56 protein-coding genes, 1 tRNA gene and 3 pseudogenes (1 of these 60 cut by a window edge) are annotated in these 57671 nt (G+C 41.4%); 25 read left to right on the top strand and 35 right to left on the bottom strand.

Translation table 11 applies throughout. The annotated features are described in order from the left end of the window. Positions 1-106: 106 nt before the first annotated feature. The 9 genes and pseudogenes from D1367_RS00885 to D1367_RS00845 form a co-directional block, all read right to left on the bottom strand. Entirely contained in the window at positions 107-562 is a 456-nt protein-coding gene (locus D1367_RS00885; RefSeq protein WP_118161838.1) for a PPC domain-containing protein, read from the bottom strand. A gap of 87 nt (positions 563-649) precedes the next feature. Then, positions 650-1327 (bottom strand): ComF family protein, encoded by a 678-nt coding sequence (locus D1367_RS00880; RefSeq protein ID WP_118161835.1) that lies wholly within the window; start codon positions 1325-1327, stop codon positions 650-652. Between the two features lie 65 nt (positions 1328-1392). Further along, positions 1393-1890 (bottom strand): GNAT family N-acetyltransferase, encoded by a 498-nt coding sequence (locus D1367_RS00875; protein WP_118161833.1) that lies wholly within the window; start codon positions 1888-1890, stop codon positions 1393-1395. A 458-nt stretch (positions 1891-2348) separates the two neighbouring features. Continuing rightward, positions 2349-3656: an alkaline phosphatase PhoX gene (locus D1367_RS00870; protein WP_118161831.1), complete on the bottom strand. Its 1308-nt coding sequence runs from the start codon at positions 3654-3656 to the stop codon at positions 2349-2351. Between the two features lie 436 nt (positions 3657-4092). Continuing rightward, on the bottom strand, positions 4093-4497 hold the full coding sequence (locus tag D1367_RS00865; RefSeq protein WP_118161829.1) for a VOC family protein: 405 nt from the start codon (positions 4495-4497) through the stop codon (positions 4093-4095). Positions 4498-4515: 18 nt separating this feature from the next. Continuing rightward, positions 4516-5112 carry a MiaE family protein gene (locus D1367_RS00860; RefSeq protein ID WP_118170992.1) on the bottom strand — a complete coding sequence of 199 codons (597 nt, stop codon included), beginning with the start codon at positions 5110-5112 and terminating at the stop codon, positions 4516-4518. 73 nt (positions 5113-5185) lie between these two features. After that, positions 5186-5513 (bottom strand): annotated as a pseudogene (locus D1367_RS00855) (polyphosphate kinase 2 family protein); the annotation flags it as partial. A 300-nt stretch (positions 5514-5813) separates the two neighbouring features. Next, the gene (locus D1367_RS00850) at positions 5814-6290 is read right to left on the bottom strand and encodes a hypothetical protein (RefSeq protein WP_118161827.1); all 477 of its coding nucleotides are present in this window, start codon (positions 6288-6290) and stop codon (positions 5814-5816) included. Positions 6291-6386: 96 nt separating this feature from the next. Beyond that, entirely contained in the window at positions 6387-7703 is a 1317-nt protein-coding gene (locus D1367_RS00845; protein WP_118161825.1) for a proton extrusion protein PcxA, read from the bottom strand. A 748-nt stretch (positions 7704-8451) separates the two neighbouring features. Between D1367_RS00845 and D1367_RS00840 the strand changes: the two genes are divergently transcribed. After that, complete coding sequence (locus D1367_RS00840; protein WP_181985021.1) at positions 8452-9639, top strand: glycosyltransferase; 1188 nt, start codon at positions 8452-8454, stop codon at positions 9637-9639. A gap of 55 nt (positions 9640-9694) precedes the next feature. Further along, positions 9695-10849 carry a tetratricopeptide repeat protein gene (locus D1367_RS00835; RefSeq protein ID WP_118161820.1) on the top strand — a complete coding sequence of 385 codons (1155 nt, stop codon included), beginning with the start codon at positions 9695-9697 and terminating at the stop codon, positions 10847-10849. A gap of 22 nt (positions 10850-10871) precedes the next feature. On the opposite strand, the gene D1367_RS00830 is transcribed toward D1367_RS00835, so the two are convergent. After that, positions 10872-11504, bottom strand: a complete 633-nt coding sequence (locus tag D1367_RS00830) for a hypothetical protein (protein WP_118161818.1) — start codon at positions 11502-11504, stop codon at positions 10872-10874. A 105-nt stretch (positions 11505-11609) separates the two neighbouring features. Here D1367_RS00830 and D1367_RS30000 point away from each other — a divergent pair, with 105 nt between their 5' ends. Next, complete coding sequence (locus D1367_RS30000; protein WP_147337318.1) at positions 11610-11801, top strand: hypothetical protein; 192 nt, start codon at positions 11610-11612, stop codon at positions 11799-11801. Between the two features lie 105 nt (positions 11802-11906). Here D1367_RS30000 and D1367_RS00825 read toward each other — a convergent pair whose 3' ends face one another. Continuing rightward, complete coding sequence (locus D1367_RS00825) at positions 11907-13073, bottom strand: pyridoxal phosphate-dependent aminotransferase (protein WP_118170989.1); 1167 nt, start codon at positions 13071-13073, stop codon at positions 11907-11909. Between the two features lie 178 nt (positions 13074-13251). Here D1367_RS00825 and D1367_RS00820 point away from each other — a divergent pair, with 178 nt between their 5' ends. Further along, positions 13252-13920: a ribonuclease T2 family protein gene (locus D1367_RS00820; RefSeq protein ID WP_118161815.1), complete on the top strand. Its 669-nt coding sequence runs from the start codon at positions 13252-13254 to the stop codon at positions 13918-13920. A 215-nt stretch (positions 13921-14135) separates the two neighbouring features. Then, complete coding sequence (locus D1367_RS00815) at positions 14136-15110, top strand: M48 family metalloprotease (protein WP_225892382.1); 975 nt, start codon at positions 14136-14138, stop codon at positions 15108-15110. A gap of 223 nt (positions 15111-15333) precedes the next feature. On the opposite strand, the gene D1367_RS00810 is transcribed toward D1367_RS00815, so the two are convergent. Continuing rightward, positions 15334-16416: a class I fructose-bisphosphate aldolase gene (locus D1367_RS00810; RefSeq protein WP_118161813.1), complete on the bottom strand. Its 1083-nt coding sequence runs from the start codon at positions 16414-16416 to the stop codon at positions 15334-15336. Positions 16417-16862: 446 nt separating this feature from the next. Here D1367_RS00810 and D1367_RS00805 point away from each other — a divergent pair, with 446 nt between their 5' ends. After that, positions 16863-17177 (top strand): hypothetical protein, encoded by a 315-nt coding sequence (locus D1367_RS00805; protein WP_118161810.1) that lies wholly within the window; start codon positions 16863-16865, stop codon positions 17175-17177. Positions 17178-17460: 283 nt separating this feature from the next. On the opposite strand, the gene D1367_RS00800 is transcribed toward D1367_RS00805, so the two are convergent. From D1367_RS00800 to D1367_RS00780, 4 genes are all read right to left on the bottom strand, one after another. Then, positions 17461-19800 (bottom strand): AAA family ATPase, encoded by a 2340-nt coding sequence (locus tag D1367_RS00800; RefSeq protein ID WP_181985020.1) that lies wholly within the window; start codon positions 19798-19800, stop codon positions 17461-17463. Between the two features lie 283 nt (positions 19801-20083). Further along, the gene (locus D1367_RS00790; RefSeq protein ID WP_118161808.1) at positions 20084-20476 is read right to left on the bottom strand and encodes a type II toxin-antitoxin system VapC family toxin; all 393 of its coding nucleotides are present in this window, start codon (positions 20474-20476) and stop codon (positions 20084-20086) included. After that, positions 20473-20694, bottom strand: a complete 222-nt coding sequence (locus tag D1367_RS00785; protein WP_118161806.1) for a hypothetical protein — start codon at positions 20692-20694, stop codon at positions 20473-20475. Before D1367_RS00785 ends, D1367_RS00790 begins: the two co-directional genes overlap by 4 nt. Before the next feature lie 14 nt (positions 20695-20708). Continuing rightward, on the bottom strand, positions 20709-21788 hold the full coding sequence (locus D1367_RS00780; protein ID WP_118161803.1) for an ATP-binding protein: 1080 nt from the start codon (positions 21786-21788) through the stop codon (positions 20709-20711). 330 nt (positions 21789-22118) lie between these two features. On the opposite strand from D1367_RS00780, the gene D1367_RS00775 reads away from it, so the two are divergent. Together D1367_RS00775 and D1367_RS31975 are read left to right on the top strand one after the other, a co-directional pair. After that, positions 22119-22355, top strand: a complete 237-nt coding sequence (locus tag D1367_RS00775) for a hypothetical protein (RefSeq protein WP_118161801.1) — start codon at positions 22119-22121, stop codon at positions 22353-22355. Positions 22356-22422: 67 nt separating this feature from the next. Next, on the top strand, positions 22423-22863 hold the full coding sequence (locus D1367_RS31975; RefSeq protein WP_228674927.1) for a hypothetical protein: 441 nt from the start codon (positions 22423-22425) through the stop codon (positions 22861-22863). A gap of 240 nt (positions 22864-23103) precedes the next feature. Here D1367_RS31975 and D1367_RS00765 read toward each other — a convergent pair whose 3' ends face one another. Together D1367_RS00765 and D1367_RS00760 are read right to left on the bottom strand one after the other, a co-directional pair. After that, positions 23104-24747: an acetolactate synthase large subunit gene (locus D1367_RS00765; RefSeq protein ID WP_118161799.1), complete on the bottom strand. Its 1644-nt coding sequence runs from the start codon at positions 24745-24747 to the stop codon at positions 23104-23106. Positions 24748-24892: 145 nt separating this feature from the next. Beyond that, positions 24893-26260 carry an NAD-dependent succinate-semialdehyde dehydrogenase gene (locus D1367_RS00760; RefSeq protein ID WP_118161797.1) on the bottom strand — a complete coding sequence of 456 codons (1368 nt, stop codon included), beginning with the start codon at positions 26258-26260 and terminating at the stop codon, positions 24893-24895. Between the two features lie 228 nt (positions 26261-26488). Between D1367_RS00760 and D1367_RS00755 the strand changes: the two genes are divergently transcribed. Then, complete coding sequence (locus D1367_RS00755) at positions 26489-27112, top strand: Uma2 family endonuclease (RefSeq protein ID WP_118161795.1); 624 nt, start codon at positions 26489-26491, stop codon at positions 27110-27112. A gap of 94 nt (positions 27113-27206) precedes the next feature. On the opposite strand, the gene D1367_RS00750 is transcribed toward D1367_RS00755, so the two are convergent. Beyond that, entirely contained in the window at positions 27207-28856 is a 1650-nt protein-coding gene (locus D1367_RS00750) for an adenylate/guanylate cyclase domain-containing protein (RefSeq protein ID WP_118161792.1), read from the bottom strand. A 541-nt stretch (positions 28857-29397) separates the two neighbouring features. Between D1367_RS00750 and D1367_RS00745 the strand changes: the two genes are divergently transcribed. After that, positions 29398-30882, top strand: coding sequence for a VanZ family protein (locus tag D1367_RS00745; RefSeq protein ID WP_118161790.1), 1485 nt, complete (start codon positions 29398-29400; stop codon positions 30880-30882). A gap of 133 nt (positions 30883-31015) precedes the next feature. Here D1367_RS00745 and ylqF read toward each other — a convergent pair whose 3' ends face one another. From ylqF to D1367_RS00710, 7 genes are all read right to left on the bottom strand, one after another. Continuing rightward, positions 31016-31897 carry a ribosome biogenesis GTPase YlqF gene (ylqF, locus tag D1367_RS00740; RefSeq protein ID WP_118161788.1) on the bottom strand — a complete coding sequence of 294 codons (882 nt, stop codon included), beginning with the start codon at positions 31895-31897 and terminating at the stop codon, positions 31016-31018. Positions 31898-31928: 31 nt separating this feature from the next. Further along, complete coding sequence (locus D1367_RS00735) at positions 31929-32318, bottom strand: VOC family protein (RefSeq protein ID WP_118161785.1); 390 nt, start codon at positions 32316-32318, stop codon at positions 31929-31931. A 118-nt stretch (positions 32319-32436) separates the two neighbouring features. Further along, positions 32437-32859: a type II toxin-antitoxin system VapC family toxin gene (locus D1367_RS00730; RefSeq protein WP_118161783.1), complete on the bottom strand. Its 423-nt coding sequence runs from the start codon at positions 32857-32859 to the stop codon at positions 32437-32439. Then, a complete protein-coding gene (locus D1367_RS00725) occupies positions 32856-33110 on the bottom strand; it encodes a DUF2281 domain-containing protein (RefSeq protein ID WP_118161781.1) in 255 nt (84 codons plus the stop codon). The genes D1367_RS00730 and D1367_RS00725 overlap by 4 nt, the downstream gene beginning before the upstream one ends. A 56-nt stretch (positions 33111-33166) precedes the next feature. Continuing rightward, complete coding sequence (locus D1367_RS00720; RefSeq protein ID WP_118161779.1) at positions 33167-33820, bottom strand: AbiU2 domain-containing protein; 654 nt, start codon at positions 33818-33820, stop codon at positions 33167-33169. A gap of 282 nt (positions 33821-34102) precedes the next feature. Further along, positions 34103-34175, bottom strand: a tRNA-Arg gene (locus D1367_RS00715). 66 nt (positions 34176-34241) lie between these two features. Continuing rightward, a complete protein-coding gene (locus D1367_RS00710) occupies positions 34242-35447 on the bottom strand; it encodes a murein hydrolase activator EnvC family protein (protein WP_118170980.1) in 1206 nt (401 codons plus the stop codon). 159 nt (positions 35448-35606) lie between these two features. Between D1367_RS00710 and D1367_RS00705 the strand changes: the two genes are divergently transcribed. The 3 genes from D1367_RS00705 (at position 35607) to D1367_RS00695 (ending at position 38257) form a co-directional block, all read left to right on the top strand. Next, entirely contained in the window at positions 35607-35918 is a 312-nt protein-coding gene (locus D1367_RS00705) for a hypothetical protein (RefSeq protein WP_118161776.1), read from the top strand. A 220-nt stretch (positions 35919-36138) separates the two neighbouring features. After that, complete coding sequence (locus D1367_RS00700; RefSeq protein ID WP_118161774.1) at positions 36139-37725, top strand: NAD(P)H-hydrate dehydratase; 1587 nt, start codon at positions 36139-36141, stop codon at positions 37723-37725. 166 nt (positions 37726-37891) lie between these two features. Beyond that, positions 37892-38257, top strand: coding sequence for a hypothetical protein (locus D1367_RS00695; protein WP_228674681.1), 366 nt, complete (start codon positions 37892-37894; stop codon positions 38255-38257). A gap of 64 nt (positions 38258-38321) precedes the next feature. On the opposite strand, the gene larC is transcribed toward D1367_RS00695, so the two are convergent. After that, on the bottom strand, positions 38322-39605 hold the full coding sequence (larC, locus tag D1367_RS00690; RefSeq protein WP_118161771.1) for a nickel pincer cofactor biosynthesis protein LarC: 1284 nt from the start codon (positions 39603-39605) through the stop codon (positions 38322-38324). Positions 39606-39756: 151 nt separating this feature from the next. Between larC and D1367_RS00685 the strand changes: the two genes are divergently transcribed. The 5 genes from D1367_RS00685 (at position 39757) to D1367_RS00665 (ending at position 43520) form a co-directional block, all read left to right on the top strand. Beyond that, on the top strand, positions 39757-40416 hold the full coding sequence (locus D1367_RS00685; protein WP_118161769.1) for an L-threonylcarbamoyladenylate synthase: 660 nt from the start codon (positions 39757-39759) through the stop codon (positions 40414-40416). 396 nt (positions 40417-40812) lie between these two features. Continuing rightward, on the top strand, positions 40813-42033 hold the full coding sequence (locus D1367_RS00680) for a HetZ-related protein (protein WP_118161767.1): 1221 nt from the start codon (positions 40813-40815) through the stop codon (positions 42031-42033). A 116-nt stretch (positions 42034-42149) separates the two neighbouring features. After that, positions 42150-42371, top strand: coding sequence for an addiction module protein (locus D1367_RS00675; protein ID WP_118161765.1), 222 nt, complete (start codon positions 42150-42152; stop codon positions 42369-42371). Next, positions 42364-42663: a type II toxin-antitoxin system RelE/ParE family toxin gene (locus tag D1367_RS00670; RefSeq protein WP_118161762.1), complete on the top strand. Its 300-nt coding sequence runs from the start codon at positions 42364-42366 to the stop codon at positions 42661-42663. Before D1367_RS00675 ends, D1367_RS00670 begins: the two co-directional genes overlap by 8 nt. Before the next feature lie 374 nt (positions 42664-43037). Beyond that, positions 43038-43520 carry a PD-(D/E)XK nuclease superfamily protein gene (locus tag D1367_RS00665; RefSeq protein ID WP_118161760.1) on the top strand — a complete coding sequence of 161 codons (483 nt, stop codon included), beginning with the start codon at positions 43038-43040 and terminating at the stop codon, positions 43518-43520. Here D1367_RS00665 and D1367_RS00660 read toward each other — a convergent pair. Continuing rightward, the gene (locus D1367_RS00660; RefSeq protein WP_118161758.1) at positions 43517-44344 is read right to left on the bottom strand and encodes a DNA adenine methylase; all 828 of its coding nucleotides are present in this window, start codon (positions 44342-44344) and stop codon (positions 43517-43519) included. The genes D1367_RS00665 and D1367_RS00660 overlap by 4 nt on opposite strands. 164 nt (positions 44345-44508) lie before the next feature. Here D1367_RS00660 and D1367_RS00655 point away from each other — a divergent pair, with 164 nt between their 5' ends. The 3 genes from D1367_RS00655 to D1367_RS00645 all read left to right on the top strand — a co-directional run bounded on the left by D1367_RS00655 (position 44509) and on the right by D1367_RS00645 (position 46319). Further along, the gene (locus tag D1367_RS00655) at positions 44509-44715 is read left to right on the top strand and encodes a DUF751 family protein (RefSeq protein ID WP_118161756.1); all 207 of its coding nucleotides are present in this window, start codon (positions 44509-44511) and stop codon (positions 44713-44715) included. Positions 44716-44838: 123 nt separating this feature from the next. Further along, positions 44839-45258 carry a 30S ribosome-binding factor RbfA gene (gene rbfA / locus D1367_RS00650; RefSeq protein WP_118161753.1) on the top strand — a complete coding sequence of 140 codons (420 nt, stop codon included), beginning with the start codon at positions 44839-44841 and terminating at the stop codon, positions 45256-45258. 824 nt (positions 45259-46082) lie between these two features. Continuing rightward, on the top strand, positions 46083-46319 hold the full coding sequence (locus D1367_RS00645; protein ID WP_012407481.1) for a DUF4327 family protein: 237 nt from the start codon (positions 46083-46085) through the stop codon (positions 46317-46319). A gap of 523 nt (positions 46320-46842) precedes the next feature. Here D1367_RS00645 and D1367_RS00640 read toward each other — a convergent pair. Further along, a complete protein-coding gene (locus D1367_RS00640; protein WP_100901541.1) occupies positions 46843-47196 on the bottom strand; it encodes a hypothetical protein in 354 nt (117 codons plus the stop codon). 829 nt (positions 47197-48025) lie between these two features. Between D1367_RS00640 and cdf31 the strand changes: the two genes are divergently transcribed. Next, positions 48026-48931, top strand: coding sequence for a CDF family zinc efflux transporter Cdf31 (gene cdf31 / locus D1367_RS00635; RefSeq protein WP_118161750.1), 906 nt, complete (start codon positions 48026-48028; stop codon positions 48929-48931). 62 nt (positions 48932-48993) lie between these two features. Here the strand turns inward: cdf31 and D1367_RS00630 are convergent, their stop codons facing one another. Then, positions 48994-49398 carry a response regulator gene (locus D1367_RS00630; RefSeq protein ID WP_118161747.1) on the bottom strand — a complete coding sequence of 135 codons (405 nt, stop codon included), beginning with the start codon at positions 49396-49398 and terminating at the stop codon, positions 48994-48996. A 409-nt stretch (positions 49399-49807) separates the two neighbouring features. After that, positions 49808-50632 (bottom strand): IS5 family transposase, encoded by an 825-nt coding sequence (locus D1367_RS00625; RefSeq protein ID WP_118161746.1) that lies wholly within the window; start codon positions 50630-50632, stop codon positions 49808-49810. Between the two features lie 790 nt (positions 50633-51422). Between D1367_RS00625 and D1367_RS00620 the strand changes: the two are divergent. The 3 genes and pseudogenes from D1367_RS00620 to D1367_RS31500 form a co-directional block, all read left to right on the top strand. Then, positions 51423-52719: pseudogene (locus D1367_RS00620) on the top strand (IS4 family transposase); the annotation flags it as partial. A gap of 36 nt (positions 52720-52755) precedes the next feature. Beyond that, a pseudogene (locus tag D1367_RS33165) lies at positions 52756-53100 on the top strand (FG-GAP repeat domain-containing protein); the annotation flags it as partial. Positions 53101-53181: 81 nt separating this feature from the next. Beyond that, positions 53182-53760, top strand: a complete 579-nt coding sequence (locus D1367_RS31500) for an FG-GAP repeat domain-containing protein (protein ID WP_220450991.1) — start codon at positions 53182-53184, stop codon at positions 53758-53760. Between the two features lie 292 nt (positions 53761-54052). Here the strand turns inward: D1367_RS31500 and guaA are convergent, their stop codons facing one another. The 4 genes from guaA to D1367_RS00595 all read right to left on the bottom strand — a co-directional run. Further along, a complete protein-coding gene (gene guaA, locus D1367_RS00610) occupies positions 54053-55672 on the bottom strand; it encodes a glutamine-hydrolyzing GMP synthase (protein WP_118161741.1) in 1620 nt (539 codons plus the stop codon). A gap of 224 nt (positions 55673-55896) precedes the next feature. Continuing rightward, positions 55897-57012, bottom strand: a complete 1116-nt coding sequence (gene cbiD, locus D1367_RS00605) for a cobalt-precorrin-5B (C(1))-methyltransferase CbiD (protein WP_118161739.1) — start codon at positions 57010-57012, stop codon at positions 55897-55899. A gap of 180 nt (positions 57013-57192) precedes the next feature. Continuing rightward, positions 57193-57381, bottom strand: a complete 189-nt coding sequence (locus D1367_RS00600) for a hypothetical protein (protein WP_118161737.1) — start codon at positions 57379-57381, stop codon at positions 57193-57195. 3 nt (positions 57382-57384) lie between these two features. After that, positions 57385-57671 carry the 3' portion of a type II toxin-antitoxin system VapC family toxin gene (locus tag D1367_RS00595; RefSeq protein ID WP_118161735.1) on the bottom strand. The gene runs 187 nt beyond the window's last position, so only the last 287 of its 474 coding nucleotides appear in the window; its start codon lies off the right edge, out of view; the stop codon is at positions 57385-57387.

Raw genomic sequence — 57671 nt, 5'->3', positions numbered from 1 at the left:
CAGTCAACAGTCAACAGTCAACGGACTTGAATGTGAAATAATTTATTTTTTGGAGTTACCCAATGACTAATGCCCAATGACAAATGACAAATGACAAATGACTACTTCATTTAATCGGTTGCAGCTTTGTCACCTTGAGTTTAAAAGCCCCAATTCCAGTTTCTCCAAAAGACCGGACACGAATCACATAATTCCCTGTCTCTACGATGCGAGTAAATAGTAGGGAATTGCTACTACCATCAGGGCCATCATCATTTTCTGCTAAAGTCGATCCATCAGGTGCTAGCAGGGTGATTATGCTGTCAAAGTTTTCTGATGACAGGTCAACTGCTAAATTATCGCCCTTTTCTAACTTCACTGTATAATCACGGGCAAACCCACCTTGACCTGTGGGAATATCTTTGTCTGAGAGGCGATCGGAAAATTCAGTACTGTTAGATAAAGGAATTGGACTATAGAACTTATTTTGAGCAAAAGCTGCACTTGTACTTATATTTATTGCCAGCAATGTGGCAGGAATGATGATAAGTTGTTTTAAACCTGCCGCAAAAACTTTATTCATACATTTCAAGCAATTTTTTCTACAAAAATAGGGTAATTCGGTCAATTTATGCACTTATCTGCTAAAGCCTGCCCATTAATTCTTGATTTATCCGTCTTTGACGGCAGTGGCTACTGCTACTAATCCTAAAACCACAATTCCATACTGACGAAGTGTTTCCACCGCAGACCTAGCAGTAGCACCAGTAGTATAAATATCGTCCACTAACAGCACTGGGACATTTGGGGGACGATGGCGAAATTCTTGTCCAACAGCGAAAGCGTTAGCCAAGTTTTTTTCTCGTTTAGATACCGATAAACCAAATTGCGCTTCAGTTTCTCGCACTCTTGCTAAACCGTTTACTTTCAATTTTAATCCAGTGATTTCGCAGAAGCTTTGGGCTATGAGTGCGGCTTGATTGTATTTACGTTGCTTTTGCTTGCTAGGGTGGAGTGGGATGGGAACTACTACAGGCTGGCTATCTCGGCTTGGTGAATTTAACAACCATGCTTCTCCTAACCAGTGACCTAAAGGACGAGCTATTTGGGGTTGATTTTCGTATTTCATCGCTGCGATCGCCCGTTTCACGGGGCCACCATACTCCCCCCAGCCAAATACTGGTATTGGCTTTTGCCACAAAGAAATTGGATCTTGACGTTGACATTTTTGCAGTTGTCTGGTGCAATTATGACAGAATTCTTGCGAGGTTGCACGTTGGCACAAAGGGCAATGGGATTGGAGAAAAAGATTGAGTAAGCCTGTAAGATTTTTAATCCAAGTGTGCATTTTAGGAGTTAGGAGTTAGGAGTTAGGAGTTAGGAGTTAGGAGTTAGGAGTTAGGAGTTAAAAATTCATAACTCATAACCGTTGTGGAGTGATTTAACATACACGCGATCGCACCTTGTTGTTTTTACTCCCGTTGCTGGAGTGTAGCCGTTGCTTTCATAGAGCTTGACTGCTTCGACTAAAACGCTGGCGGTTTCAATCCAAATTTGCTCAAAACCACGCTCTGCGATCGCTGCTTCTAGCTGTTGTAACAAATATTTCCCTAATCCTAAACCCCTGATGCTGGGCAAAAGATACATTTTGCGGATTTCTACAGCTTTTTTGCCACGTTTTATGGGGTAGTATGCTCCAGTACCGACTAACTGGCTTTGGTGTTCAATTACCCAAAACTCTCCCCCAGTAGCTAAATAATATTCCTCGACTCGCAGCACATCTTGGTCAGCGCCCTTTGGTTCCCAACCCAGACCGTATTCTGATAATACATAACTGATGACTTCGGCGGCTCTTGTGCGATCGCTTTTCACCCAATCACGAATTAAAAAATCTTGATAATAGTTTTTCATTACCATTTGCTGGGCAAGTTTACACAGAAAATTTTCCTGGTTCTATATCCCAATTTACTCAGCAAATAGCAATTCTTGCAGAGTCAATTTCAGGCGATACTCTCAAGGTGTCAATCAAAAGACAAGGGGAGGAGAAAAAAAATCTCCTCCCCTTGTCTACTTGCCTAAGATAATTCAACGATATAGGGGACTTCCAAGTAAAAAAATATTCCATTGCTATTGTTCACCGTTGACCGTTGACGGTTAACGAGTTTTCAGTCAACAGTCAACAGTCAACAGTCAACGACTTGAATGTGGAATAATTTATTTTTTGGAGTTCCCTAGTAGCGATCCTGCGGCAGGCTATGACGCTCGTTGCGCTAAAGCGTCTCCCCTTGGGAGAAGACTCGCTAACGCTTCTCTACGAGACGCTGCGCGAACGCTATCGGCGTCAGTGGCATTGATATTACAACTTGATATTAGCCTCTATGACTTGTCCAAGGGCCCCAAATTGCGAAAGTAATACCAGGAGTTTGGATGTTGACAAACAAAGTCTTACCATCAGGTGAGAAGCAAGCACCAGCGAACTCACTGTCATTGATAGCATTACGGGCGAATTGATAGAGTTCACCCTTTGGAGTAACACCTACTAGGAACTGCTGATCATCTCCATCTTCACAAAGAATGAGATCGCCGTAAGGTGAAACAACTATGTTATCTGGATTTTCCAGTTCGGCAGCAGATGTAGACTCTACAAACAGTTCAATTGTCTCTTTAGCCGGAATATAGCGCCAGACTTGACCAAGCCCTAAAGCACCACCACTTGTGCAGCAAAAATAAAATTCACCGTCACCATACCAGATACCTTCCCCACGAGCAAACTGGGCTGCTCCTTTTGCGAAACCTTCTACTCGTACAGTATCTTCAGGGGGATTTGGCTCAGTAATCGTCACCCATTCCACTTTCATCGGCTTCCGCTTGGGGAAATCCGCAAAGGTTTGTGCTTGAAAGATATCCTTGAATTTTAAAGCTTGAAGAGTGCCTCCTTTTTCTAACTTGCCACGTTCTTTTGGAATGAAACGGTAAAAGAGACTATCTCCCCGGTCTTCTGTTTCATAGACAATTCCAGTTTTGGGGTCTACGGCAACAGCTTCATGGTTAAATCTTCCCATAGCTATTAGAGGCTCAGGCTTCACAGCAGTAGTGGTACTAGCTGGAACTTCAAAGTTATAGCCGTGGAACTTCGAGACATAGTTTCTATCGCCTAGCGGAAACGAAGTAGGAGTGGAGGTGTTTTCTTCACAACTAATCCATGAACCCCAAGGAGTTAGTCCACCTGCACAGTTACGATAGGTTCCACTTAGAGAAGTGAAGTGTTTGATTAGTTGGCGATTAGACCCAACAACTAAGTTTGTTGTGCCACCTTTGCAAAATGGATCATAAGGATTTGGCCCTTGGACTTGTGTCTCAGATGTAGGGCTAAGTTCGTGATTGCGAACCAGAATAACTGTATTTCTGGGGCCGGGAAAAGCCGCCATCCCATCATGACCACCAGGCACTTTAGTGCCATCGTTCATGAGTTCACCTGTTAGAGAAAAAGTTCGATACTTAAATCCGCCTGGTAAATCTAATAAGCCATTGGGATCTGGTACAAGTGGCCCATATCCTTTACCTAATTTTCGACCAAAAGCTTGTCTGGACAGAAGACCTTCCATAGGAGACACCATCAAAGTGCCGACAGCAGTTGTACCTGCTACTGCAAAGAATTTACGTCTTGAGAATGTCATGAGGATGGTTTGGTTACTTAAAGATAATGCTGAATAAAAAATATGTTATTTTGATTAATTTTGGGTAATGCTTTATTTAATTTAGGGTTAGTCAATATTAATAATTTTTATTTTGTAATTCAGAAGGCAGAAGTATGAAGGCAGAAGGCTTTTATGGAACCCACGTTTAAAAACGTGGGATTGAAGCAATGACGCTTTGTATCTCGCGGCACTTTCCGCTCGATACAATTCTTTTTTTAAACTGGGCAATAACCCAGAACTAAAGTTTTTATTAATACTCCTTTCCTTCTGCCAACTGAGCCTCCTGCCCTCTGCCTTTCTTGTAATTTGGAAGGCTAGAAATGCCTAAAAATTTTAGGGGGACGTATTGCAATATGTCCCCTATTTATGTGCAATAAGTAAGTGGGCAATAATAAATCAAACTAACAGCGAACTTTTAACTGACAATTCCCAGATTGTTGTAGATTTCGATGAGATTGCCATCAGGATCGCGAAAATGAGCTGTGCGGATTCCCCAGTCGGGGCGATCTTGTGGTTGAGTTACAACGATCGCATTCTGATCTTTTACTTGCTCATAGACCTCATCCACGTTATCGACTGCGAAAATCAAGACAATTTTATCTCGATTGGCAATGTATGAAGGTTGTTCAATTCTGGGGACTACTTCAGCCATTAATTCTTTTTTGAACAAACCCAGCTTGAGATATCCGGTATTAAACTCAGCATATCCGCTATCTTCATCGCCCCAATCAACATCAAATTTCAGCAGATCCCGGTAGAACAGAAAAGAATCTTTGTAGTTGGAGACAAGCAGTCTCAGGTGTGTTAACTGAAGCTTCATATCTGTTCCCTTAGTCTACTAACTGTGAATTCTAGGTTCTGGATGCAAAGTCGCCAGCAACTCACTTTCGACAATTGCTAATTCATCAAGCCGTTGCATGACAATTTCTTTGTCGAAATAAGTAGCAGCTAAAACCCAATATATACCGTAGTGACGCGCTTCGGATGCCATTAGTCCACGATAAAATTTTGCTAACTCTGGCTCTGGACAGTGAGCAGCTAATAGTCCCAGGCGTTCGTGAGAGCGAGCTTCTATTAAACCAGTGACTAGTAAGGAATCCAGGAATCGCTCAGGTTCTTTAGGGCGGACAGTAGCTCTTAAACCAGCGCCGTAGGGAGGCGGTGGTAAGGGAGCTAGGGGAATATTCCGGCGTTCTAACCATTGGTTAACTAGCTCAAAGTGTTCTAGTTCTTCGCGGGCGATCGCAGTTAGTTCCCGAACCATTTTAGTATTGGAAGGGTAGCGAAACATCATGTTCAAGGCTACGCCTGCTGCTTTGCGTTCACAGTGGGAGTGGTCGAGTAAGATGATATCTAAATTAGCGATCGCTTGTTCAACCCAAGCAAAGCTAGTGGGTTGTTTCAGGGCGTTGATAGTCGGTAACTGAGTAAGCACAGAGTCAATCAATTTTAGATTTTGGATTTTTCAATAGTTTAAACTAATAGTCTGTCAAGAAATAATTGTTAGTTGTTCGCCACAGGTAGTCATGGTCTAATTCTTCCGCACTGGGGCCTTTGAAACTAAACACCTGAAATCCTTGCGGGTTTACACCAGAAGTCACATGTTTAATTGTGCTATCTTTACCAGCAGCATCCATTGCCTGAAAAATAATCAACAAGGAATATGTATTTTGAGCGTAGAGAATATTTTGGTAATTTGCTAGTCGTTCAATATCTGCCTGTAATTTAGTTGTAGCATCAGCTTTTTGATGAAACTCAGTTTTATAGGCTGGGTCATAGTTTTTTTTTCAAAGAAATCTTTGAACCTGGTGGAACAATGAAAGCATCGTGATTCATAACTTTTAACCAATTCTGGGAGTTTAAATCCTTCTTCATCATCGGTAAGTTTTGTAGTTCTTTCTAAATTCCTGTTATAAAACTTAATTACATAGGCGTACCCCTACTCTTAAGCAAGGTAGGTGCAGTTAAGGGCTAATTATACAAAATTGTGGGTTTTTGTAGACGCGATAAATCGCCGTCTCTACAAGTGTTTCGGTCTTATCTGAACTATATTGGAACATAGACAACCCTTTCCTGGGAAACACGATGTGAACCCGTAGGGTATTACGAATTACTTTTACTCAGCACTTGCTATTTTTATTTCCGTCGCCTTGGCATAGGACGCATCGCTTCACGTCCCAACATAAACATCCCTGCAACACCCAAACTGACAATCCAAATATATTGATACCAGTATTGCCGAATCTGCTCACCCGGACTGAGTTCTGGACGCAAGGTGTTTAAGTACAGCAGCAGCACTAATATCATCAGCGCCCCAAAACCAACAAAGCTTAAGCCAACACCAATTCGTGCATGTCGGAGTTCAAAATCACTAATAGTGTCTAGGTCAATTTCTGCCAATTCCTTAAAAGAATCATCTGCCAAAGATGACGTTGCTTGGAATTTATTGCTCAGTTTTGGTGGCAAAATCGGCGACAGTGTTGCTACGGTTGGGCGACGTAATAAAGCCTCAGTATCTCGCAGCAATTCTAATGGCTTACGGGTAGTAGTTGGTTGAGCAAACTCTATGTTATCTGTAGGAGTTGAGGCATTGGCTTTGCTTTTAAGATCCATAGTACGCTTCAAAAGAACCAGGATATACATAGCCTAGCTAATCAGAGACAAATACGCCAAAATAATTATGAATTATGAATTATGAATTATGAATTATCAATTACCCTCGTCCATCTCTTTTAATGTAGCTAATGCCGACGGTGATAAGCGACTCAGATAGCGGAATATCCAGTATTTAAAGATAGTGTTTAAAATCACCGGAAATGTAGCGATAAAGAAAAATATTATATTTCTATTAGTCGGCAGTCCTAAATGTTCTGCTAATCCTTCAAGAATAACCTCCCACCCCTCTGGTGAGTGAAATCCTACGAATATGTCTGTAAAGAGAATAATTAAAAAAGCCTTCGCACTATCGCTTAGTCCATAAACAATATTATCTAGAAAAGATTTAATAATCACAATTTCTCTTTTGCTTATGATGACAATTATACTAAAAAAAATTAGTGAAATTAAATCGGCAAATACATTACTAATAGTACTATTATCTTTTCTGTGAAATTCCTCAGCTATTTCAACGGCTTTGTTTTTTATCTTTTCTTTTATTACTTCTGAAGAAATTGGTGGCGCTTGATTTAGTAAATATTTAAACATCAGGCTTTGCTGATAATTATGTAATTCATGGAGAGCTTCTTTTTCCATATCAGAATTAATAAAAATTTGATTTATATTGTTTTCTCTGCTTCTTTCTAAGATAGGATATACTAAAAAGTCTTTAGATAACTGCTGAGTTAAAAATGGTACAATGATTAACGTTAGTATAAATCTTATGGCAATTCTTGTCCTATTTTTAGAAATTCGGTGATTTCTGACAAACTCTTCTTCCGTCTGCGGTGTAATATCTGCTTTGATTCTATTAATTCTTTCACCCATTGACCTGGATAAGAATCTAGTTTGATGAGATGGAGGTTTAGGTCGGATATTATTATTATTATTATTATTAATAATATTAATAATAATATTAGATGATGGATGTTTGTTTATTTTGCTCTGGTTAATTTGTAGTGTTTGAGAAGTTGAGAATAACGCCTTGGTGCTAATCATTTCATGTTTTATAGCGTATTTTTCGACAACTTCATCAATAATTTTCAATTTTTCTAACAATACGTGATTAGAGAGATTTAAAATTTTGCGACTAAGCTTAAACTCTATAAGTCTTACTTTGATAGTAGTTAAATTATTATCGAGGTATCCTTGCCAATAAGACATCACATTTTCAGTATAATTTACTGATTGTGAAGAGATTTTCTTGCCTTCAAAATGTTCTATCTCAATGTTTTTAATTCTCTCAGATGCTTGTTGAGCTTCTAAGAGTGCCCTTTCTGGTGTATCTAAAAACCAAATGTTAAGCGATCGCAAATAATCTTTGATATTTTGGCGAAGTAAATTTGCTGTTCTGGCGAAGGAATTTTTCATTATATATGTATGATTCTCTATATAATGTGTATGATAGTTATATAAACATTAAAAACGGCTAACATCTAGTTTTAAATATTATTAATCATTGCCCAACATAGTTAATTTGTCGGTTGGGAGTCAGAGTCCTCCACTATATCAGTTAACTGTTAACTGTTCACTGTTCACTGATTTAATGGTAGGTTTATTTTCGCCAACTTATACTAGTGGTCTGTCAAATTCATTTTGACGGTTAGGGAAACGCAATAAATCGCCGTCTCTACAAGGAATCTATCCGTCAATTATTTCTTGACAGACTACTAGTGTGACAGGAATCAAAATTACATACAGCTTAATAATAGCAAGCTTTGTAGAGACTCAGCCTGTTAAGATTTCTTAGCCTTATTTAGAAATCTTGTCAAAAAACTAAAATAGATATATCTTGAGTTAGTTTCAGTTAGCTTGTCTAACAAGTAGAATTCGAGGATTTTTGATTAAGTAGTCATTAGTCATTAGTCATTGGTCATTGGTGCATACTCCATCCCTTGCGATGCCCTGAGCAAGTCGTTGGGATAAAGCAGTTCTTGCTGGGGGTAGGGGATAGGGAGAGGGGGAGACTAACTCTTGACAAATGACAAATGACAAACGACTAATGACTAATGACTGTCCTTTGTTAAAAACTCGCCTTATGATGGTCTGATGCTATATAGGCACAAAATAAAAGTTGGTCACTAGAAGCAAAAAATTTGAACCAGAATTTATTGGCAATATGAAACTCAGTCTGTGCATGATTGTGAAAAATGAAGCAGCAACACTGCCTAAATGCCTGAGCAGTGTCCGAAAAGTGGTGGATGAAATGGTAGTCTTGGATACAGGCTCAATCGATCACACTCCCAATATTGCCCAACAACTCGGTGCAAAAGTCTATCATTTTAAATGGTGTAATGACTTCAGTGCTGCCCGCAATGCAGCTCTAAAATATGTCACTGGAGATTGGATTCTGGTATTAGATGCTGATGAAACTCTCACACCAGGAATTGTACCGCAGTTGCGAGAGGCGATCGCAAGAGATGAATACCTGCTCATCAACCTTGTCCGCCACGAAATTGGTGCAGAACAATCTCCCTATTCTCTGGTTTCTAGGCTGTTTCGCAATCATCCAGATATTTGTTTTGACCGTCCTTATCATGCCTTAGTGGATGATAGCGTGTCAGCAATTATAACCAAAGAACCCCATTGGCAAGTAGGTTATTTACCAGGAGTGGCACTTTTACACGTAGGATATCAAAAAAGTGCGATCGCTCAAAATAACAAATATGCCAAAGCAGCTACAGCAATGGAAGGATTTCTCGCTACTCATCCTGACGATCCTTATGTTTGCAGTAAATTAGGGGCATTGTATGTGGAAACTGGGAAAATTACCCAAGGTATGGAGTTGCTTCGACGAGGAATTACCACTGCTGAAGAAAACTACGATATTTTATATGAACTCCACTACCATTTAGGTATTGCTTACAGTCGGTTGCAAAAATCCCCACAGGCTATTTCTCATTATCAAGCTGCGATTAAATTGCCAATTTACCCCATGCTCAAATTAGGAGCATACATTAACTTGGGTAACTTACTCAAAGCAGCAGGAGATTTAAATGGTGCAAAAACTGCTTACGCCACAACCTTAAAGATTGACCCTAATTTTGTTTTTGGACATTATAATTTGGCGATGATATTTAAAGCTTTGGGTTTATTTACAGATGCGATCGCATATTATCAAAATGCAATCACATTAAATCCTAACTATGCCGAAGCCTATCAAAATTTAGGGGTAGTTTTGCTGAAAGTTGGCAATCATCAAGATAGTTTAACAGCTTTTAGAAAAGCGATCGCTATTCATGAAAGGTATAATCCCGAAGAGGCGAAAAGATTACGCCAGGGGTTGCGAGAAATGGAGTTGATGTAGATAGATGTGCGGTAGCATTAGACAACAGAACATAAAACTTCAGGCTTGATTGTTTATGTTATTTATAAAACAATTATTGTTTCGTCAATTGTCGATAGGCGTTGCAAAAACCTTTGTTATAGCAACTTTAGCTATATTTTCCACTACTGGAACTATTAATCAGTCCAATTATGCTAGCGATATAAAATTCTTGGAAATTGGTCTAACTGATGCTCCCAAAGTTGCAACACTCACGGCTGAAGACCTCTTTAATCAGGGTTTGGATAAGCAAAAAAAAGGAGATTTGCGAGGAGCGATCGCAGCTTATACTGAAGCAATCCGCCTCAATCCTAACTATGCCTTAGCCTACAGCAACCGGGGTGTTGCCCGCTCTGAATTGGGAGATAAAAAGGGGGCAATCGAGGATTACAACCAAGCTTTGCGGATTAATCCTAATGATGCCCTAGCTTACTTCAACCGGGGTGTTATCCGCGCTGAATTTGGAGATAAAAAGGGAGCAATCGAAGATTACAACCAAGCTTTGCAGATTAATCTCAACTATGCCGAAGCTTACGGTAATCGGGGAAATGCCCGCACCCAATTGGGAGATAAAAAGGGGGCAATTGAAGATTACAACCAAGTTTTGCGGATTAATCCCAATGATGCCCTAGCTTACTTCAACCGGGGTATTGCCCGCACGCAATTGGAAGATAAAAAGGGGGCAATGGAAGATTACAACCAAGCTGTGCGGATTAATCCCAACTATGCCCAAGCCTACTACAACCGGGGTGTTCTCCGCACTGAATTTGGAGATAAAAAGGGGGCAATGGAAGATTACAACCAAGTTTTGCGGATTAATCCCAACTATGCCTCAGCCTACTACAACCGGGGTGTTCTCCGCACTGAATTGGGAGATAAAAAGGGGGCAATGGAAGATTACAACCAAGTTTTGCGGATTAATCCCAACGATGCCGAAGCTTACAGCAACCGGGGTGTTATTCGGTTTGAATTGGGAGATAAAAAGGGGGAAATCGAAGATTACAACCAAGCTTTGCGGATTAATCCCAACGATGCCCAAGCCTACTACAACCGGGGAAATGCCCGCGCCGAATTGGGAGATAAAAAGGGGGCAATTACTGACTTGCAGCAAGCCGCAGATATCTTTAAACAACAAGGAAAAATACAGGAGTCCCAAAAAGCGCTGGAAATTATCAAACAACTTCAGAAGTAGATGCTTGAGGCGTTGCATCTGTTTAGCTTTGCATCAAAATTCCTACTAAAATCTGCATCAAGATTTCCAAATCAGTTGGTACGCGATACAACATTAAATCTTGACTCACTTTTTGCTCTTGACGATCAAAACTACCAAACTGCCAAATATCACCAGTAGTCACAGCACCATACAAAATTGGCTCATCTGATTCTACCCACGTATCCAAAGCAATCAACTCCGTCGCTAACTGGGTAAATCCCCGTGTTAAGTCTGCCTGTTTTGCTTCTACCACTAAGATATTATGTTTTGACTGAAGATAGTAGTCTAAGTCACCTCTAAGATATTGGTTAACTTCAATGGGGTACTCAATATTAACTATTGCTTTTGTGATGTGGGCTACTTCTAACAAAATGGGTGCGATTAATACTTCGCGTCTAGCCGCTTCACTAGTTAGACTAACACGAGCGATCGCTTCTTCTAGGCGTTGGCGTAAGTCTGATAGTCGAGTTAGTAATTCTGACGCAGCGACAGGTAAATTAATTGTTGTTTTAGTTAAAGTTACTCCTAATTCCCGCAAAATATCGGCGGGAGCAAATTTCATTTGGAAATAGCTGCGGAAAGTGTAGAATTCATTTGGTTTAAGTATCGGCGGACGCTGACGTTCAGTTGTCATTTGTCATTGGTAAAGGTTTCAAGTATATTTATTTATCGTAATACCAATTTAATGTGAAGTTGCACATATCTTGATCCCCCTAAATCCCCCTTAAAAAGGGGGACTTTGACTCCGGTTCCCCCCTTATTAAGGGGGGCTAGGGGGGATCGAATTCTATGCAGCCAAGCTCAGAACTCGGAACTTCAAGCTCAGAACTCGGAACTTCAAGCTCAGAACTCGGAACGCCAAGCTCAGAACTCGGAACGCCAAGCTCAGAACTCGGAACGCCAAGCTCAGAACTCGGAACTTCAGATTTAAAAATGAAATCCACCCATTCTGAGTTGAAAAGGTGGAGTTAAGAACTTGGAGAGCTAGTAAATTCTCCCGACAAATGACGACTGACAAATGACAAATGACAAAGAACTAAATACGCGACTTGACAAATTTCTCCAATCTATCCATTCCCTTTTCAATCGTCGCCAAATCTGTGGCGTAGGAAAGGCGAATGTTGTCATCAGCCCCAAAAGCAATTCCGGGAATGGCTGCAACTTGATATTCTCCCAGCAAAGCGTCACAAAATTCTAGAGATTTTAGACCGGTTTTGCTAATATCAGGAAACAGATAAAAAGCGCCATCTGGTTTTGCAGTACTCAATCCGGGAATGGCGTTGAGTCTGTCTAGCATTACCTGGCGGCGTTTGGCGAAGGCTTGGCGCATTTCTTCGACGCAATCTTGAGGACTTTGTAGCGCTGCGATCGCACCATATTGGGCAAAGGTACACACGTTAGATGTACTATGTCCTTGGATGGTACTCGCTGCTTTAATGATTTCCACTGGCCCCGCTAAATAACCAAGTCTCCACCCAGTCATGGAATAAGCCTTCGCAAACCCATTACTAATCAAAGTGCGGTCAAAAATTTCCTTAGAAAGAGAACCGATGCTGATATGTTCTGCACCGTCGTAGAGAATCTTTTCGTAAATTTCATCAGAGACGACAAAGATATCTGCATCAACTACTACCTGCGCCAGTGCTTTGATTTCATCTGGCGTGTAAACCATCCCTGTAGGATTAGATGGAGAGTTGAGGATAAATAACTTCGTCTTAGGCGTGATTGCTTTACGGAGTTGTTCGGGAGTAATTTTATAACCCGTCGTTGCATCTGTGGGTACAATTACAGAGACTCCACCGACCAAAGTCACCATTTCGGGATAACTTAGCCAGTAAGGTGCAGGGATAATTACCTCATCACCTGGATCGATCAGCGCCACGATCAAGTTATACAGAGAATGCTTACCACCATTAGTGACGATTACATTCTCTGACTTGTAATCAAGACCATTATCGATTTTAAGCTTGTGGGCGATCGCTTCCCTTAACTTTGGTTCTCCAGCTGCTGCACCATACTTGGTTTTGCCTTCTTCCAAAGCTTTTATTGCTGCGGCTTTGATATGGGCTGGGGTATCAAAATCTGGTTCTCCAGCGCTAAAACTACAAACATCTATTCCCTCTGCCTTCAGTGCCTTAGCCTTGGCTGCGATCGCTAAGGTTAATGAAGGTGTTACCTGACTTACTCTTGCTGCCAGCTTCATTCTTACTATTTTTGGCAAATCTTTCACTTATCTAAGGATATCCCAGAATCATTACCAAGATTTGCTTTTTCTGAATTCCTTGGGGATTGGAGAATTGGAAAGAATTCCTGATTCTTGCCCTTGACTCTTAACAATGTATTTTGTATAACTTTAATTTTAGATAAAGCTAGCTATTTATATGCAGATCAAAACACTTTTAATCGCATCTTCTTTGTTAGTTACTGCTGTTTTTATACCTAGTGCTGCCATTGCTCAAAATCCCGGTAATCCGGGAAAATTTGATTTTTATGTACTGACACTCTCTTGGTCGCCGGATTATTGTGCGACAAATGGTATCCGTGATCCGCAACAGTGCGGTTCTGGAAGGAAACTTGGTTTTGTATTACATGGTTTGTGGCCGCAGTACCAAAGTGGTTATCCTGCTAATTGTTCCACACAAAAATTACCGTCCCAAGTAAAGCAACGGTTTCCCAACTTGTTTCCTAGTACTAAACTTTATGATCATGAATGGGAAAAACATGGTACTTGTTCAGGTAAAACTCCTGCGGAATACTTGGCATTGAGTAAAAAATTAAAAGATGCGATCGCTATTCCCGCAGCTTATAATCGTCCCGCGAAACCTTTGCGTACTACAATTACAAATTTTAAAAATTCATTTGTGAGTGCTAATAATCAAATTACTGCTGATGGTCTAGCACCTTTTTGTTCTGGTTCGGGAAGATTTTTGCAAGAAGTCTTCTTTTGTTATTCCAAAAACGGTGAACCTGGTATTTGTAGCGCCGATATTTTGAAGCGATCGCAAAAAAGTTGTGGTCAGCCAGATTTCTTACTGAGAAACGTTAGATAACAATACGGCATGGAGCATATTAAAAAAATACTGAGATATCAAATAGCATTTTATCAGTATTTCTACTAGGAAATAGCTAGAATTAAATTGTGAAATTTTTACAAAAATTTTGCCCAACTACCAGTTATATTCCGGGGTATGTTCTGATTAGAATTGATAAAAATAATATTTATCCAGTCAGGTTGATTATGATGTCGTACTTAAACAGAACATTTGTGAGTATCAGCTGTTTGTGCTTACTGTTACTTCCCAGTTGGCGACCAGCCCAGGCTCAACCAGGACAACAAGAGATACCTATTTCACTAGGTTCAACAGTGTACCAGCGAGCGAAAGAGGAATTACCGGAAGGTTTATATGGGCTTTATCGCATAATTGATCGGATTGCACGCGCTAATCAATATGATAATCGTTCATGGCTGATGGAAATTGTACAGAAATATAACGTTAATGCATTTGGCGATGATAGCAATTTGATTCCCATTTACAACGGCATATTAGACGAATTAGCGAGTGATTCCTCGGCTTTGGCTTGTGTAGTTGCTCACGAGATGGGTCATCATATTAAGAATCACAATAGTATTAACGAAACTAAAAAGGCAGAATTGATTGCCCAATTAAAAGTAGAAGCAGAGAAAGAAGTTTTGGGAGAGAAAAAAACTGCTGCTGCGGAGGGAATTGTGTTTGCGGTTGCGGATTTCACAGCGAATAATGTCCAGCAAGCGTTTGCAGGGAGTATGGTAGGATCTGGGATCGAAAAACAAAATAGCGATCGCCTAGCAGCATCCCAGAAACGTATCAATGAGATTTTAGCGAAAAAGACGCAAGAGTTGGAGCAACGCCTCGCCGAAGAAGTCGAAGCACAAGAAATTGCAGCAGATGAAATCGCCTACGTAGCTTCTGTCAAAGCAGGTTTTGAAGCAGAAGGATGTCTCAGAGTTCTTCAGTTACTGGCGCAAAATTCTGGATTTGAATATGACACAAACCATCCATCTATACCCAAACGCATAGAAGCGCTGAATGCGATTATGAGCCAATATCCACCTCAGTCTTTGGTAGAGGATGGTGAAAGCCAAATATCTGCAAGTTCGCCTTTAGTCTATAACCTTTCTCAGGATCGGACAAGCTTAAAGATTAACTCTGGTCATGGTGCTTCTCTCACAGATGATATAGAAACTCGTTTTGGGAAGTAAGGGACTAGTACCTCTGCGCGTAATTCGTAATTCGTAATTATCTGTTTGCAAGGGTTTCAGACATTTCAAATGGGTGGTTTATTTACGCCGTGCTGTACTAGTCTTTTTATTGTCTACGAGACGCTGCGCGAACAATGCGTGAATTTTGAATACTTCGGCTACGCCCTTCGGCTACGCTCAGGACAAGCTCAGTACAAGTTTTGAATTGATTTCTCCCCAGTCCCTAAGCGATCGTCACATCTGGCGACAAGTAAACATCTTGAATGGTATGAAACAACTTCACACCTTCCTCAAAGGGACGCTGGAAGGTCTTTCGCCCAGAAATTAATCCTGAACCACCAGCGCGTTTGTTAATTACAGCCGTGCGAACTGCTTCGGCGAAGTCATTTTTACCAGTCGCGCCACCAGAATTAATCAAACCCACCCGCCCAGAGTAACAATTTAGTACTTGATAACGAGTTAAATCAATTGGGTGATCGGTTGTCAATTCTGTGTAAACCCGCTCATCGGTTTTCCCGTAACTCTTACCACTAGCTTTAGCAACTGCACCGTAACCATTGTTATTTTCTGGTAACTTTTGTTTAATGATGTCGGCTTCAATGGTTACACCCAAATGATTCGCCTGTCCGGTGAGGTCGGCTGCAAGGTGGTAATCTTTATCTTGTTTAAAAGCGTTATTCCGCAGATAGCACCAGAGAATAGTCACCATCCCCAGTTCATGGGCGCGTTTAAAAGCTTTGCTGATTTCCTGAATTTGTCTGGTAGAATGCTCTGAACCAAAGTAAATTGTCGCACCGACGGCGGCGGCCCCTAAATTCCAAGCTTGTTCGACATCAGCAAACAATACCTGGTCAAATTGATTGGGGAAAGTCAGCAATTCATTGTGATTGATTTTGGCAATAAAGGGAATTTTGTGGGCATATTTGCGCGAAACAATCCCTAATGTCCCCAAAGTGGTAGCAACCGCATTGCAACCTGCGGCGATCGCTAGCCTGATAATATTTTCTGGGTCAAAGTAAATCGGATTGGGCGCAAAAGACGCACCTGCTGAGTGTTCAATCCCTTGGTCTACCGGTAGAATAGACAGATATCCAGTATATGCAAGACGACCAGTAGAATAAAGTAGCTGGAGATTACGCAATACTTGAGGATTGCGATCGCTGTTGAGCCAGATGCGATCTACAAAGTCTGGCCCCGGCAAATGTAGTAAATCAGTAGGAACTTTTGCTTTGTAGGTAAGCAAGTCTTCAGCCTCTTTACCTAGCAATGACTCGATAGAATTAGCCTCTATGAGCGTTGTAGTCATAGCGTTTTCCTCAACAATTGAGCAAATGACCTTTGCCTTTAAGATAGCATTTTTAATATTCCTAACCTGGTTATGGAGGTATTAACTATATGTAAAATCCTTCTGATTAGCAGTCTGAAATTATCTGTAAAAACTTGTTTTAATGATTCAACGTGAGATTTAATTATCAGAATTTGCATTTTTTCTCAAACAAATAACTTCTTGAGATAGATGCGAAGTGATAAGATCACACCCAAATCAGAATTTTTCTCCAATGTTAAGTTAATAGTCTTTAACAGAGTTGCTTGCTGCAACCTACTAACAAGAGCAATTTGCTCTGAGCAACTTGTCTTTGTTAATTTAGATGGTAGCTGGATTTAGACCGTGCTGTACTAGAATTGACAATAAAGTAAAATCTATCTTCCCCCTATAGTGGTAATAATCGTTAAAAGAACAAAGATAATTCTATGAGTAAGTTTCAAATCGATATAGACTTTAGCAATATAGATTTAGCTTCCCTTGAGACAGAAGAAGATTTTCAAAGAGAGGCAAGAACATTATTACCAAAGGTACTAGCCAAACTAGGCGAAAGTGTGGGTGAAAAGACTTGGGAAGAATTACAGCAAAAGCTGCAAGGCACTGGAGGTATCAAATCTTCTCCAAGCGAGAAACGCAAGTTTATGCAAGAAACAGCAAGAACTTATCAACGAAATGCCAGTAAGAGAGAAAGGCAAGAACTGGAAGACTATATAGTAGAGCAATTACGCCAGCAAAAGCGGTAAAGATCCACCTAAGCCTGATATACGTGTATTTTAACTTCTATTTTTAGTAGGGTGCGTTAGCCTTTGGCGTAACGCACCACTGTACTAACTTCTAATATTCAAAATCATTGTAGGGGCAGAATATTAGAGTGTTCCAAAAAATAAATGATCCAAAACCCGTCATTGCGTTCGCGTAGCGTCTCGTAGAAAAGCAATCCCAGTCATTGCGATTGCTTCTCTTCGAGACGCTCCGCGAACGCTTCACTCGCAATAACATATCATAAATTAATTTACCGAACATGATTCAAACAAACCAGCGACGAATCAACTCCACCTGGAAGCCATAGCCGTCGTCAACTTCCTCGATTAACTCACGTTGTAACAGCAAATTGAAAGTAATATCAGCATCAGGGAAATGTTGCAATAAAGTTTGGTGGCTAACTATAGCCCCTTCTCCTTGAGCGGCAATAAAACGTAGAATAGCTTGTCCAGCCGCGTCTACTTGGTTGTTTTGAATGTCAGCAAAGAAAAAGCCCCCACTTTGCAAAGCTTCAGGTATCGCGGCTTCCACATCTGCTAAAGTTGCCAATCGCCGGATAGAGGGGTCTTGTTCGTTCTTAAGGACAATAATTTCTGCACAGAGTAGTTGTACTAAAAATGGATGACAACGGGTGAGTTGCAATACTCGCTCAACGGCGTTAGGTTCATAGCGGAGAGTAAAATCTTTGACGGGACATTCAATTAATTGTCGTGCTTCCGCTTCTTTGAGGTACGAGATATGCACTACTTGGACATTAATGAGATAACTTGCCCAGCGCTGATATTCTTCGATAGTATGAGAGCCAGCCAGTAAGACCTTGAAGCGGGGACGATGTTGGATGAGGTGACGCAGCATTCCTAAAACATCCTGTTCATCAAAGCGACCTTTGGCTATAGCGTTGTCTAGCACCTCGAATTCATCTAGCGCTAGTAAGGCGGTGTTTTGTTCTAGAGCGTGTTCTACATTATCTAGCCATTCATCGAAATAGGTGAACGGGTCAGATTGTAGCACTTCGCGGGCTAGGGACGGTAGAGTTACACCTTGCTTTTTCGCTGACTTCTCCATCTCTCTAGCCAGGTTGTAGAGAAAACCTGCATGGTCACTAGCTGATGAAGGTGCGCCTTGCAAGTCTACAAACATGGGAATGATGTTATTAGGTAGTAACTTTCCGATGTTATTGAGGAGAGAAGTTTTACCCATACGTCGCTGACCGTATAGTAGCAGAGGTGGACGACGGCGATCGCTCAGTAGTTGCTCGATGCGTAAGCCGATATCATCACGCCCCGTGAAAATTTCTTGCTCTAGTGTAATGGGATTCCCAGTAATGTAAGGCGAGTCAATTTCTTGGCGCAGTTCAGTAATTTTAGCCAGTTCATCTATATAGTTAGTTACTATCTCACGCCAACTTTTGATAATCGGGTAGAAACGGACTGTGTATTTGTCGCTGCTACGAGCGAAGTTCTGCAACTGTAGATTTAATTTATCTGCAATATCTCTAAGAACTAAGCGCTGGTTATAAGCACTTGCTTGATTGAGTGCAGCATCTACATCCTCACTGATACGGCTAAAGATTTGTAGTAGAGGGCTAACTTCACTCTCTAGTTCACCAGTTACCAGACTACGATGAGCTTTACGAATAGCTTCCACATCAGCACAGCCTTGTAAACTGCGTGCATCCAGTTCAATTTGTGCAGCTTGAGCCGCCCAGCGCTGGGGGCTGATACTGAGATATTCTAAAGCAGCTTTTCCTTCAACTGGGTTATTTTCGATTATGAAAAGGAGATGCTTATCCAAACCAGGCAGATATAAACGCTGCCACTCATCCCAGAAGGCGGAGTGAAAGCGTAATAAACAAAAGCTTTTACCATTACGTCCTTTGTCTAATCTATAGAGCAGAGAATTCCAAAGAATGAGAAATGGAAAGGATAAAACAGGCCGCCATGAATTGATAGTGATTCCCACGCCGAACGCCACGCCGAACGCCACGCCGAACGCCACGCCGAACGCCACGCCGAACGCCACGCCGAACGCCACGCCGAACGCCACGCCTACCGCCACGCCTACCGCCACGCCTACCGCCACGCCTACCGCCACGCCTACCGCCACGCCTACCGCCACGCCTACCGCCACGCCTCCCGCCACGCCTACCGCCACGCCTCCCGCCACGCCTACCGCCACGCCTCCCGCCACGCCTCCCGCCACGCCTCCCGCCACGCCGAACGCCACGCCGAACACCACGCCCCACGCCACGCCCCACGCCACGCCGAACACCACGCCCCACGCCACGCGAAAAGCTATATTTGCGATTGGTTCACCCAATGCCCACAGCACCAAGCCGAATAATAAGTTAGCCAGGATAGGTAAGATAAAGTATCCCTGGATGAACAGCCGCCACAGAGCAAGGTTCCGCCATCGCCCTTGTCTCAACAAGATAATTAGAGAGGAGCCAGAGTCTAAAGCAGGGTCAATACGCTCAAGGTGGTTATGCCATGCTGAGGGGCGGAAGACAAGCCAGAAAAGTAGTTGCAAGCTACCGAGTATTAAGTTGGGGTGCTGCTGGGGTGCATTGGTGTAGGCGTTGGGGGGTAGTTGTGGTGAAGTCAACGTTTTTGCACTCCTAACGCGGTGTGCAACTTTTTCTCAAACCTAACCCCCAGCCCCTTCCCTTGTAGGGAAGGGGAGCAAGACTTAAAGCCTCTCCCCGCTTGTCTGACGACAGGCTGACGCCAACGGGGAGAGGTTTGGAGAGGGGTTTTAAGAATAAGTCGCACATCGCACACTCCTATTTAATACTCGGCTTTGGTGAATCAGGATGTTAAAGAGTTTCACGCAGCGCAAAGACGCAAAGAACAATTCATAGGTTAATCCAGCAACGCCAACTTTTCTTTCAATTTTTGAGAGTTTGCACCCCAGGATATGCCAGAATTTTGGCGTCAACAGTTAGTAAAGGAGAGTTGTAAATTCTGGCAGTGGCTACAATAATTTGGTCAAATGGATCTCGGTGAAAACCTGTGAGTTGGGTTGATTCAACGATAATTGGAATTGTCACTTCGAGTAGCTGCACCCCTGGATAAGCTAAAGCTCTTGTTAACCACTCCTCAACTGGATACGGTAGAGTTAGCTTGCCAATCTCTACCAATTTGGCAACTTCCCAACAAGACATGATGCTGATTCCTAATCCTTGGGATTCATATTGTTGCAGCCAGTTCTGATGTTGTTTGGTCAGTCTTGCATCACCTTGAACCCACCAAACCCATATATGGGTATCCAGTATAATCATTGCAAGACTTCCCAATCTTCCAGAGGCACAGCAGGTTCAAAAGGATCATCATAACGGTACGGTTGTTTGCCACGCAAAGGATACAAATCCGCTTCTTGGGGATGAGTGTGACTCTCTAGAATGATAATTTCAACGGCTTCCCCAGCTTGAAACGGTAAATCCTCAAGAATCAAGGTTCCGTTTTTAGTTAACTTTGTTTCAATTCGGTGTGCTTTCATAGTTACTCTGCTAGTTATGAATCTAATAAATGAGTAAATGATTTCATTTGTCGTAAACCTTCCTCACGCCAATTATCATCATTCTCCCCTTCTTCTAAGTTAAATAATCTTTCTCTACATAGAATTTGTAACAACAGTGGCCAGCAGCAACTTTGTGTCAAAATCCACTCTATATCTTCCTCAGTGAAAGCAATGGGCGAACTCGCTATCAATTCCCGCGCTTCTGTCTCAGTCAATGCTCCCAGATATGCGGTGTAGCCGAAAATATTAAAAAAGGGTGAGCTGTGTTCTGTGTTTCGCGCCATTTCCATCGGTGATTCGGGAGTAGCCAAAACAAATGCTAAATTGCCCCCTGTATGGTTAGTTGCCAAAGACCGCAAACATTCCCAAAAGCCATCATCTAATTCTGGACAGCGTTCCAATCCAACACTAATTTCATCTAATAAGATGACTGTGGGAAAATGCAAATTATCGCTGACTACATCCATAAAATGATCTAAATCGCAAGGTGTAGGCACTTGCATCTTCAGTGATTCTAGGATGTACTTTAGCAGTCCTTCTCGGCTTTGCATTCGTGCGTCTTGCAAGTCTACGAAAATCCAACAGTAATTTTCTGGATGCGGTAGCCAGTCAGATTTTTGCTCAGGACGCAGCTGTTCTGCTGGGGTGGTGGTGATATTTTTGAGGTAGTGCAGCAGGGATGTTTTACCACTACGCTTTTTTCCGATGATGGCGGCGTTTTGCAGGGGATGGCGTTTGAGTAAGTTGAAGAGGCGTTTTAATTCTTTGTCACGTCCAAAAAAGTAACGCGGCTGGGTGATGGGTGCGCCAGTGATGAAGGGTGATGCTTCGCCGTTAGTTGGCTGAGGTTTAGGCGGTTGAGTTTGTGGTTCTTTGTATGCAATGTCTTGCCAATCTAACCCCAGTTTTTTGCTAAGTTCTACAAAATTTAGATAGTCAACAGGTTTACCAGTGAGAAAGCTTTTGACTGTGGAGAGAGAAATTTCTGTGTCATCAGCCAAAGACTGCTGGCTGTGATAGTCATTACGCCCAAGTGATGACTTTACTTTTTCAATATACCAGGACTTACGCAAAAATTGCCGAAAAGCTTAATTTATCGAACCGCCAAGACGCCAAGAACGCCAAGAATTCGTAGAGTGTGCGTAAGTCCTATATACTCTGGAGCTACTCGGAGCGATCGCGCCATCATTCTTCATCGAGAAACTGCTGTGAGTATATCAGGTTTTTATACTCGCTAAATAGCAAAGCTGTTGAGCCATAACGTCTTACACTCTAGAAATTATAGTCATCCCGAACTTAACCGATAATCAACTAAAACTCGTCTATTAGGTGACTATTTCTCAACTCCGTTCTCAGCCACCACCAAGTTGTAATGAGAATGTAAGGAATGAAGGGTTTTAAAAATGAAACGAGTACTGGGAGTTTTGCAAATTACTTTATCACTTTGCGGAGTGATGATGTTTGGTACAGTAACTTACGCCGCTATTAATATGGTCAATGGTCAATACCGAGTTGAAATGGCGCTCAATACTAAGGGACTAATTATTAAGTCAGATATTGACAAAAGGCAATGCAAAGCAGTAGAAGATATTGCCCAAAAGCAGGAAAGCACAGATTCCAACCAGAAAACGATTAAGTAAGAGTAAAAATCAGTGATGAGTTAAAATCAATAACTTCTAATTTATTGTAAACGAGTCTTTGATACTCGTGAATGAGTCTTTGATACTCGTGGACGAGTCTTTGATACTCGTGGACGAGTCTTTGATACTCGCGGACGAGTCTTTGATACTCGTGGACGAGTCTTTGATACTCGCGGACGAGTCTTTGATACTCGTGAATGAGTCTTTGATACTCGCGGACGAGTCTTTGATACTCGTGAATGAGTCTTTGATACTCGCGGACGAGTCTTTGATACTCGTGAATGAGTCTTTGAACTCCGTTAACGAGCCTTTGATACTCGTGAATAAGTTTTTGATATCATGTCTGGCTCAATACTTGTCATTGCGAGCAAAGCGTTCGCGGAGCGTCTCGAAGAGAAGCAATCCCAACCCTTGCGAACCAAGTGTTGGCGTTCAGGTAGCGTTCCCAAGGGAAGCGTCTCGAAGAGAAGAACGCAAAGGACGCGAAGAAGGAGAAGAAATAAGCTAATGTACTTTTAATTTGCATAACCAGGGCGGGCAAGATGCCCACCCCACAATAGTTTTACTTCCAGATAATATGCAAGGTTATTTGTCCAACAGCTTATCTCTATAAATGAAGTGAAGTAAAGCGGTGCGTTAGCCCTTGGTGTAACGCACCCTACCAAAACGTTAAAGGAGTGGAAATTAATAAGGAGTTAAGAATAAATCACTCCTAACTCCTAACTCTTAACTCCTAACTTTTAACTTTTTACACCGCGCAACTCAACTCGCCGGCTTTTTGACTAAATCGGTGATTCTCCCGATAATCTACGGGACAATCTATCACTGCAGGTACATCTTGAGCGAGGGCTTCTTTCAAAGTAGGAATCAAATCTAAAGCCGATTCAACTCGGTAGCCTTTTAAACCCATACTTTCGGCAAATTTGACAAAATCAGGATTACTAAAATGCACAAAGGATGAGTTTCCTTTGCCAAATTGATTTTCTTGCTTCCACTCAATTAACCCATAGCCACCATCATTGAAAATTATCGTGACAAAGGGTGTACCGACACGCAAGGCTGTTTCTAATTCTTGAGAATTCATCATAAAGCCCCCATCGCCTGTTACAGCAACAACTTTGCGGTTGGGATGAACGAGTTTTGCTGCTAAAGCGCCAGGAATGGCAATACCCATAGCCGCGAAACCATTAGAAATAATGCAAGTATTGGGGCTATGGCAATGATAATGACGGGCCATCCACATCTTATGTGCGCCAACATCTGAGATGACAATATCATCTGGGCCCATCACTTGGCGTAAGTCATAAATTAACTTTTGCGGCTTAATCGGAAATCCGTCATCATGGGCATACTGTTCGTAATCGGCCCGAATATCTGACCTTAAGCTAATAGCAAAAGGATCAGGTTTACCTTGTCGGTCTGCTAATTTTAAAATTTCATAGAGGGAATCTGAAATATCTCCCACTACTTCGGCGTTGGGAATATAACTACTATCAATTTCTGCCGGACTTACCCCAATATGCACAATGGGAATTTCACCATTACGATTCCATTTCTTGGGGGAAAACTCAATCAAATCATAGCCGATCGCAATTACTAAATCTGTGTTATCAAAGCCACAAGTTATGTAATCTCTTTGCTGTAATCCCACTGACCACAAAGCTAATTGATGTGTGTAGGGAATCACGCCTTTACCCATGAAGGTATTAGCAACAGGTATATTCAGCAAGGTGGCAAATTGTGTTACTGCATCACTTGCATGAGCGCGAATTGCGCCATTTCCGACTAAGATTAATGGGTTAACTGCTTGGCAAATTGCGGCGGCGGCTGCCCGAATGCTAGCAAAAGATGCATAAGTTTTTTCGCTATTATCCTTACGCAAAGGTTTGCCTTCTACAGGCATAGCAGCAATATTTTCTGGTAAATCGATGTGAACTGCACCAGGTTTTTCAGATTGCGATCGCTTAAATGCTTTCCGCACTACTTCTGGTGTAATACTTGGTCGCACAATCTGCTTATTCCACTTGGTAACAGGTGCAAACATTGCCACCAAATCTAAATATTGATGGGATTCAATATGCATTCTATCTGTTCCCACTTGACCGGTAATCGCCACTAAGGGCGCACCATCGAGGTTAGCATCTGCTACCCCAGTCATTAAATTGGTTGCCCCAGGCCCAAGAGTAGAAAGACATACTCCGGCTTTTCCGGTTAAGCGTCCGTAGACATCCGCCATGAATGCTGCACCCTGTTCATGACGAGTCGTAATAAATTTAATCGAAGAATGTTTTAACGCTTCCAAAACGTGCAAGTTTTCTTCACCAGGGAGTCCAAAAATATATTGCACTCCTTCATTTTCTAGGCACTGCACCAATAATTCTGCTGTATTCATTTTATTTCCCGACAACTCTATTAACGAATAAGACTTTTGTTTTTTGTCATTAGTCATTTGTCCTTTGTCATTTGACTAATGACTAATGACTAATGACCAATACTTCGGCTCCGCTCAGTACAAGTGACTAATGACTAATGACTAATCATTTAACCCACACGGTTTTAACATTGACAAACTCATGTATACCTTGGATACTCAATTCTCTGCCGTATCCAGAACGCTTGATGCCACCAAAGGGCAACCGAGGATCGGATTTGACCATACTGTTGATAAACACGGCACCGGCTTCGATTTCCTCGACTAAGCGATCGCTCTCTTGGTCGTTGGTTGTCCAAGCGCTTGCACCTAACCCAAAGGGGCTGTCATTAGCGAGTTTAATGGCAGCATCGATATCTGGAACCCGGAATAACAAGGCTACTGGGCCAAAAAATTCTTCTTTGGCAATTGATGCTTCAGGCGGGATACCTATGATAATCGTTGGTGGATAAAAGTTACCAGGACGATCTGATAAAGGATGTCCACCGGTGAGGACTTTACCACCGCTTTTTGTGGCAGCTTGCACTTGTTGGTCTAAATCCTGGAGAATACCAGGAGTAGCCAGTGGGCCTAAATCGGTATCTGGTTGCATGGGATCGCCAACTTTGAGCGCCTCAAATTTTTCTAAAAGTAATTTTTCAAATTTATCTGCGATCGCTTCTGCGACAATAAAACGTTTCGCTGCAATACATGATTGCCCATTATTCAACATCCGTGCTGTAGTAGCTGTGACAACTGCTGTCTCTAAGTCAGCACTTTCTAACACAATGAACGGGTCACTTCCTCCTAATTCCAAAACTGTTTTTTTGATTTGTTTACCGGCGGCGACGGCGAGGGATGCGCCAGCTGGTTCGCTTCCGGTCAAGGTAGCAGCTTTTACGCGGTCATCAGCCATCAAATCGGCGACTTTGGCAGCGCCTATTAATAGAGTTTGAAACGCACCTTCAGGAAAACCTGCCCGTCGGATAATCTCTTCAATTGCCAAGGCGCACTGCGGCACATTGGAAGCATGTTTGAGTAAGCCGACATTTCCCGCCATTAGCGCCGGTGCGGCAAAACGAAAAACTTGCCAGAAAGGGAAATTCCACGGCATCACCGCGAGAATCACACCCATTGGTTGATAACGCACAAAACTCTGGCTGGCATCAGTTTTTATACTGACGTCAGCTAAAAAACCAGGGGCGTGTTCGGCATAGTAGCGACAGACAACGGCGCATTTTTCGACTTCCGCGATCGCTGCTTTAAATGGCTTACCCATTTCCAGAGTCATTAACTTCGCAAATTCTGCTTTGTCTTGCTCTAAAATATCAGCAGCCTTTTGTAGCCAGTGCGATCGCGTCAAAAAACTAGTCTGACGATACTGTTCAAAAGTCTGATTAGCTAAATCGAGTTTAGCGATAATTTCTGCATCATTGAGTGGCTCAAAGGTTTTGAGCGTTTCCCCAGTGGCGGGATTAATGGTGGCGATCGCCATTACCTGACCTCCCGTTAAAAAATAGCTTGAAGTAGGCTTCCTAATGTTATACATATAAATTTAGGAAGCTACTACCCAAATTCTAGTCTTTTAGCTAAGAATTAGCTGCCCAGTATTACAATTTCGCAACTTTAATTGAATTAAAGTATACCAATCAATAAGTATTAATATTGATGAATTAAGTCCAATTAAAGTTGTTATAATTTGCACAATTGAGGAATCAAGCTTATGACTCAAGTCTTACGCAAAGTAGTTACATTCGATGAATTCGTTGCTAAATATCCAGATAACACAGGGCAACGTTACGAACTATATGATGGAGTAGTAGTAGAAATGCCCCAACCAACAGGCGACCATGAAGAGATTATTGTATTTTTATCTACAAAAATCACTTTAGAATATAGTCGCCTCGGACTGCGGTATGGTATACCAAAAACAGTATTAGTTAAACCACTTGAAAACGAATCAGCTTATTCGCCAGATTTGCTGCTCCTAAATCTTACTAATTTAGTTAATGAACCTCGGTGGAAAAAAGAATCAACTGTTACTCAAGCAGCATCAATTCCTTTAGTAATTGAGGTAGTAAGTACAAACTGGCGTGATGATTATCTGAAAAAATATGCTGACTATGAAGAAATGGGAATTCCTGAATATTGGATTGCAGATTATGGTGCATTAGGCGGTAGAGAATTTATTGGCAAACCAAAACAACCTACTTTTTTAGTTTGCTCTTTAGAAGAAGGTGAGTATCGCATTAGTAAGTTTCGAGGAAATGACCGAATCCAGTCGCCAACTTTTCCAGAGTTGAATTTGACCGCAGAGCAAATTTTTCGCGCTGGCATAGTCAGCTAAATTCGCCCACTCCACAATAAATAGTTAGATATTTTTTATTTGAAAGTCCCTAACGTCATTCATAAATTAGCAATTTTCCCCTTGTCCCCTATTCCTAAAGATTCATAAATGGAGTAATAATTGTTGGCATTGGCTGCAATTTTGTCTGATAAATCTTAACTAATCGCTCAATACCTTTGAAACGATAATCTCCCATTTCCTCAAAGTCTGAAGGCAGTGAAAGCATTTTATGAGTGGCTTGACTAATCACGCATTCACTAGGGGGACAAACTGCTTCCATGCGAGCAGCAAGATTAATCGTCGCCCCTAACGCCGTATAATCTACCCTTTGGGAACTACCGACATCTCCCACAACAGCCTTACCGCTATTAATCGCAATACGTAATTGAAGCGGTTCGTGCCAAAAACCATTGGCATTAAGATGTTCGAGACGAGTCAGCATTCCCTTGGCTGCATTAACAGCGCGATCGGCGTGATCTGGTTGCGGTTCTGGAGCGCCAAAAAATGCCATAATACAATCGCCAATATATTTATCTAAAGTGCCACCGTAGGTAAACACTTCTTTTAGCATTTCTTCAAATAAATTATTTAATAATTGAGCGATCGCAGTTGGTGTTAACTGTTCAGAAATTGCCGTAAAACCAACCAAATCTGCAAACAAAATACTGATTTCGCTCTCGGTGGGAGCTAAACGTCCGCCCGGTAATGCACCTACAGAGATCAACTGCTGCACAACTGCTGGAGAATGATAGCGTTCTAGTCGGTGACGAATCATTTCTTCAGTTTTGAGTTTCTCTACCAGTAGCCAACGCTGGACGCTAGAAGCCACAATGTTTGCTAAAGCTGAAAAAAAGCTGAGTTCTTCTTCGCCTTCATTTGCCCAATGGTAAGAAGAAAGATTAGCATCGGCATACAATACGCCCACAACTTTATTTTCATCCCATAAAGGCACTGCCATCGCACTGCGAATGCCTTTAACCAAAATACTCTGTTCACTAGCAAACCGTTCATCCTGCTGGGTATCGGCGGTTTGAATGACAACTTTTTCGTCAAATACCTTTTGACAGATACTCCGACTAATCCAACTTCCATCAGAGGGGAGATGTTTTTGTTGAGAAATATTTCTAGTAGCAGCATTCACTAATTCTAATTGACCGCAACCATTAACATCAATTAATAATGCCAAGCGCTCGATACTATCAAGGTAACGGAAAACCACTTGCTGCACCTGAGAAAAAATCTCTTCTATAGATGCCGCCGCACAGAGATTTTTAGCTATGTCCACTAAGTCTTTGAGACGGGCAATGGTTTTGTCTTTATTATTGTTGCCATCTTTGCTATCAGCTGCGATCCATTGCTGTTGTAATTGTTCGACATTGTGAAGGATTGTTCTTTGTTCATTAATGTCTGAAGTTCCAGGATACCCAGATGTTAATTGGGAAACAGGGCTTGTGAGCAGCACTACCAGACTAACATTGCCCAGCCAAATGATATCGCCGTGATGTAGCTCTTGGGGAAAGTTAACAAGATATTTATTTACCTGCGTCCCGTTTTTGCTGCCCATATCCTCAATAGTCCACACACCGTCAGCTGTTTTCACCAAGCGGGCATGGTTGCGAGATACTCCAGCAAAAGGTAGGTACAGGTTACATTCCGGCAAACGGCCAATTGTGAATATATCTTGATCAACTGCGATCGTTTTTTCCGTATCTCCCTCTTGTAGGCGTAGCGTCAGTTCAGTCATGAGTGTGATCCATCGAAGCTAGAGGTGCAAGCAACTCTAAGGTAAGTTATACCCTACAGGTTAACCTTCACCTTTTCTTTATGACACTGTTAACTGGATTCCGACAACTTTATGTGACAGATATTACATTGAACGAAGCAATTTTGCTGGAGGTTTAGTTCCGAGGGGGTTTGAATCCCTTTGTGAAGAGGAGCCACCAAATTTTCAATTTTGTGAGCCAGCGCCGTAAGTTCAGACTGCGGCTGTTTATAGAGTCAACTTAAGCCCAAACCCAACTATATGTATTTTTCATAATACCTTGATGATCTCTTCATAATTTAGCGATCATAATTATCTACTAGTAAATAAGATTAAGGCAGTGTTAATATCGCGTGCAATTCAAAAGTAGCATTAAGCATCTATTCTTTGTGATTAATAATTTATACTTAGCACTAAAAAGTAATAAAACAATTTAGTTACTTGCTCTCAAAATCCTTTATGTATTGAAAGTAACTAAATTTATTACTATCCATTACTATTCATAGTAATAACACAATAATTTATGAATAAATGCCCGATTTCTTCTCAAATATTTAATCTGCTGATTGTCATTACCAGCATTTTATTAGTACTATTAGCTACACTTTATCCATTTAATTTTTCCATTCCAGACAGTTTTTACCTACCAGAAATTTTTGGCAGTTTTAACAATGCTAGTAATTTTCAAGACCAGGTAAATAATTTTTTGCTTTTTATGCCTTTAGGTTTCGGCTTCACTAGGCTCTTGCAGAAAAGAGGGATAAAAACAGGAGTACAAGTTTTTATAGTTACCTTGGTGAGTGCTGGCTTATCGTTGACAGTTGAAGTCTTGCAAATATTTCTACCTTCAAGAATGCCTACTCCATCGGATATTCTGAACAATAGTATTGGTGGATTTATTGGTTTTATTTGCTTTTATCTATGGAATAGTCAAAGCTTTAAAAAAACTGTTGCACAGATAGAAAACAGTAGAGCTAGCCGCTCAATTAAACAGATAGTAGTATTTTGTATTGGATATATATTTGTGACATTCCTGATTTCGCTGTTGTGGCAGAATACGATAAATTTGAGTAATTGGGATACAAATTATCCCCTGCTGATTGGCAACGAACAGACGAGGGATAGACCTTGGCAAGGATACATGTCTGAAATTTATATTGCCGATAGAGCCATCTCAACAAATGAGGTAGCACAAGGATTAGCTGATTCCAGTTACTTTAATAATCTTGGTAATTCACTAATAGCTAATTATCAATTTAAAGGAAACTGTTGCTATAAAGAAGAGACTGGACAATTACCAGAACTATTGTGGCAAGGACAGCCTTCAGATGCACAGGAAGGTAAAGGTGTTTTTTTGAGTTCTAGTCATTGGCTACAAACAGCTACTCCTGTCACAACTCTCAGCAAAAGAATCAGTAAAACATCTGAATTTACACTCAGCACTACCCTGGCTACTAGCAACTTAGAGCAGTTTGGCCCTGCCCGCATTATTTCGATTTCCGGCACTTCCCTACGTCGCAATTTGACACTGGGACAGCAGGGAAATGACTTAGATTTTCGATTACGAACGCCGATAACTGGAGAAAATGGAGCAGACTTAACACTGAATATACCTAATATTTTTACAGACACTAAACCTCACCATATAATCATCACTTATTCCAGAGCAACTATTCAAGTATATGTAGATAATTTACATAATTTTTACTCTTTGAATTTATTAGAATTAATACCTAAAAATCAGAGAGTTTTTTACTATGCACTAACTTTTATTCCTCTAGGGTTTGGCTTAACGATATTAACCCTACTAGCAAAAAGAAGATTGATCCTTTCTAATTTATTAATTTATGGGGGAATATTAATACCTTCTCTAATATTGGAAGGTATTTTAGTAAGTGAGAGCGGAAAAAACCTTAGTTTAAAAACCCTGTTACTGGGTATGTTTTTTACAGGAGGAACTATGTTGATTTTGAGAGTGCGGGCTGCTCAATTAAAAATGAGAAGTTAACAAATTTTCCTTTCCTGTCACTGAGTTTTATATTTTGGATTAAAAATTTAAAAATTTTTCGGGTTTGAGAATAAGCGAATTCAAACGCGAGAATAAATCTAAAATCCAAAATCCAGAATTGATTCATCCTTATTTAATTAGGCGGTAATTCTAAACTCATTTCACCTAACGAACCTTTGCGAAAATCTGTTAAAAGTTGTCTTGCAGCTCGCTCTATATCACCTTTGTAACGATGCTCCGCTAAGGCGTGCAAATAGGTATCTCCGGTGTCTGATGTCGAATCGAGTTGGTAACGGGACTGTAATGGTTTTTTTGGTAACAAATCTGCGGCTACAGCTTCCAAATAGTTGAGTAAATCCACTAGGGCTGCTGCTACTAGCTGGTTATCGTAAGATGCTTCACCGATATCATCACAAATCGCTAATTTCAATGCTGCGTCTTGGTCTTCTAATCTTAAAGGGATGACACCAGGAGCATCTAGCAATTCCAAATGTTCGGAAATTCGCACCCAGCGTAGCTGGCGCGTCACCCCAGGACGGGCTGCACTTTCTACTACTCGTCGTCCTAACAGGCGGTTAATCAAAGCTGATTTACCAACATTGGGAAAACCAATCACCACAGCTCGGACTGGACGGGGTAACATGCCGCGATCGCTTCTTCTTTGATTAAGTTCTACTCCAGCAGCTTGTGCTGCCCGTGCCACTTCTGCTATACCTTTACCATGTTGAGCGTTGGTAAAATAGGGGACTTCTCCTTGACGTTTAAACCAATCTATCCATAGCGATCGCATTTGCGGCGTAATCATATCTACTCGGTTAAGTATCAACACCCGTGTCTTACCCTCCACCCACTCACCTATTTGGGGATGGTGAGTTGCTAAGGGAATCCGCGCGTCTCGTACCTCAAACACCACATCTACCCGCTTTAGCTGTTCTTTGAGCTTCCTTTCAGCTTTCGCAATGTGACCCGGATACCATTGAATCAGGTTTAATCTATAATTTTGAGTTATAGCCATAGTTAATTACCAAATAAATTATTATCACTTATTAATTATCATTCACTGGGGCTTGATGTAAAATTATCCGATTGCCATCAGGATCATAGGCATAAATTTCTCTGCCGTGGGAAGCAATAGAAATGTCTCCTGGTGGGGGATATCCTAAAGCTGTTAGGTGAGCGATCGCATCTTCTAAGTTACTCACCTCTAAGCACAAACTTATCTTACTTTTGGCATTAGACATCCCTTCAAATTCCGATTCGTTTATGTTCTTTGGTTTAAAAATACCTAAACGCATACTAACCAAATTAAACTCAGCATAGACATTCGGAATCAAAATAACTGGCTTTTGCTCCAGTAATTTAGTATAGAAATTCACTAAATTATCGCAATTAACCGATGCTATAGTGACAAATGCGTTAGTGTACTGGAAAACCATGTTTGCCTTTCGCCTTTTGAACTTTTAAGTTACATAGCATAGGCAGGCAAAATGTCAAGTTTAGAGGATTTTTTAAAAGTGATTAGATGTAATTTTAAGTACTTGTATCTATCTCCTCTTATATCCCATCAGCAATAATCAAATCCATCATCTCATTCTTATTCTTCCGATAAATCCGAAAATCACTATCTAGCGTCAAGACACAACTCCCCACAATTAACTCACTCATTCTTACTAAACACGCATCAGCTAACGACATCGGCACATTCTGATACCGCTTCAACAACTCTCTAACCGTTCCTATTTCATCACTGAGACGGAAAGAGATTTGAATTAAGCCAATATCTAGTAAAGACATAACTGCATCCTCTCCGCCATAAAAATCTTGCAATATAAAACACGCTTCAGTAATTACTGCTTCGCAAGTAAAGAAAGGCGGTTCAATCTTTTTCCATTCATTAACTGCCCAATCATGCGAATTTTCCCGATTATTGATAAATGCGACTAAGGGGCCTGTATCTAGAAGTACCTTTTTTTTCATTTCCAACCGAAGCCTTCTAAATACTTCTTATTGGTAGCTAGATCCCCAGGCCCTCCATCAACACAGCCAGCAAACTCTTTTGCAGCTTCATAGGCAGAAATAGGTTCTTTTTCTTCTTTATGCTGTACATCCTGCTTTTGTGCTTTAAAATGCAAAAATTCAATAAAATTTAATACCTCCTGCTGCTTCTCAGGAGATAACTTTTTAAGTTCATCAATTATCATTTGTTCTTTATCAATTGCTTGAGTCATTATCCTATCCTCCTGAAAAAATCAATCCAAAATCTAAAAAATAAGTAAAATTAAATTTACTTTAAGTCTGCTTTTCTTATAGCATTTAAAACTTTTTTATAATCTTCGTCGCCTATTATATTTGAAGACCAAGATGATGCTCTATATAAACTTTCATAGGTAGAAACAATTTCATGTCCTTTTAAAATAAGTTCTTCCACTTCTTTCCAAACTAAAGTTTCAGAATTATTCTCAGCGTTTAAAACATAATTTTTATCTATATGAGCTACCTGCTTGTCTCTAAAATCAATTAATTTTTTAACAAGTGGATTTGTTTCTTTGTTAACATATTGCATATCTTGTTCTAAAGTTTTATTATTAACTATTCTTGGAGTTTTATATAGGTCGTCAGCAAGTGGTCTATCTTTAATTCTTTCATAAAAGCATTCTTCTTTAAAAAGCGAAGGATTTGAATGAATAGTATTAAGAAGTTTGTTAAGATTTAAACTATCTTTATGATGGTCATATACTTGACACAACATAAGTATTGTACTGGTAGCATGAGCTTCAATTGTCAATTGCCAAAATACTGGAGATTGATTAATTTCAATATTATATTCTTCACTTGCATTACAAAGATTTGTATATAAACGATAATGTATAGATGCATATACCAAATTATTAGTAATTTTTTCCAAACTCTTTTCAAACTCAATACTGCTTATTTCCATTTTCCAGTATAACTAGTGTATTTTTTAAAGTATAAAGGAATTGCTCAATCATCCATTGATCAAAACCAAGCTAAAGCACTATGGTCTTACCCCAAAGTAACTCACACCCCCAAATTCCAAAGCAGTAACAAACTCTCCAAAATCCAGAGTTAGGAGCGTGGGTCAAGCTGAGAGTTTAAAATCTGTGGTGAAATTGGGTGTACTTTTTAAAAAACTACTTAATAGTTATTATTGATACTAAACTCTACTGAAAATCTTTAAAGGTTAGTCTTGTAAAAGTAACGAGCGCGGAGGGATTTGAACCCCCGACCCACAGAACCGGAATCTGTTGCTCTATCCACTGAGCTACGCGCCCTTAGTCTTACACATTATAGCACGTCTGTGATAAAATTTGCAGCCTAGAGAAACTTGGTTTCTGGATTCAAAGATAATTAGCTGGATCTACGGGTGTACCATTGCGGCGGACTTCAAAGTGGAGGTGGGGGCCAGTTGAGAAACCTGTGGAACCGACAGCAGCGATCGCTTGTCCGCGTTCGACTGCTTGCCCTTCGGAAACATACAACTCGCTGGTATGTCCGTAGAGTGTAGTCATACCATTGCCGTGGTTGATAATTACTGCTCTGCCATAACCACCATACCACCCAGCAAAAATTACTCTGCCCGAATCGGCTGCCCGAATTTTACTACCATAGCTAGCAGCAAAATCCAACCCAGCATGAAAGCGACGATAGCCAAGGATTGGGTGCATCCGCCAGCCAAAGGGACTGCTAGTAGCAGCATCGCTAGGATATGCCATTACTCCAGTTCCCCGAATAATCACACTTGTGCGGCTGTTGGTTTTTGTTTGCGCTTCCTCTGTTGCTCTAGCTTCTGCTACCTTTTGTTGAATTAAGACTTCCAGATTTTTGGATTCCCTCTCTAGCTGGTTTTGCGCCGCTTCCAAGGCTAGGCGATCGCTATTGAGGCGTTGAACCAATTCCGATTGTGACTCCGCCTGGTTTTGATAATCGGATTTTTGTGCTAACAATTGCTCACGAATCAAGGCAATTTCGTTTTTTTGCTGTTCTACGTCCGTTTTTTGTTTATTTATCAGCTTTGCTTGTTGGTTGAGTTTTACCAAAATTTGTTCGTCTGCCTGATACACTAACTTCAACTGATGACGACGGCTGAAAAAGTCGCTGATATTTTCACTTTCGAGCAAAACTGCCCATCCAACAGATGCAGGCGATCGCTGGAGATAACGCAATCGTGCTACTGTTGCTATTTGCCGCTCCTCATAAGAACGTTGCGCTACTGCTAAATCAGTTTCCAAGTGCTGGAGGCGTTGGGTGGCGAGTTGTAATCGTGATTCGCTCTCTTGAATATAGTTATCTGTAGTTTGCAGATTTTGCTTTAAACCAGTGAGGTGTTTTTGGGCCTCTTGTTGGAGATTTGTTAAGCGATTGCGATCGTTAACCACACTCTGACGCTGCTGGTTCATTTGTTGCTGTTGTTGTCGCAAATTATCAATAGGCGCTGTGGAGGTTGCGTTGACTGGAATTAATGCCAAACAAATCCACAAAATGCAGCAAAATGCAATAGATAAATAGCCAAAAATCTGCTTTTTTCTGATAAATCGCGCTCTCATAGCGTGAAGCCCAACCAAAACGATGCTTTCAAACACTATGAGGATTATTCCCAAAATCTGATTCACCCACTCCAACGCATTATTAAATTGTCTGCCAAGTTGTAACACAAAGATTCCAGCTATGTCAGCATTAAGTAGGTATATCAGCCGATGAGATGTATGAACACACGTATAGCAATTCTCTTAATTACCTTGGTTTTTCCAGGTTTGGCAGTGGTGGGAGTATCGTTATATTGGTTTAATCTCGATTATGCAGCACTAATAAAAGCTGAAAGGTATGTGGAAAACCTAGTAGAGGTAGGAAAAGTTAATGATAGACAGTTAGAGTATGCCTATCATCGCACCTACATTCATCGCATCAATGTATTTGCCGATGGGACTTGGGGATTACTGGGAGGAGTAATTGCAGCGCTAGGCATACATGGATTAGTCACGATTAGGGATTATCCAAGAAATAAATTATCCAAATAAACGTAGACGCTGCATCGGCTTGCCGCAGGCTACCACTCCAGACGCAGAGAACACAGAGAGAGGAGAAATAAAGAGAATTTCTGCGTCAGTTTTGGGATATTTTTTATTTGGAACTCTCTTAAATATAATTGTGTGAAATCTGCTAAAGTTTCAGTTACCCTAAAACTCATAACTCAGCACTGGCTAAACCATAGCTATCCGCTAACAGGACTTAGGACTGATGCAGAATAGGCAAGAAAAAATTTCCCAAGTGATAGTGACTGCTGGGCAGATGCGCGATATTGAAGATCGGATCTTTGCAGCAGGAATGCCTGTAGTCGCTTTGATGGAAAAGGTGGCAGGATTAATTGCCCGTCGCATTCAAGAGATCCCCCCAACCCCCCTTAAAAAGGGGGGCTACATCCTTTCAAACACAGCATTTTTAAGGGGATCTCGTGTTGGAATTCTTGTCGGGCCGGGTCATAATGGCGGAGATGCTTTAGTAGTAGCCCGTGAATTACACTTTCGCGGGTATGAAGTTTGGATTTATTCTCCTTTCTCTAAGCTTAAGGAATTAACTTCACAGCACTTGCAGTATGCTCAGAGTTTGGGCATTCCAATTTATCAAACAATTGAGCAATTACCAGATTCTGATTTGTTGATTGATGGCTTGTTTGGGTTTGGTTTAGAAAGAAACCTCACTGATCCCATCGCCTCTGCAATTAATCAGTTAAATGAATTGCCTGTGCCGATTTATAGTATTGATATACCTTCAGGTTTACACACCGATACTGGCGTTGTATTAGGAACTGCCATTCGTGCCACTCACACTTTTTGCTTGGGTTTATGGAAATTAGCTTTGTTCCAAGATCAGGCGCTGGAATATCTCGGCAAAGCTGAGTTAATCGATTTTGATATTCCTTTAGCTGATGTGGAAGCTGTTCTAAAAGATGCACCCAGCATTAAACGTATTACACCAGCAACGGCACTTACTAATTTACCCCTACCCCGTCCACCAGTCACCCATAAATATAAGGAAGGACATTTACTGCTGATTTGTGGTTCGCGGCGCTATGCAGGTGGAGCAATTTTAACTGGTTTGGGTGCTAGGGCTAGTGGTGTGGGTATGCTTTCGATCGCTGTACCCGAATCGCTGAAATCTCTTTTGGTGTCACATTTACCAGAAGCGCTAATTGTCGGTTGTCCAGAGACGGAAACTGGAGCGATCGCTCACCTACAACTACCAGAAAAAACCGATCTGAGTTCTTTTAATGCGATCGCTTGTGGCCCCGGTTTAACACGAGATGCTACTCCAATTGTCCAAGAAGCGATCAACAGCGATCGCCCTCTAATTCTCGATGCCGATGGTTTAAATATTTTGGCACAAATGGGAGCGATCGCCACATTAAAAAAACGTCTTGCTGTAACAGTACTCACACCCCACACTGGCGAATTTGAGCGATTGTTTCCTGATGTCCCCGATGCCAAACATGACAGGGTGCAAGCAGTACAGGAAGCAGCCGCGCAAAGTAAGGCGATAGTATTGTTGAAAGGGGCGAGAACTGCGATCGCAAACCCTCAACGTGCTGTTTGGATTCTTCCTGAAAGCACACCCGCCTTGGCGCGTGGTGGTAGCGGCGACGTATTAACTGGGCTACTTGGTGGATTGTTGGTGCAAGCAGCAACTAAACAGATTCCCATAGAAGATATTGTGGCAACTGCTGCATGGTGGCATTCGCAAGCCGGTATAATAGCCGCCCAAGAGCGTACTGAATTGGGTGTAGATGCGTTTACACTCACACAATATTTAATCAAAGCTCTAACTTAGTCATTTCCCTCGTTCCCAGTCTCCGACTGGGAATGCCATCCTAGAGGCTCCGCCTCTAATTCAAATAACATCATGGGACGCAGCCGCTACCACGTACTAGGAACTCAGCCGCACTTCCTCACCTGCACAGTTATAAATTGGATACCACTATTCGGCAAAGGTAATTATGGAAAATCATCTCCATCTAATCGCCTCCGCCGCGAGTTTATCTAAAGAAATAGGAAATTTTAAATCATTCACGGCTCGCTGTATTATTGATTTACTTGAGAAAAATAATTCTCACTACATACTTAATCAGCTTGAACTTTACAAATTAAAACATAAGATAAAACAAGAATATCAACTTTGGCAAGAAGGTTTCCATCCGCAGGCAATTCTAGATGAAGAAATGTTTAGACAAAAGTTAGATTATATTCACAACAATCCTGTCAGGCGTGGTTATGTGGATGATCCGGTACATTGGCGGTATTCTAGTTGCCGTAGTTACATGGGGGAACTAGGTTTATTACAGGTAGAGTTGATTGATGTGTGAGGGAAGGCAGAGCCTTGAGGATGGCATTCCCAGTCTCCGACTGGGAACGAGGAAACGAGGAGATTTAGCTGTTGAGTAAATACCAACGCTGTAGCGCCAACCGTTGAATTTCGCGCCAGGGAATATTATGTTTTCGAGCTAAGTCTGCACAATCTTCATATTCTGGCTGCACATTTGCAATAACTTTTTCTGGTGATTGCCCTTTCCATGCTATCTTGACGCGCACTTTGCCATATTCAATTTCCACTTGTTGAATTTCCCGTTGTAAAATGGCGCGTTGCTGAGTTGTTCGCCGAATACCCAAAGTTGTAGTTTCACGAAAGATAACGGCTTCGCAACTGAGTAAATTTTCTGGATGACAAATCACAGTCAGCAAAATCCCCGGACGGGACTTTTTCATACCGATCGCTTGGGTAAAAACATCTACTGCACCAGCCGCAAATAAAGCCTCAAACACATAGCCAATAGCTTGTGGATTTAAATCATCAATTTGGGTTTCTAGTACCGAGATGGTTTCCAAATTTGAGCTAGTAGCTTCAGAATCACTGAAATTTGACTGTAAACTTGCGCTTTCACCCACCCAAAGACGTAAAATATTGGGAATGGGTAGATTTATGGTTCCTGCTCCCAATCCTATTTGCTTGATAGCGATCGCAGGTGGTGAACCAAAATCTCTTGCCAAAGTAGTAGCGATCGCGGCTCCTGTTGGTGTTACCAGTTCTTTGTCAATTCCATTGCTATAAACTGGACAGCCCCGCATTTCCCACAGCTTTAATACTGCTGGTACTGGTACTGCCATCTGACCATGTGCAGCCCGAACAGTGCCGCCACCAGTCGGGAAAGCCGAGCAATAAAGTAGGGGCAATCCTTCGTCATTACTCTCAATGCCCAACCAATCCAACCCCAGGCAAGTACCCACAATATCTACAATCGCATCTACAGCACCCACCTCATGAAAATGAACTTTTTCAGGAGAAATCCCATGCACCGCCCCTTCTGCGACTGCTAGCTGTCGGAATACCGCCAAACTCCAAGCTTCTGCCCGTGATGGCAACTGAGCTTTGAGAATCATCTGCTCTATTTCTGGCAAGTGGCGTGTGCGATCGTGACTGTGTTCGCGATCGTGGTGATGGTGGTGGTGGCCGTGTACTAAATCCACATGGACTTTAGTCGCCTGTTGACCATTCCGTTGGACAAATTCTGCCCTTAACTGATATTCCTGTTCAATACCCAACCCATTGAGTTTTTCAATTAAATACTCCACAGGAACACCCAAACTCACCAAAGCGCCCAGGCACATATCACCAGAAATTCCTGTCGGACATTGAAGATAAGCAATTTTATTCATAATAAATTAGTCATTAGTCATTAGTCATTAGTCATTAGTCATTAGTCATTAGTCATTAACTATTCTCCCCTGCTCCCCCTGCCTCCCCTGCCTCCCCTGCACCCTGCCCCCTGCCCCCACTCCCCACTCCCCACTCCCCACTCTTCGTGTTATGGCAAAAATTTTCCCAGTTCATCCGGATAATCCTCAAGTTCGCCGAATAGAGGAAATAAAGTCGGCGCTTTCTAGTGGCGCAGTCATGCTTTACCCTACTGATACAGTCTATGCGATCGGTTGTGATTTGAATGCCAAGTCGGCGGTAGAACGAGTGCGGCAAATTAAACAGCTAGCAAATGATAAACCACTGACATTTTTATGTCCCTCGCTTTCAAATGTGGCAACTTATGCCTTCGTAAGTGACACAGCCTATCGAATTATGAAACGCCTGATTCCAGGGCCATACACGTTTTTGCTCCCAGCGACTAAATTAGTACCGCGATTGGTGCAAAGCCCCAAGCGGAAAAGTACTGGAATTAGAGTACCAAACCATATTGTGTGTTTGGAGTTGCTGGCAGCGTTGGGCAATCCGATTATCTCAACTTCAGCACATCTGCCACCAGATGAAGCAGATAATGGCATGATTCGGATAGATCCAGAAACTGTTCAGTCGCGGGTAGAGCTATTTGACCGTTTGGACAAGTTGGTAGACATAATTGTAGACACTGGCGAAGAACCTACTTATGAAGTATCTACCATCTTGGATATGACCGGAGACGAAGCAGCAATTATACGGAGGGGTTTAGGTTGGGAAGCAGCAGCAGCATGGGTATAAAAATTACACTTCACAGGCGCACCTCTCCGTTTCGGAAATTGTGATAAAAGCGACTCCAGTTTTGAAATTGTCATATTTTAAGGCGATGTCTACGACGGGCACAGATCCAATAACAGGATGGTGGCAAAAGTTGGTACAGCAAGGGATTTGGCAACTTTGAGCAAATGGCGGGTACTTATGTCCCAGCGTCAATGTGGTGGCTTGTGAAAAAACCGACACATTGGCATAACTGTAACTCTCTCGTATTTCCTACAGTTTTATATATGAGCTTTAGATGTGAGCATTACATGCGGCAAGCCTTAATGGATGAATGCCTAAAGATTCGTAAGCCAAGGCTGGCCTTGATTGTTGTCTCTGCGTTGTAATTACGGTGCAATACTACTCCCTGGAAAAGTCATGAAATCTAACGTCATTAATCTACCAAACTCTACACCCATTTTTGATAATCACCTTTCGACTGAAGAATTTTCAGACAGCAGCAGCGAAACCTTGATTGAATTGCTGTGTCACGAAATGCAAGCGCAAGTGAAAGCAGCACCCAAGTGCGTAGAAGCTTTAGCAAACCGCATAGCGGTAGAAGTAGAACGCATTTGCGATAAAAGCTCCCGTATCCAAACATCTGGGGAAATCAAATCCTGGCAGCTTACGTTGGGAAGGCATCGGATGCACAAGTGCTTACGTTACTACCAACTAGGTTCCAAACAAGGGCGCGTAGAATTACATAGCAATTTGGGTGCTATGGTTTACCGTCATGTAACTATATCCGGCTCTGAATTGGGTTTTGAGGCTCGTTACAGCCTGATTGAAGATTTTTTACAAGCATTTTATATCGAAGCTATCAAAGCTTTCCGCAGAGAAAACGAATTACCTAATGATCATACGCCGCGTACTCAGCTGCAATTAGCTGAATATATGGCCTTTACAGAACAGTATGCTAAACGCCGGATCAACTTACCTGGTGGTGCAAATCAGCAATTGATTATCTTGCGGGCCCAAGGTTTTGCTCGTCGTCAGCCGCAAGAAACTACCGTGGATATTGAAATGGCGGTAGAGTCTGCTAAGGGTGAAGAAGCGGAATCTTACCAGCGTAACTCGGCAGTGCAACAGTTGCGATCGCAGATGATTGCCCAAACTAATTTTGATCCCTCAGAAGAGTCAGAACGCGATCGCGTCATCAGTGAATTGATGAAATACTTGGATTCTCAAGGACAATCTGACTGTATGAACTACCTCAGCTTGAAACTCCAAGACCTTTCAGCCCCAGAAATTGACCAAATTCTCGGTTTAACCAGCCGTCAGCGCGATTATCTCCAACAACGGTTTAAATACCACGTAGAAAAGTTTGCCAAACAACACCATTGGCAATTGGTACATCAATGGTTAGGCGCAGGTTTAGAGCAAAAATTGGGTTTATCTTCCCAGCAGTGGGAAATATTTGTGAATCAACTAACAGAACAGCAACAGCAAATATTACAGTTAAAAACTGCACGGGAAAACGACATTGCGATCGCTAAAACCATCAAATGCACTCCCAAACAGTTACAAAAACGCTGGACTCAACTTTTAGAACTAGCATGGTCTATTCGCAACGGTCATAGTGAGGCACAGACAGGTTGAAGTCAAAACGAAATAACTAAAATTCATCCAAGCTAAATTCCAGTTATTAGAAATGTTGTTATAGATATGGCGGTTTCAGGGTGTAATAATTAAGGTGAATAAAATCATAGAAGACCATGAACCCAGTATTTCCCGAACTCTTTAATCTTTCGAGAGCGGAAAAACTTCAACTAGTAGAAGATTTATGGGATGATATTGCCGCTACACCAGCAGCACTCCCAGTTTTAGATTGGCAGAAACAAGAACTAGCCCGTCGCAAAGCCGAATATCAACAAAACCCGGCCACTGGTAGCAGTTGGGAAGATGTAAAAGCCAGAATCTCTCAACGGCATGGCTAGAAACTTAACTATCCTTATAGCCGCAGAACTAGACATTATTGAAGCTTATGACTGGTACGAGGGGCGCGAATTTGGGTTAGGCGCCCAGTTCCTACGATGTATTGATGCCTGCCTGAATTTAATTCAGCGTCACCCCAGCACATATCAGATTGTTCATGAAACCTATCGCCGCGCTACAGTCAGGCGTTTTCCCTACGTCGTTTTTTACGAGTTTAATGAACAAGAGATTATTATCTACGCTGTTTTCCATTGTTCCCAAGACCCAGAAAAATGGCGGAGTCGCTTGCAATAGTTCGTTTTTGAGCCGATACAAAAAGTTTCTTATTTTAACTCTTATCTGAATTAGTAATATAGCAATCCTAAATGAGTTGTGAAAATGCGCGATGTCCAGATCCCCGACTTCTTCGAGAAGTCGGGGATCTAATTTTTCACGAGATATAAAAAATTTCTTATTTTAACTATTATCTGAATTAGTAACTCGTTCTTTATCCAAATTATTAATACATTTGTATTTGTTTATTACAAAAATACCAAATTTTTCCTACTTCATACCTAATCAATCTAGCCTTATGCATCAAAAATCAAAAATTTATATAACCTAGCATTTACTGTTGCTTCCAGGGAATCCTAAAATCAGGAAACCTTTTGAAGATAATCAGGATAAAGATGACTCAAGGCGCAAGAGCAGTTACTTCTGGCAATGTCTTGGAAAAAGCTGTAGAAGGGACTTTACTGGGTCATGGATATGTCCAAGTGGGCTTTGATTTACCAAAAAAACAGCGCCTTGGATGCCTTTTAAGCTCGAATACTATACCAAAACGATATGCAAGGCAGGTTTATATCGGAACAGGAATTTATGGGAGCTATATATATGTAGACTTTTACATTATTGGTGCTGCATCCGTTTCTTCCGGGCTGATTATTGAGTGTAAATGGCAGCAAACGAGCGGTTCAGTTGATGAAAAACTTCCTTACCTTAACTTGAATATTCAAAATTGCTATCCTGCACAAGCAGTTGTATTAATTGACGGTGGAGGTATGAAACCGCAAGCTGTATCCTGGTTAAGGAAACAAGTTGTCTTAAACCAAAATCTTCTCTCTGTTCATAATTTAAGTTCATTCATTGCTTGGTCTAACAATAATCTTTAATACGAAGTTACTAGTAATTCTGTAATTCTTCCGCGTTTTTTGGCATTAGAATTAATTGCCCTAGATGCTGATATAGTGTGAATATGGAAACTACTGTAAAGGTTGCGAATAAATTCACAATCGGAATTAGATAGCATCACTTTAACTCCACGCCCAGCTAATTTTTCAAATACATCTTTGAGTTGAACTTGCTGATCTTCAGCAAAGCTATAACTACTGTAAGCTGTAAAATAGCTAGTTTCACTTACAGGATAGTATGGTGGATCAAAATAAATAAAATCATCACTGCTGGTGGCATAATTTAGAACATCAGCAAAATCTGTTTGTTTAATTTCTGCATGAGAAAGCGCTTCTGAGGCAGCTTTTAATAAAACCTCAGAACAAATATTTGGATTTTCATATCTGCCTAATGGCACATTGAATTTACCCTGTGAATTAACTCGATAAAGACCATTAAAACAAGTCTTGTTAAGATAAATTAGACGAGCAGCCTTTTCTATATCAGTACCACCAGAGTTATTTCTGACACTATAGTAATAATCTTTATCATGTCGAATTTTATGCTCCTTCAATAGAGAAATTAATTCCTCAACACGATCTCTAACACAACAATAAGTGTTAATTAATTCGGCATTAATATCAGTTAAAATTGCTGTACTTGGTTGGAGATAGAAAAAAACAGCACCACCACCCAAGAATGGCTCATAGTAATTTTTATAACTTTTAGGAAAATAAGGAATATATTGCTGTATCAACCTACTTTTACCCCCTGCCCACTTCAAAAATGGACGCGGGCTAGTTTCCTTGGGGATTTGAATTACCATTTACTTGCGATTTAACTGAAAATAATCGTGACTAAATAGAGCCAATATAGCCGACGGAGCATATTTTATATTAACTGCTAATTTCCCAGCCGCATAGATTACAATTGAGTAGATAAAGAATATCAAAACAAACGTAAGTATATAACAAGGCAGTTGACATTCAAATGTTTGACGGATTTTGGGATAACGTCTTTCGCTACCCCCGGTACTTAATTACTATCGTCTTAGGACTGTTTCTGAACACCTTTGCGCCGTTAGTGCCATTGTTGAAGCGCCCAGTCACCTTAATCGCTATCTTGGGTTTCTTTGTGAGCAGCCTAGTCTTTCTTACTCTCACCCTACGGGCAATGCTGGGCTTGAGTACAATCTAGACTAGCGCTATATCGGGGCTGTGCCCTACAGACCGTTGCTCTTGGCGTTGCTTGCGCTAAGTACTGTCTACGCAACTTGCATTTATTTTTGTCGTATAACCTCTGTGATGAGGCGAAATTTTTATGGCTACAAATCGTCGGGTTTCCCGCGTTGCTGAATTGATCAAACGGGAAGTTAGCCAAATGCTGCTCAACGGCATCAAGGATGACCGTGTGGGTACAGGAATGGTAAGTGTTACTGATGTTGATGTTTCCGGCGATCTCCAACACGCCAAAATCTACGTCAGTATCTATGGTACAGATGAAGCGAAAGCAGAAACAATGGCAGGCTTAAAATCGGCTACAGGTTACGTCCGCAGTGAACTTGGGGCGCGGGTAAGGCTACGTCGGACGCCAGAAGTGCTATTTCTCGAAGATCGCTCCATAGAACGCGGTAATAAGGTACTGGCACTACTAAACCAACTTAACCATCAGCGTCCCCCAGAAAATCTGGTAGCAGTAGAAGACAGCACCGATCAAGATGATGAATCATCTGATGAATAAGTAACTGAAATAACAATGTAACTTCAGAACAATTAATCTCAGCAAATCCGCCAAACAATTTACAGACGTGACCAAATTGCGTCTGTTTTAATATGACCATAATCTACTTCAGCGATCGCTAGTTGCATATATACGTTTTTTGCTTGCCTTGGCTTCCGTCCCTACTCTACTATTCCTCTTTACCTCTACCCCCCCGCCTTCAATTGGAAGTCCTTATACTCCAACCTTCTACAGATGTTTATCCAAAGAAAACTGTGTAATACTAGTGTTAAAATTAACCAATTTATTACGGTTATATTTAAGAAATTGTTAACAGATGCTGGGGCCAAAGCCTTCGTAGTGTACTTTAGCCTTTATGTTTTGCAACACTTTATACCCTAGTATCTGACAAATATTCTTATGTTGTTTACCCTTAGATAAATACCAGCAGTTCTATATCCGGCTTTAAGGTGATTATTTGATATGTAAGTGATGCCTGCGGCGGGTTACGCCTACGCGCCCTAAACCTCTGGACAACCGCCAAATCTTGCCTAAATACAGTAATGGCAAGACTTTCAGACTTGTTGCATAAAAACTATCCAGCCTGCATAGCAGGTTAAGTTAACTACTCGGAATTTTTTTTGTAAAGCGGATTTTAGATAAATGTCAGGATTCGTTGACTTTCTTAACATATCTTGAGATAATTTCAGGAGATGTAGCGTCAAAATAAAAATAGTTCCGTATAGCAAACTACAAAATCCTAGCCACAAGTCTAATTTCTGTAATCTTTGTTCCTAATTTTTAACAGGAACACTATCGTAAGTGTTAATTTGTGAGTAAAAAACATGAGTGTGAATACGGTGCCTTCTATCAATTACTACTCTCTCGATCTGATTCAAGACGAAGCACGCCGACTGGTGCAAAAGGGAATGATTAGCCGACAACAGCCAATATATACCCTCTGCCAATACATTCCAGCGAGAGAGTGGGTTTGCGTTGAATGTGAATTAGAAAAATGTGACTTTTTGTTACGCGATCGCATTGGCGACCTAATTGGTCGTGAACAGTGGGACAACGACTAATCAATGTTTGATTTCAAATTTGGGATTGGGGCTTCATTTTCGATGTGTGGATATCACCATCAACAATTCGCCGCCCAATCTGGGGGATGATCTCTGGTTTTTGATGAGCATTGTCCCATATAGAATCTTGCGTTTTTCATTAACACAGAAGCATTTGAGTGTGAATTTATACAACTTTTCAAGTTAAAGAAGGCATCAGAACCATTGGTTTTGTATATCTGGTGCTAGAGCTTGAGTCTAGTAGGTAGATTCTGTGACGTTCCTACATTTATCTAATAGGTAAGTGTAGGAACTTCGCTTTTGATTGGCAATTCACTGCATCGCTTCCCTGAAGTAAGCGATAGTCTGCTTGCTGTTCAAAGCCAAAATCCGTCTTCAAAAGTTTGCTAAGTCGGGCTAATCGTCACCAGTTGCGACAACAGAGAGAACCTCGGCAAGCAACTGGCTCAATTTTTGCAAAATCCAAAATTTGTATGGTATTTTTTTTAAAATCTCGAAAAGCGCAGAAAAATCACGTAAATTATTATCCTACTTGCTCTAAGTAATTATTAATGTCTTCAATGATGCGAGTAAGTTCAGCTTCAGTAGTCAAGCGGATGTTGACGTTGCGGACAGTCAGCAAAACTTTGGCTGCGAAGGGTGTTGGCCAGATATTAGGATTACAGAAAATTTCTAAAAATACTTCACCCGTATAACGATATTCCAGGGGAGGCTGGGGAGTTACTTTACCACCGCCAGGAGTGGGTTTAGCGGCGACAGCTTTCAGGCGCTCCATCAATTGATCTGTTGCTGCTTTTAATTCTCGTGCTGCTTGGGGTGAAAAACTGAAGGAGACAGAACCTTCAATTAGGTTCAATGTTAGAGGAATTGAAGACATATCTTTTTTATTAAAACTTCTTGATAAGTACTAATCTTACCGGAAGAAGAGACTAAGCCCAATTTTTCGAGGATGCGCCCCAACCTTGGCGCTGGTATTGTCGTCAGACAGATTTGCATAATCGGACTTTTCTTGGTTTTGCTGTGGTTGCCGAATCAGGCTGCGAAAGGGTTTGTAGTGAGCGATTTATCGCTCAAATCAAGGACTAAAGTCCTTACTACGAACTTTTATAACCCTTCAAATTTAATGGGACAGACTACTCAATACTGCGTAGGTTTTGGCTAAAAAATAAAAATGTGTAGGTTGGGTTGAGGAACGAAACCCAACATTTCCAGGGCTTTGTTGGGTAACACTAAAGTTCAACCCAACCTACAAATCTTCAAAACCTACGCAGTATTGACAGACTACTAGGTTTACTTATTATTCCAAAACCTGTAAATGTTTTTCGATTTCGCTGTCGGTTAAAGGTAATAAATAAAACTCGTGCTGCTAAGTATTTATCCTGATTGAGTACAGCTTGCTGACGGACGTCATCATCTTTTTGAATACAATTCGGTCTGGACTTAGTGGATGTATGAATAACAAAATTAATTAAAATATTTCTAGTATTAATGCTAAAAATATGCTGTTATCTGTAAAGGCATTACTAATACCTATAAAGCTTGTAGCTGCTGTTAGTTATAAAGAATCTCAACAAAATGAGATAAAAGATAGAGCCTATAGAGAGACTTAATTCTTACTGCGTAAGACTTTGATACATTTCATTTGTGTTTATTTATGTTTTAAGTTCTACATTAGAAGTCATAGAACTTGATGTGATAAATTATCTATGATTTACGATAACCGCGCCGAAGTGCGAAAGGTTTTAATTATTACGCTACTGCTTAACCTGTTTGTACTAGGATTGAAAGCACTTGTAGGCTACTGGACAGGTTCGTTGAGTTTGCTAGCTGATGCCTTGCATAGTGTGACAGATAGCGCCAATAACGTTTTGGGATTAATTGCAAGTAAATTTTCTTCTCCACAACCCGATCGCGAGCATCCCTACGGACACAGCAAGTTTGAAGCTGTGGGAGCTTTAGGAATTGCTTCATTTTTAGGAATAGCCTGTTTTGAAATTTTGCAAGGAGCAATCGAACGAATTCTCAAAGGTGGTGGTGAACCTGTGAGAATATCGCCACCTGAGTTGTGGTTATTACTAATTGTGCTGGGCGTGAATATTTTTGTGGCGTTTTACGAACGTAGTGTGGGTAGGCGTGTAGGTAGCTCAATCCTCATAGCTGACGCCACACATACCATGAGCGATATTTGGGTGACAATCTCTGTAATTGGCGGGTTGATCGGAGTTTGGCTAGGTTATCAATGGATGGATTTGGTGTTAGCTTTTCCTGTAGCCTTGTTAGTATTTTGGAGTGGCTGGTCAGTTTTAAAAGAGAATTTGCCTTGGCTTGTGGATCAAATGGCGATCGCACCAGAAGCAATTCATGCGATCGCTACTTCTGTTCCAGGTGTAATTAACTGTCATGATATTGCTTCTCGCGGTGTTCTTGGTCGTCAAGTCTTCATCGAAATGCATTTAATAGTAGATGCACCAGACGTAGAAACCGCTCACCACATCACCGAAGAAGTAGAAAGCCGATTAGAAGAACGGTTCCGTCCAGTCAGGATTTTAATTCACGTCGAGCCACCAGCCTATAAGTCTGAGCAAATTAGCTTTGAAGCTGGAGCAAAGTAGTCTCAGCAATTCCAAATCACGCCCTATTCATTTAATGACCCACAAATGACTGCATCTTTGCGTTAACTCTTATAAGAAGCAACCAAATTAGCGACGATCGCAACTAGTTCTCCTGGATCAACTGGTTTTGCCACATGAGACTGAAAGCCCGCTTCCAAAGCACGGCTACGATACTCGCTATCGCCGTATGCAGTTAAAGCTATAGCGGGGAGTTTTCCCCAAATATCAGACTTCAGCGCCCGGATCTTGCGGATGAGAGTGTAGCCATCTTCACCAGGCATAGCAATATCACAAATCAAAACTTCTGGTTGCAACTCAGGTAATACTTTCAATGCTACCTCTGCCGATGCAACTGCCATGACGGTGGCTCCATCAGCTTCCAACACGGTAGTAATGTAAAAGCGGCTATCGTCATCATCATCAACTACGAGGATGTTTAAGCCAGCAAGGGGCAGAGCAGGTTCCATAACATCTCCATTAATGTTGATCAAATGAAAGTTATTCTAAGAGATGCTTGTTTTTCTCAGTGACCACACCATTAGTAATTTTACTGCGATCGCGCCTCTTTTACTAGAAAAAACTCAAGTCGTCCAACTACCATCTAATTGATGGTTAATTATTCGCTGGCATTTATATTTATTGCCTAGAACTCTTGCATAAATATTTTGTGGTATAATCAAAGGCTATTTTAATTTCAATTTTGGGACATTAAAATAGTAAGAGGTTATCATTTTCCTCTAGCAAGTATTATCTGGCGATGCCTACGGCGGGCTGCGCCTACGCTAGTTAAAAAGATGGCAGCAAACATCATTCCAGTCATTGATTAATACTGAAATTATTTGATTAATTCGATTTTTTATCCAATTTTTATCCGATTTATAGGGCTAATTCGTGGTTATAAATTCCCGCAATTAAATTCGATCTTAACCCAAAACGTCGATGACGATTTCGATATCTATCAGACAAAATTTTAAATATCTTTAGACGACGATTTACGTGTTCAACAACAATTCTTAATCGATTGAGTTCCCGATTGTATTTTTTTTGTTCTTTCGTCAACTTTTTTCCTTTTGGTTTTTTAATTGGTGTTTCACTTAATTGATGAATCTTAGCAATTCCTTGATAGCCTTTATCCGCTATTACTTTCAGTAATTCTCCAAATTTTATCCCACTGCTTTTAAATAGCTTAAAATCATGAATTCTTCCCTGAGCATGCCCTAAACAGATGATTTGACTGCTTTTTTGGCGAATTACTACCTGGGTTTTTAAAGTATGTTCTCCTTGTTTTCCACTAAAATATCTTTTTTGGCCTTTCTGAGGCTTTTCAATTGGACTCTCTGTGACATCCATCACAACTAAATCTTCTTGGGATGACATTTTCCATAATTCTTTTTTCCCTGGTAAACGAAACTTTCTTGACTTAATCAAAATATTTTCAATTTTAAAAACTAATCGACAAACTGCAGATTCAGAAAGCCCGAAATCCAACCCAATATGATAATAAGTACGGTACTCTCTCCAGTATTGAAGAACCATTAAAACTTGGTCTTCAATAATTAATTTAGGACGACGACCTGATTTCTTTTTCTTTTGAGCATCAGCTTTAACTAAATCAACCATTAACTCAAAAGTTTGACGACTTACTCCAGCCATGCGCTTAAATTTTCTCGCAGTCAGGTGTTTAGCTTTCTCTATTTTCACTGCTCCTCAAAGTCCTAATCGCAAATTGCCAAATTTTTAATTATACCACAAAACACTTTTGCAAGAGTTCTCCTGTATAAAATCCCATTGACAAATTTCACCGAACAAGACAAAAGTTAAAAGAAAGAAAGAAAGAAAGAAAGAAAGAAAGAAAGAATAATTTTAGGACTTACGCAAGTGTGATATTCTTTTCCTATTCAGTACTTGGAAATAATAAAAAGTATAATTTATTTTATACACCAATAGATTACACTTTTTTCAATAGCTATCAAGCTTAGGAAGCATCTCAGTTTTGCCAAAATTCTAGAACAGAATCCGGAATCCTACAACTTCAGTTGGTAGCTAACAGAGATGCACCCAAAGTGCATCGCAACTAATAACTCTTGCAGGAAAATGGAGGAATTAAATCGATGAGTGATGTATTCATCCGTAGTGCTGAATATGCAGGACTGCTAACCTATAACGGTAGTGGCTTCCAAACAAATTCGGTTCAATTCGACTGGATTGGCGCATCTGTGATAGGTTAAAATTTTATGCATTTTGTCAATATCTCTAAAGGTTGAGAAAATATGATGATGATAATGATAATCGTTCAGAGGAAGGGGAGGAACAGCCGAGCCAAGCTCGGCTGTTCCTCCCTTCAATTTGATTATCATTATTAATAGTGAGGAGAAAATCCAATTTTGTAGGGCTATGGCCAATCTTAAATAGAAGGATTTCAGGAGAAATCGGTTATTGTTGGGTCGCACAAAGATGTCAAACTAAGTGATGACAATTTTGGCTCACCACGATGTCTAAAAAAACAAAGCGTAATCCCGACCATATCAAGCGACACAATACTCCTACCATCAATAACGAAGTAATTGCTCAACATTTACAGGCTTTATTAACTCCGGCTATTTCTGCCCAACAAAAACATTATAAGCAATTAGGATTACGAGATCGTATAATTAATTTGTCGTTGATGGTAGCCGCAGTACTAACACTGCTATGGAGACAAGTTCCAAGTGTACAAGAATTAACTCGCTTGTTGGCACGAGAAAATTTGTTATGGTGTCGTGCAACTAAAATTGCTCAACAATCACTCGCTGAAAGATTTTTAGTTTTTCCGGCAGAATTATTTGAACGAGTCTTTAAAGATTTACTGCCTCAATTACAACACAATTGGCAGCAACGTACTCAACGTCCACTACCAGATAGTATTAAGTTTGCTCGGCGGAATTTTGAGCAAGTTTGGGTGGCAGATGGGACAACACTCGAAGCTTTATTCCGTAATCTGAAAAGCCTAGAAGACTTGAAAACAGGTCAGTTAGCGGGAAAGATTTGCACAGTAATCAATTTGGTAACTCGACTACCAATCGAAATTTGGTTTCATACAAATCCATCGGCAAGCGATACTAATTTTGAGGCAGTACTTCTCAATTTACTGACTGCTAAAACCTTAATTTTATTAGATAGAGGGTTTTATCATTTTCTATTTTTTGAAAAACTTATTAATCAAAATGTTCACTTTATTACTCGATTGAAAGCTAAAGCTTCCATTAAAGTATTAAAATTTTTTACTTATGATTATTCTATTAAGGATCAATTGATTCAACTTGGTACTGGTCGAGGTGGCGCACCAATTCTTACTCTACGTTTAATAGAGATTAAAGTTGGGAAATCCGTCCATTCTTACATAACTTCAGTTCTTGATCCAAATGTTTTACCTCAGAGATGTTGTTGCTGATTTATATCGTCGGCGCTGGCGGATTGAAGATGCTTTTCACATCGTAAAACGCTTGTTGGGATTGTCTTATTTATGGACTGGTTCGATTAATGGTATCAAATTACAAGTGTGGGCAACTTGGTTATTTTATGCGGTTTTGGTGGATCTGGGTGACGCGATCGCCGACGAATTATCTCTGCCATTTGATCGGATTTCTTTGGAGATGTTATATCGCGGTTTGTACCATTTTAGCGTTGCCTATGACAAAGGTAAAGCCACAGACCCAGTTAAGTACTTCGCTGCAAAAGAAAATCAGGATTTAGGCGTGGTCAAAGCCCTGCGAAAGCCTGTCCCCAAGCTCGATTTATCACCTTTTCCTTTACCCCCCTTGACAAACGCGCAGTTTGCTTAACCTATCACAGATGGGATTGGCGGCTGGAACCTTGGTGCTGGTGATCAGCACTTCGTTGGCGATTTCAATGGCGATGGCAAAGACGATGTATTCATCCGCAGCGCTGAATACGCAGGACTGCTGACCTACAACGGTAGTGGCTTCCAAGCAAATTCAGTTCAGTTCGACTGGATTGGCGGCTGGAACCTTAGTGGTGGTGATCAGCACTTCGTCGGCGATTTTAATGGCGATGGCAAAGACGATGTATTCATCCGCAGCGCTGAATACGCAGGACTGCTAACCTATAACGGTAGTGGCTTCCAAACAAATTCGGTTCAGTTCGACTGGATTGGCGGCTGGAACCTTAGTGGTGGTGATCAGCACTTCGTCGGTGATTTCAATGGCGATGGCAAAGACGATGTATTCATCCGCAGTGCTGAATACGCAGGAATGCTGACCTACAATGGTAGTGGCTTCCAAACAAATTCGGTTCAGTTCGACTGGATTGGCGGCTGGAACCTTAGTGGTGGTGATCAGCAATTTGTCGGCGATTTTAATGGCGATGGTAAAGACGATGTATTTATCCGCAGCGCTGAATACGCAGGACTGCTGACCTACAACGGTAGTGGCTTCCAAACAAATTCGGTTCAGTTCGACTGGATTGACGGCTGGAACCTTAGTGGTGGTGATCAGCAATTTGTCGGCGATTTTAATGGCGATGGTAAAGACGATGTATTTATCCGCAGCGCTGAATACGCAGGACTGCTAACCTATAACGGTAGTGGCTTCCAAACAAATTCGGTTCAGTTCGACTGGATTGGCGGCTGGAACCTTAGTGGTGGTGATCAGCACTTCGTCGGCGATTTCAATGGCGATGGCAAAGACGATGTATTCATCCGCAGTGCTGAATACGCAGGAATGCTGACCTACAATGGTAGTGGCTTCCAAACAAATTCGGTTCAGTTCGACTGGATTGGCGGCTGGAATCTTGGTGGTGGTGATCAGCACTTCGTCGGCGATTTTAATTGATAGGGTGACAGGGATACTGAAACGTCTGCCTATCGAAATCAATCCCATGTCCGGTTTTTAGGGGAGGGGTTGTCGGGTGACTCTCGAACCTCACCCGACAACCCTTCTCTTGCTAATGAAGGAGGCTTATAAGATGAATGCCTTCAACACCATACATGTCAGAGGTTCTTGTGTTCTAAAACTGTCTTGGAGCATCTAGATGATCGCGAATTGTAAACGCGATCGCATTAATTTTTCAAAAGACAAAAAGCGCAAAGAATAGATGAACCCTCTGCGCTTGTTTGGGTTTACATCATTCCCATTCAATGGTTCCAGGCGGCTTGGAGGTGATGTCATAAACCACCCGATTCACCCCTTTCACCTCATTCACAATCCGAGTGGAAATCACTTCCAGTACATCGTAAGGCACTCTTGCCCAATCAGCAGTCATGCCATCTTCACTAGTCACAATCCGTAAAACAATTGGGTAAGCGTAAGTGCGTTGATCCCCCATAACGCCAACACTACGAATTGGCAGCAATACAGCAAACGCTTGCCAAAAATCGTGATACATGCCGCGTTGGTTAATTTCTTGCCGGACAATCAAATCTGCATCGCGCAAAATGTTTAACCGCTCAGATGTGACTTCTCCCAGAATGCGAATTGCCAAACCAGGCCCAGGAAAAGGTTGCCGTTGGACAATTTCTTCTGGTAAACCAATGGAACGCCCAACTTTGCGGACTTCATCTTTAAATAGTTTCCGCAGTGGTTCCACTAATTTAAATCTTAGGTCTTTGGGCAAACCGCCAACATTGTGATGACTCTTAATTTTCACCGCTACCCGCTCACCACTTTGGGGATCAACGTTGGTGTCAGCAGATTCGATGACATCTGGATAAAGAGTCCCTTGAGCCAGATAGTCAAAGTGACCAAGGCGTTTGGATGTTTCTTCAAATACAGCAATAAACTCGTGTCCGATGCGGCGGCGTTTTTCTTCAGGATCTGTGATATCAGCAACTCTAGCTAAAAAGCGATCGCGAGCATTAACATATTCAACAGGAATGTGAAACTGCTCTTGGAACAGCTTTACCAATCGCTCTGGCTCATACTTTCGCATAAAGCCTTGATCGATAAATACGCAAGTCAGTTGCTCACCAATGGCTTTATACAGCAAGAAGGCCAGGGTAGAAGAATCCACTCCCCCAGACAACGCCAACAGCACCCGCTTGTCACCAACTCTGGCGCGAATTTCCCGAATTGCCTCTTCGACAAAAGCTGCTGTTGTCCAAGTAGGTTCGCAATCGCAGATGTGATAGACAAAATTACGGATTAATGCTATACCGCCAACCGAATGCACTACCTCTGGATGAAACTGAACGCCGTAAAGTTTCCTTTCGTGGTCGGCGATCGCAGCACAGGGAGTATTTTCTGTATGTGCCAGCAATTCAAACCCTGATGGCATTTGGATAACTGAGTCTCCATGACTCATCCACATCGTAGTACCATCTTCAACATTAGTGAGCAAATCTGTGGGATCATCAATATATAATGAGGCTTTGCCGTACTCACCTCGGTCAGCCTTTGCCACTTCCCCACCGAGTTGGTTTACCATCAGCTGCATTCCATAGCAAACACCCAAGACGGGTATTCCCAAATTCCAGATATCTGGGTCACAATGGGGAGCGTTATCACCATAAACCGAACTTGGCCCACCGGAGAGGATGATTCCCTTAGGATTGAGTTGGCGCAAATGTTCAGAAGTAGTGCGATAGGATAAAACTTCCGAGTATACTTGAGTCTCGCGGATGCGACGGGCAATCAACTCAGAATATTGAGAGCCGAAGTCCAGAATTACAATCAATTGGCGATCAAGTCTCCCAAAATTTTCTAATGTTTGGGGCGCTTGTTCTGTTGGTATCACCGCTGTATTCATGACGGGAGTGTTATGTCTGTTAAGGGTAGATGCTTTGTGGTCTATGATGATGCTATTATTCAGCCTGGGTGGGCTGATAATGGTATAGAGAGCCTTTACAAACGCAAGGTTATGTGCGTTTGTCGAGTTCCTGAGTCGGAGAGGGTATTAAAACGATAAATTTACCCTAGAGTGGTTACTTAGAAGATTATTTATTTGAATTGTTTACGATTATTCATAATAAATTAACATAATTTTCCCATCAACAGACCAGCAGTTTTACTCTTCACGATAATTTTGCGATCGCGATCAAAGAGAATAGAGCCACAGATTGTACTTCCTGTGCTGCTTTCCCTATGATTTTGGATGTATTCTTGAGAACGAACATCGATGGTTTCGGCGATCGCACTGTAAACTTGATTTACCCAATCACTACCAGTTGCAGCATCTAGGGATTTTAGGTATGTTAGTGCGGCTTCGGCGGTTGCACTGTTAAACACAGCTTGGATATCTGGTGATTTTAAACCTGCGATCGCACAATGGGCTGTCAAAATTTCCCGCCGTCCATCAGCTAAGTAGTGATGGGTGTGAAAAATCCCTCCAGCCAGTTTCATCAACTTACCGTGATAGCCAAATAATAAAATTTCTTTTACACCCAGCACATCCGCTTCTACTAACATTGGGCCAAGCCAGTTAGCAGTTTTTACCAATTGCTCAGGATTAATCCCTAGTTTACGCGCTAAATCTAGGCCATTCTCCCCAATACAGAATACTAAACTTTCAAAACGACTGGCTTTATTTTGTAACTCAGCCCGAAAAACTGCAAGCTGATCTGGTGTACTTAAGGGTTGAGAAATGCCGGTTGTGCCTAAAAGGGAAAGTCCTTCAACCACACCAAAAGCAGAATTTGAAGTGCGAACAGCTAGCGATCGCCCTTCGGGTAGAATAATCGTCACCGTGATTTTTTCCCCAGGTGCTAGCATCCGTTGCAAATTCTCTTGCAACAGCTTTTGAGCATAAGCATAAATAGCTGGTTTGTCGTCAGCATTTAATTGCCTACCAATCCCTTCCCCACCTTTAATAATTACAGCTTCATCACCCTGTTCTCGCCATTCCACCAATGCCCAAATCGGTGTATCTTTAGTCAAATCGAGATTATCACCAGGATCGCTGCGGGCGATCGCTAAAGCTGTATTTTCAGATAATCCTGCTACCTGTTCAATGGGGATTTCTGCGATTTGAGCGGGTTCAATCAAATCTATAGATGCTAAAGTTAGGGGTTGGCGATCGCGTAACCAATGTAAAGCGGCAACAGCAGCAGCACAGGCAAATACTGGGAGTGTGTATCCAGAACGGGACATTTTTTAAATTTAAAAGTCAAAATAATTTTTCAAAATTGTACCCTTACAGGGATCTTGCTACGCGCAGCTTCTCGTAGAGAAAACAGTTTCAGACGGCAACTTAGAACCCAACTGTAGCAAGATCCCTTTAGGGTAACGGCTCAATTCAAGGGCGGCAGATGACGTTTCGCATTCCAACGACTATTTCTGCTCCGTCGGCTGCACCGCCTTGTTAGACCGCCGCGCAGGAGTTAGGGTAACAAACTGCCTGCCACTTTGCGCCTGCTGTCTTTGCCAATCTTCACAAATTGCCCTCATGTCATAGTTGAAAGACTTTGCGTGTTCGTCACGAATTCGCTCGATTTCCTCTAAGATTTCATCTTGCCACATAATTTACTCTCCCATTAATTCATAAGGTGTACAGATTATTGGCAAAGTGTATCCACAATCAGAACAAATCTCCAGCAGTTTCCTTTGGATTTGAGCATTTGCAATGTGCTTGCAATTCCAGGTTAACAGGTAATTGAGACTGCTGACTGTAGCCAGTGCAATATGGATCGCATCATCAGAAGCTTTGGGGGGAAGGTTGCTTTGCATCATAAACTGTGCTGCTAAATCCTCTACAGCTTCGGTCACTTCAAGTAATGGCAAGCCACGCACCGCCTCAAGTCTTTGAGCAG

It is taken from the genome of Nostoc sphaeroides (genome assembly GCF_003443655.1).
GTDB classification, from domain to species: Bacteria; Cyanobacteriota; Cyanobacteriia; order Cyanobacteriales; family Nostocaceae; genus Nostoc; species Nostoc sphaeroides.
This window is presented reverse-complemented; position numbering and strand designations above follow the sequence as displayed.

Excerpts from the sequence above, each read along its gene's own strand:
- D1367_RS00710 (WP_118170980.1), bottom strand. The coding sequence starts at position 35,447 with ATGAGAGCGCGATTTATCAGAAAAAAGCAGATTTTTGGCTATTTATCT.
- D1367_RS00850 (WP_118161827.1), bottom strand. The coding sequence starts at position 6,290 with ATGGATCTTAAAAGCAAAGCCAATGCCTCAACTCCTACAGATAACATA.
- D1367_RS31500 (WP_220450991.1), top strand. The coding sequence starts at position 53,182 with ATGCTGACCTACAATGGTAGTGGCTTCCAAACAAATTCGGTTCAGTTC.
- D1367_RS00725 (WP_118161781.1), bottom strand. The coding sequence starts at position 33,110 with ATGACTCAAGCAATTGATAAAGAACAAATGATAATTGATGAACTTAAA.
- cdf31 (WP_118161750.1), top strand. The coding sequence starts at position 48,026 with ATGATTTACGATAACCGCGCCGAAGTGCGAAAGGTTTTAATTATTACG.
- D1367_RS00745 (WP_118161790.1), top strand. The coding sequence starts at position 29,398 with ATGAATAAATGCCCGATTTCTTCTCAAATATTTAATCTGCTGATTGTC.
- D1367_RS00675 (WP_118161765.1), top strand. The coding sequence starts at position 42,150 with ATGAACCCAGTATTTCCCGAACTCTTTAATCTTTCGAGAGCGGAAAAA.
- D1367_RS00670 (WP_118161762.1), top strand. The coding sequence starts at position 42,364 with ATGGCTAGAAACTTAACTATCCTTATAGCCGCAGAACTAGACATTATT.
- larC (WP_118161771.1), bottom strand. The coding sequence starts at position 39,605 with ATGAATAAAATTGCTTATCTTCAATGTCCGACAGGAATTTCTGGTGAT.
- D1367_RS00870 (WP_118161831.1), bottom strand. The coding sequence starts at position 3,656 with ATGACATTCTCAAGACGTAAATTCTTTGCAGTAGCAGGTACAACTGCT.
- D1367_RS00655 (WP_118161756.1), top strand. The coding sequence starts at position 44,509 with ATGTTTGACGGATTTTGGGATAACGTCTTTCGCTACCCCCGGTACTTA.
- D1367_RS00865 (WP_118161829.1), bottom strand. The coding sequence starts at position 4,497 with ATGAAGCTTCAGTTAACACACCTGAGACTGCTTGTCTCCAACTACAAA.
- D1367_RS00720 (WP_118161779.1), bottom strand. The coding sequence starts at position 33,820 with ATGGAAATAAGCAGTATTGAGTTTGAAAAGAGTTTGGAAAAAATTACT.
- D1367_RS00700 (WP_118161774.1), top strand. The coding sequence starts at position 36,139 with ATGCAGAATAGGCAAGAAAAAATTTCCCAAGTGATAGTGACTGCTGGG.
- D1367_RS00765 (WP_118161799.1), bottom strand. The coding sequence starts at position 24,747 with ATGAATACAGCAGAATTATTGGTGCAGTGCCTAGAAAATGAAGGAGTG.
- D1367_RS00825 (WP_118170989.1), bottom strand. The coding sequence starts at position 13,073 with ATGAAGCTGGCAGCAAGAGTAAGTCAGGTAACACCTTCATTAACCTTA.
- D1367_RS00835 (WP_118161820.1), top strand. The coding sequence starts at position 9,695 with ATGTTATTTATAAAACAATTATTGTTTCGTCAATTGTCGATAGGCGTT.
- D1367_RS00805 (WP_118161810.1), top strand. The coding sequence starts at position 16,863 with ATGAGTAAGTTTCAAATCGATATAGACTTTAGCAATATAGATTTAGCT.
- D1367_RS00685 (WP_118161769.1), top strand. The coding sequence starts at position 39,757 with ATGGCAAAAATTTTCCCAGTTCATCCGGATAATCCTCAAGTTCGCCGA.
- D1367_RS00730 (WP_118161783.1), bottom strand. The coding sequence starts at position 32,859 with ATGAAAAAAAAGGTACTTCTAGATACAGGCCCCTTAGTCGCATTTATC.
- D1367_RS00760 (WP_118161797.1), bottom strand. The coding sequence starts at position 26,260 with ATGGCGATCGCCACCATTAATCCCGCCACTGGGGAAACGCTCAAAACC.
- D1367_RS00680 (WP_118161767.1), top strand. The coding sequence starts at position 40,813 with ATGAAATCTAACGTCATTAATCTACCAAACTCTACACCCATTTTTGAT.
- D1367_RS00885 (WP_118161838.1), bottom strand. The coding sequence starts at position 562 with ATGAATAAAGTTTTTGCGGCAGGTTTAAAACAACTTATCATCATTCCT.
- D1367_RS00840 (WP_181985021.1), top strand. The coding sequence starts at position 8,452 with ATGAAACTCAGTCTGTGCATGATTGTGAAAAATGAAGCAGCAACACTG.
- D1367_RS00880 (WP_118161835.1), bottom strand. The coding sequence starts at position 1,327 with ATGCACACTTGGATTAAAAATCTTACAGGCTTACTCAATCTTTTTCTC.
- guaA (WP_118161741.1), bottom strand. The coding sequence starts at position 55,672 with ATGAATACAGCGGTGATACCAACAGAACAAGCGCCCCAAACATTAGAA.
- D1367_RS00660 (WP_118161758.1), bottom strand. The coding sequence starts at position 44,344 with ATGGTAATTCAAATCCCCAAGGAAACTAGCCCGCGTCCATTTTTGAAG.
- D1367_RS00735 (WP_118161785.1), bottom strand. The coding sequence starts at position 32,318 with ATGGTTTTCCAGTACACTAACGCATTTGTCACTATAGCATCGGTTAAT.
- ylqF (WP_118161788.1), bottom strand. The coding sequence starts at position 31,897 with ATGGCTATAACTCAAAATTATAGATTAAACCTGATTCAATGGTATCCG.
- D1367_RS00875 (WP_118161833.1), bottom strand. The coding sequence starts at position 1,890 with ATGAAAAACTATTATCAAGATTTTTTAATTCGTGATTGGGTGAAAAGC.
- D1367_RS00645 (WP_012407481.1), top strand. The coding sequence starts at position 46,083 with ATGAGTGTGAATACGGTGCCTTCTATCAATTACTACTCTCTCGATCTG.
- D1367_RS00810 (WP_118161813.1), bottom strand. The coding sequence starts at position 16,416 with ATGACTACAACGCTCATAGAGGCTAATTCTATCGAGTCATTGCTAGGT.
- D1367_RS00820 (WP_118161815.1), top strand. The coding sequence starts at position 13,252 with ATGCAGATCAAAACACTTTTAATCGCATCTTCTTTGTTAGTTACTGCT.
- D1367_RS00705 (WP_118161776.1), top strand. The coding sequence starts at position 35,607 with ATGAACACACGTATAGCAATTCTCTTAATTACCTTGGTTTTTCCAGGT.
- D1367_RS00830 (WP_118161818.1), bottom strand. The coding sequence starts at position 11,504 with ATGACAACTGAACGTCAGCGTCCGCCGATACTTAAACCAAATGAATTC.
- D1367_RS00785 (WP_118161806.1), bottom strand. The coding sequence starts at position 20,694 with ATGAAAGCACACCGAATTGAAACAAAGTTAACTAAAAACGGAACCTTG.
- D1367_RS00775 (WP_118161801.1), top strand. The coding sequence starts at position 22,119 with ATGAAACGAGTACTGGGAGTTTTGCAAATTACTTTATCACTTTGCGGA.
- D1367_RS00640 (WP_100901541.1), bottom strand. The coding sequence starts at position 47,196 with ATGTCTTCAATTCCTCTAACATTGAACCTAATTGAAGGTTCTGTCTCC.
- D1367_RS00665 (WP_118161760.1), top strand. The coding sequence starts at position 43,038 with ATGACTCAAGGCGCAAGAGCAGTTACTTCTGGCAATGTCTTGGAAAAA.
- D1367_RS00845 (WP_118161825.1), bottom strand. The coding sequence starts at position 7,703 with ATGAAAAATTCCTTCGCCAGAACAGCAAATTTACTTCGCCAAAATATC.
- D1367_RS00750 (WP_118161792.1), bottom strand. The coding sequence starts at position 28,856 with ATGACTGAACTGACGCTACGCCTACAAGAGGGAGATACGGAAAAAACG.
- D1367_RS00755 (WP_118161795.1), top strand. The coding sequence starts at position 26,489 with ATGACTCAAGTCTTACGCAAAGTAGTTACATTCGATGAATTCGTTGCT.
- rbfA (WP_118161753.1), top strand. The coding sequence starts at position 44,839 with ATGGCTACAAATCGTCGGGTTTCCCGCGTTGCTGAATTGATCAAACGG.
- cbiD (WP_118161739.1), bottom strand. The coding sequence starts at position 57,012 with ATGTCCCGTTCTGGATACACACTCCCAGTATTTGCCTGTGCTGCTGCT.
- D1367_RS00600 (WP_118161737.1), bottom strand. The coding sequence starts at position 57,381 with ATGTGGCAAGATGAAATCTTAGAGGAAATCGAGCGAATTCGTGACGAA.
- D1367_RS00790 (WP_118161808.1), bottom strand. The coding sequence starts at position 20,476 with ATGATTATACTGGATACCCATATATGGGTTTGGTGGGTTCAAGGTGAT.
- D1367_RS00630 (WP_118161747.1), bottom strand. The coding sequence starts at position 49,398 with ATGGAACCTGCTCTGCCCCTTGCTGGCTTAAACATCCTCGTAGTTGAT.
- D1367_RS00695 (WP_228674681.1), top strand. The coding sequence starts at position 37,892 with ATGGAAAATCATCTCCATCTAATCGCCTCCGCCGCGAGTTTATCTAAA.